Annotated in this window: 41 protein-coding genes (1 of these 41 running past the window's edge); 16 read left to right on the top strand and 25 right to left on the bottom strand. The window is 63.4% G+C overall.

The genetic code is table 11. The annotated features are described in order from the left end of the window. A partial coding sequence (locus BLU35_RS19610; RefSeq protein WP_143032954.1) for a transposase occupies positions 1-306 on the top strand: 306 nt, incomplete at its 5' end. A gap of 14 nt (positions 307-320) precedes the next feature. Here BLU35_RS19610 and BLU35_RS19605 read toward each other — a convergent pair. Beyond that, entirely contained in the window at positions 321-1,220 is a 900-nt protein-coding gene (locus tag BLU35_RS19605) for an LOG family protein (protein WP_093234108.1), read from the bottom strand. Positions 1,221-1,587: 367 nt separating this feature from the next. Between BLU35_RS19605 and dapD the strand changes: the two genes are divergently transcribed. The 3 genes from dapD (at position 1,588) to BLU35_RS19590 (ending at position 5,028) form a co-directional block, all read left to right on the top strand. After that, positions 1,588-2,445, top strand: coding sequence for a 2,3,4,5-tetrahydropyridine-2,6-dicarboxylate N-succinyltransferase (gene dapD / locus BLU35_RS19600; protein WP_058329083.1), 858 nt, complete (start codon positions 1,588-1,590; stop codon positions 2,443-2,445). A gap of 4 nt (positions 2,446-2,449) precedes the next feature. Beyond that, entirely contained in the window at positions 2,450-2,833 is a 384-nt protein-coding gene (locus BLU35_RS19595) for a DUF805 domain-containing protein (protein ID WP_057248041.1), read from the top strand. 251 nt (positions 2,834-3,084) lie between these two features. Next, complete coding sequence (locus BLU35_RS19590; RefSeq protein WP_093234105.1) at positions 3,085-5,028, top strand: DEAD/DEAH box helicase; 1,944 nt, start codon at positions 3,085-3,087, stop codon at positions 5,026-5,028. A 91-nt stretch (positions 5,029-5,119) separates the two neighbouring features. Here BLU35_RS19590 and BLU35_RS19585 read toward each other — a convergent pair whose 3' ends face one another. Then, positions 5,120-5,437 (bottom strand): DMT family transporter, encoded by a 318-nt coding sequence (locus BLU35_RS19585; RefSeq protein ID WP_058329132.1) that lies wholly within the window; start codon positions 5,435-5,437, stop codon positions 5,120-5,122. Positions 5,438-5,570: 133 nt separating this feature from the next. On the opposite strand from BLU35_RS19585, the gene BLU35_RS19580 reads away from it, so the two are divergent. Beyond that, entirely contained in the window at positions 5,571-5,921 is a 351-nt protein-coding gene (locus BLU35_RS19580; protein WP_286161561.1) for a winged helix-turn-helix transcriptional regulator, read from the top strand. 3 nt (positions 5,922-5,924) lie between these two features. On the opposite strand, the gene BLU35_RS19575 is transcribed toward BLU35_RS19580, so the two are convergent. After that, positions 5,925-6,836, bottom strand: coding sequence for a LysR family transcriptional regulator (locus BLU35_RS19575; RefSeq protein ID WP_058323636.1), 912 nt, complete (start codon positions 6,834-6,836; stop codon positions 5,925-5,927). Between the two features lie 140 nt (positions 6,837-6,976). Between BLU35_RS19575 and BLU35_RS19570 the strand changes: the two genes are divergently transcribed. The 5 genes from BLU35_RS19570 to BLU35_RS19550 all read left to right on the top strand — a co-directional run bounded on the left by BLU35_RS19570 (position 6,977) and on the right by BLU35_RS19550 (position 14,387). Then, positions 6,977-7,801: an alpha/beta hydrolase fold domain-containing protein gene (locus BLU35_RS19570; protein WP_058323637.1), complete on the top strand. Its 825-nt coding sequence runs from the start codon at positions 6,977-6,979 to the stop codon at positions 7,799-7,801. Between the two features lie 84 nt (positions 7,802-7,885). Next, positions 7,886-9,088, top strand: coding sequence for an efflux RND transporter periplasmic adaptor subunit (locus BLU35_RS19565; RefSeq protein ID WP_093234102.1), 1,203 nt, complete (start codon positions 7,886-7,888; stop codon positions 9,086-9,088). Positions 9,089-9,217: 129 nt separating this feature from the next. Beyond that, complete coding sequence (locus BLU35_RS19560; RefSeq protein ID WP_093234101.1) at positions 9,218-12,403, top strand: efflux RND transporter permease subunit; 3,186 nt, start codon at positions 9,218-9,220, stop codon at positions 12,401-12,403. 207 nt (positions 12,404-12,610) lie between these two features. Further along, complete coding sequence (dapE, locus tag BLU35_RS19555; protein ID WP_093234100.1) at positions 12,611-13,804, top strand: succinyl-diaminopimelate desuccinylase; 1,194 nt, start codon at positions 12,611-12,613, stop codon at positions 13,802-13,804. After that, a complete protein-coding gene (locus BLU35_RS19550; RefSeq protein ID WP_093234099.1) occupies positions 13,791-14,387 on the top strand; it encodes a hypothetical protein in 597 nt (198 codons plus the stop codon). Before dapE ends, BLU35_RS19550 begins: the two co-directional genes overlap by 14 nt. A 21-nt stretch (positions 14,388-14,408) precedes the next feature. Here BLU35_RS19550 and truA read toward each other — a convergent pair whose 3' ends face one another. From truA to def, 3 genes are all read right to left on the bottom strand, one after another. Beyond that, the gene (truA, locus tag BLU35_RS19545; protein WP_058329088.1) at positions 14,409-15,152 is read right to left on the bottom strand and encodes a tRNA pseudouridine(38-40) synthase TruA; all 744 of its coding nucleotides are present in this window, start codon (positions 15,150-15,152) and stop codon (positions 14,409-14,411) included. Beyond that, positions 15,152-16,087, bottom strand: a complete 936-nt coding sequence (gene fmt / locus BLU35_RS19540) for a methionyl-tRNA formyltransferase (protein ID WP_093234098.1) — start codon at positions 16,085-16,087, stop codon at positions 15,152-15,154. The genes truA and fmt overlap by 1 nt, the downstream gene beginning before the upstream one ends. A 183-nt stretch (positions 16,088-16,270) precedes the next feature. Further along, the gene (def, locus tag BLU35_RS19535) at positions 16,271-16,795 is read right to left on the bottom strand and encodes a peptide deformylase (RefSeq protein WP_058329133.1); all 525 of its coding nucleotides are present in this window, start codon (positions 16,793-16,795) and stop codon (positions 16,271-16,273) included. Positions 16,796-16,946: 151 nt separating this feature from the next. Here def and BLU35_RS19530 point away from each other — a divergent pair, with 151 nt between their 5' ends. From BLU35_RS19530 to BLU35_RS19520, 3 genes are all read left to right on the top strand, one after another. Further along, complete coding sequence (locus BLU35_RS19530) at positions 16,947-18,140, top strand: DNA recombination protein RmuC (RefSeq protein WP_093234097.1); 1,194 nt, start codon at positions 16,947-16,949, stop codon at positions 18,138-18,140. A gap of 51 nt (positions 18,141-18,191) precedes the next feature. Beyond that, positions 18,192-19,091 carry a ribokinase gene (locus BLU35_RS19525; RefSeq protein WP_057248028.1) on the top strand — a complete coding sequence of 300 codons (900 nt, stop codon included), beginning with the start codon at positions 18,192-18,194 and terminating at the stop codon, positions 19,089-19,091. Positions 19,092-19,480: 389 nt separating this feature from the next. Continuing rightward, entirely contained in the window at positions 19,481-21,880 is a 2,400-nt protein-coding gene (locus BLU35_RS19520; protein WP_093234096.1) for a methyl-accepting chemotaxis protein, read from the top strand. Between the two features lie 74 nt (positions 21,881-21,954). Here BLU35_RS19520 and BLU35_RS19515 read toward each other — a convergent pair whose 3' ends face one another. Further along, positions 21,955-22,899, bottom strand: coding sequence for a nucleoside hydrolase (locus tag BLU35_RS19515; RefSeq protein WP_093234095.1), 945 nt, complete (start codon positions 22,897-22,899; stop codon positions 21,955-21,957). 265 nt (positions 22,900-23,164) lie between these two features. Between BLU35_RS19515 and BLU35_RS19510 the strand changes: the two genes are divergently transcribed. Together BLU35_RS19510 and BLU35_RS19505 are read left to right on the top strand one after the other, a co-directional pair. Continuing rightward, positions 23,165-23,596 (top strand): Hsp20 family protein, encoded by a 432-nt coding sequence (locus BLU35_RS19510; RefSeq protein WP_057248025.1) that lies wholly within the window; start codon positions 23,165-23,167, stop codon positions 23,594-23,596. 47 nt (positions 23,597-23,643) lie between these two features. Beyond that, the gene (locus tag BLU35_RS19505) at positions 23,644-23,901 is read left to right on the top strand and encodes a BQ00720 family protein (RefSeq protein ID WP_057248024.1); all 258 of its coding nucleotides are present in this window, start codon (positions 23,644-23,646) and stop codon (positions 23,899-23,901) included. A 110-nt stretch (positions 23,902-24,011) separates the two neighbouring features. Here BLU35_RS19505 and trmB read toward each other — a convergent pair whose 3' ends face one another. From trmB to mutS, 18 genes are all read right to left on the bottom strand, one after another. Beyond that, entirely contained in the window at positions 24,012-24,710 is a 699-nt protein-coding gene (trmB, locus tag BLU35_RS19500; protein ID WP_093234094.1) for a tRNA (guanine(46)-N(7))-methyltransferase TrmB, read from the bottom strand. A 169-nt stretch (positions 24,711-24,879) separates the two neighbouring features. Beyond that, complete coding sequence (gene metK / locus BLU35_RS19495; protein WP_057248022.1) at positions 24,880-26,148, bottom strand: methionine adenosyltransferase; 1,269 nt, start codon at positions 26,146-26,148, stop codon at positions 24,880-24,882. 200 nt (positions 26,149-26,348) lie between these two features. Next, positions 26,349-26,768, bottom strand: a complete 420-nt coding sequence (locus tag BLU35_RS19490) for a helix-turn-helix domain-containing protein (protein ID WP_057248021.1) — start codon at positions 26,766-26,768, stop codon at positions 26,349-26,351. A 145-nt stretch (positions 26,769-26,913) separates the two neighbouring features. After that, the gene (lnt, locus tag BLU35_RS19485) at positions 26,914-28,509 is read right to left on the bottom strand and encodes an apolipoprotein N-acyltransferase (RefSeq protein WP_093234093.1); all 1,596 of its coding nucleotides are present in this window, start codon (positions 28,507-28,509) and stop codon (positions 26,914-26,916) included. Between the two features lie 265 nt (positions 28,510-28,774). Beyond that, positions 28,775-29,935 (bottom strand): hemolysin family protein, encoded by a 1,161-nt coding sequence (locus BLU35_RS19480; RefSeq protein ID WP_093234092.1) that lies wholly within the window; start codon positions 29,933-29,935, stop codon positions 28,775-28,777. Positions 29,936-29,947: 12 nt separating this feature from the next. Continuing rightward, positions 29,948-30,454, bottom strand: coding sequence for an rRNA maturation RNase YbeY (ybeY, locus tag BLU35_RS19475; RefSeq protein WP_093234091.1), 507 nt, complete (start codon positions 30,452-30,454; stop codon positions 29,948-29,950). An 18-nt stretch (positions 30,455-30,472) separates the two neighbouring features. Next, positions 30,473-31,528, bottom strand: a complete 1,056-nt coding sequence (locus BLU35_RS19470; RefSeq protein ID WP_057248017.1) for a PhoH family protein — start codon at positions 31,526-31,528, stop codon at positions 30,473-30,475. A 27-nt stretch (positions 31,529-31,555) separates the two neighbouring features. Then, the gene (miaB, locus tag BLU35_RS19465; RefSeq protein ID WP_093234090.1) at positions 31,556-32,956 is read right to left on the bottom strand and encodes a tRNA (N6-isopentenyl adenosine(37)-C2)-methylthiotransferase MiaB; all 1,401 of its coding nucleotides are present in this window, start codon (positions 32,954-32,956) and stop codon (positions 31,556-31,558) included. 70 nt (positions 32,957-33,026) lie between these two features. Next, positions 33,027-33,818 carry a lyso-ornithine lipid O-acyltransferase gene (gene olsA / locus BLU35_RS19460; RefSeq protein WP_058323653.1) on the bottom strand — a complete coding sequence of 264 codons (792 nt, stop codon included), beginning with the start codon at positions 33,816-33,818 and terminating at the stop codon, positions 33,027-33,029. Between the two features lie 100 nt (positions 33,819-33,918). Then, positions 33,919-34,416 (bottom strand): GNAT family N-acetyltransferase, encoded by a 498-nt coding sequence (locus tag BLU35_RS19455; RefSeq protein ID WP_058323654.1) that lies wholly within the window; start codon positions 34,414-34,416, stop codon positions 33,919-33,921. A 6-nt stretch (positions 34,417-34,422) separates the two neighbouring features. Further along, the gene (tsaB, locus tag BLU35_RS19450) at positions 34,423-35,082 is read right to left on the bottom strand and encodes a tRNA (adenosine(37)-N6)-threonylcarbamoyltransferase complex dimerization subunit type 1 TsaB (RefSeq protein ID WP_057248013.1); all 660 of its coding nucleotides are present in this window, start codon (positions 35,080-35,082) and stop codon (positions 34,423-34,425) included. Positions 35,083-35,238: 156 nt separating this feature from the next. Beyond that, on the bottom strand, positions 35,239-35,805 hold the full coding sequence (locus BLU35_RS19445; RefSeq protein ID WP_057248012.1) for a NifU family protein: 567 nt from the start codon (positions 35,803-35,805) through the stop codon (positions 35,239-35,241). Between the two features lie 166 nt (positions 35,806-35,971). Continuing rightward, complete coding sequence (locus tag BLU35_RS19440) at positions 35,972-36,463, bottom strand: universal stress protein (RefSeq protein ID WP_057248011.1); 492 nt, start codon at positions 36,461-36,463, stop codon at positions 35,972-35,974. Positions 36,464-36,618: 155 nt separating this feature from the next. Further along, positions 36,619-37,683, bottom strand: a complete 1,065-nt coding sequence (gene trpS / locus BLU35_RS19435) for a tryptophan--tRNA ligase (RefSeq protein WP_057248010.1) — start codon at positions 37,681-37,683, stop codon at positions 36,619-36,621. A gap of 111 nt (positions 37,684-37,794) precedes the next feature. After that, positions 37,795-38,187, bottom strand: a complete 393-nt coding sequence (locus BLU35_RS19430; protein ID WP_093234089.1) for a VOC family protein — start codon at positions 38,185-38,187, stop codon at positions 37,795-37,797. Continuing rightward, positions 38,187-39,791, bottom strand: a complete 1,605-nt coding sequence (murJ, locus tag BLU35_RS19425; RefSeq protein WP_058329096.1) for a murein biosynthesis integral membrane protein MurJ — start codon at positions 39,789-39,791, stop codon at positions 38,187-38,189. Before murJ ends, BLU35_RS19430 begins: the two co-directional genes overlap by 1 nt. Next, positions 39,788-42,631, bottom strand: a complete 2,844-nt coding sequence (locus BLU35_RS19420; RefSeq protein WP_093234088.1) for a [protein-PII] uridylyltransferase — start codon at positions 42,629-42,631, stop codon at positions 39,788-39,790. Before BLU35_RS19420 ends, murJ begins: the two co-directional genes overlap by 4 nt. Positions 42,632-42,865: 234 nt before the next feature. After that, on the bottom strand, positions 42,866-45,619 hold the full coding sequence (gene mutS, locus BLU35_RS19415) for a DNA mismatch repair protein MutS (RefSeq protein ID WP_093234087.1): 2,754 nt from the start codon (positions 45,617-45,619) through the stop codon (positions 42,866-42,868). 103 nt (positions 45,620-45,722) lie between these two features. On the opposite strand from mutS, the gene BLU35_RS19410 reads away from it, so the two are divergent. Continuing rightward, positions 45,723-46,738: the beginning of an NADP-dependent malic enzyme gene (locus BLU35_RS19410; RefSeq protein ID WP_093234086.1), read on the top strand. It continues 1,270 nt past the right edge of the window; 1,016 of the gene's 2,286 nt are visible here — the first part of the coding sequence; its start codon is at positions 45,723-45,725; its stop codon lies beyond the right edge, outside the window.

Raw genomic sequence — 46,738 nt, 5'->3', positions numbered from 1 at the left:
GAACTCGGTACACTCGACCAGGCCCAGGTCGCTTCCCTCGCCGGCCTCGCTCCGGTCGCTCGCCAGTCCGGACAGTGGATCGGCCGCGCCTTCATCCGCGGCGGCCGGGCCAATGTCCGACGAGCACTCTACATGCCCGCGCTCGTCGCCATCCGCTTCAATCCCGACCTCAAGGCCAAATACGACCGGCTCAAGGCCGCCGGAAAAGCCTCAAAACTCGCCATTACCGCCGTCATGCGAAAGCTCATCATCATCGCAAACGCATTGCTCAGGGATGGCCGCATATGGGAACCAACCCGTACTTGACCAACACGGATACTCTAGCGCCGCCCGTTCGCCATCGGCACCGACTTCGGATCGACGGTTTCGTAGAAGCGGGCAATGATCTCCCAGGCTTCGTCAGCCGTTTCGACAAAGTGTACCAGATCGATGTCATTGGGTGCGATCGTGCCAAACTCGGCAAGCGCCTCGAAGTTGACGATCGAACGCCAGAATTTTTCGCCGAAGAGAATGAGCGGCACCAGCGCCAGACGTCCGGTCTGCATCAGCGTCATCGTTTCAAAGAGCTCGTCGAGCGTGCCGAAGCCACCGGGGAAGACGGTGACGGCCTTGGCACGCAAGAGGAAGTGCATCTTGCGGATGGCGAAGTAGTGGAAGTTGAACGACAGTTCCGGCGTCACGAAGCGGTTCGGCGCCTGCTCATGCGGCAGCACGATGTTGAGGCCGATCGACGGTGCACCGACATCGTGGGCGCCGCGGTTGCCCGCCTCCATCACGCCAGGTCCGCCGCCGGTGACGACCACATATTCCTTGTAGTGCAGCTTGGCCGAATGCTCGGAGCAGAGCCGCGCGAACTTGCGCGCTTCCTCGTAATAGACCGAGGCCGCCTCGAGGTTCTTGCGCTGCGTCTCGTTCTTTGCCGCCCAGGCATCACCGCCGGGCTCGGGAATGCGGGCACCGCCGAACATCACTATGGTGGAATTGATGCCGCGTTCTTCCAGCATCATCTCGGTCTTCATGAGTTCGAGCTGCAGACGGACCGGGCGCAGTTCCTCGCGGCAAAGGAAATCGTCGTCGATATAGGCGAGGCGATAGGAGGGCGATGCCGATTGCGGCGTGATCGGGACCGTCTGCGCTCGCTGCCGGCTCTGCGAGCTGTCGGCCAGTGGATCCCAGACCCCGTCCTTGCGGCGCAGTGCGCGCTTCTTCATGCGTGCCATCGTGTCGTCTTTCTCGTCGCGTTCCGGACAATCGGCATCTCGGCCAGACGCGTCCTATCCTCAATCCTCGGTCATGAAGGTTGCAAGCGCACCACTGCGCTGCGCGCCCCTTGCGCGTCCCGAACGGGTGCGCGGCGCTGTAGTGCAGGAATCGCCCGGATTTGCCAACCCCGGGCAAGCGCATCGGCCTGAAAAGCCCTTCAACTTTTCAGGACCGGCTTCTACAGCGCCACACGTCCGCCAAGACGTGTCAAGATCGCTGCAGCACCTAGATCTGCTGCGTATTTTTGTCCTTAAATCGATTCCGATTTGAGGAATTATGCAGTAGAGCTTTCGCAGGATAACCGCCGAACTTTAAGGAATTCCGATGACGAACCACGACCTCACCTCCCTGTCGCAGACGATCGAGACCGCCTTTGAAGACCGCGATTCCGTGAACACCGGAACGCGCGGCGCAGTGCGCGATGCCGTGGAGACGGCGCTGAACCTGCTCGACGGCGGCAAGGTCCGCGTTGCCCAGCGCGGCGAGGATGGCGTATGGACGGTCAATCAATGGCTGAAGAAGGCGGTGCTGCTCTCCTTCCGCCTCAACCCGATGGAAATCGTCAAGGGTGGACCGGGCCAGTCCGTCTGGTGGGACAAGGTACCGTCGAAGTTCGACGGCTGGAGCGTCAACGAATTCGAGAAGGCTGGTTTCCGCGCCGTACCGAACTGCGTCGTGCGCCGCTCGGCCTATATCGCCCCCAACGCGATCCTGATGCCATCTTTCGTCAACCTCGGCGCCTATGTCGGCGAAGGCACGATGGTCGATACCTGGGCAACCGTGGGCTCCTGCGCCCAGATCGGCAAGCACGTGCATCTCTCTGGCGGCGTCGGCATCGGCGGCGTACTGGAGCCGATGCAGGCCGGCCCGACGATCATCGAGGACAATTGCTTCATTGGCGCCCGCTCGGAAGTCGTCGAAGGCTGCATCGTGCGCGAGGGCTCGGTCCTCGGCATGGGCGTCTTCATCGGCAAGTCGACCAAGATCGTCGACCGCGCCACCGGCGAAATCACCTATGGCGAAGTGCCGCCCTATTCCGTCGTCGTCGCAGGCTCGATGCCTTCCGGTTCGACCATGGGCAACGGCCAGCCGGCACCGAACCTCTATTGCGCCGTCATCGTCAAGCGCGTTGACGAGAAGACCCGCTCGAAGACCGGCATCAACGAACTGCTGCGGGACTGATGCGATGACACCGGAGGGGCCGCAGCCGAGCATGACCTGGCTGTTCTTCAGCCCCTCTGGTCGCATCGGCCGCCTGCCCTTCTTCCTGTCCTGGCTGTTCTGGTTCCTCATCGGCGGCTTCATCGTCGCCAGGATGGTTGCCAACGAAGAACACGAGACGGCGCTGGCCCTCTGGACACTGGCGTTCGCCATCTCGGCGATCGTCTCCCTGCCCTCGATCGCCATGCTGGCGATCAAGCGCCTGCACGATATCGGCTATCCCGGACCGCTCTCGCTCTGTCTGTTCATTCCCGTCCTCAGCCCGGTGGTTTTCATCGCGCTTTGCCTGTGGCCGGGTGAGCCGGGACCCAACGAATTCGGCGCGCGCAGCGACCAACCGGGAATCTAGACACGATGATTTTGGATCGGATCGACCCAAAATCACAAACGGATCGTTTCCTGTAAGTTGGAGCGGGAGGCGGGCGGAAAACCGTGCACACCTTTCCTCATCCCGCTCTGGACCCTTCGCCCCTGTACAAGAACCGTGCGAGCGCGTATGTAGCGCGCCATGACAGGCCCGCGACGTGCTGGCCACGGCAATTCGCGCCAATGACGATCCGATCGTCCTGGGCATGACGACCGAAATCCGAAAGACACGATATGACTGAATTCGAAGGGATCGCGCCTGCGATCGCCGAGGCGTTGGCAAAACGCGGTTACAACGAATTGACGCCGGTTCAAAAGGCGATGCGCGACCCGGAGCTCGCCGACAGGGACGCGCTGGTCTCGGCGCAGACCGGTTCCGGCAAGACGGTCGCCTTCGGCCTTGCGCTCGCGCCGACCCTGCTGGGTGACGAGCGCCGCTTCGGCCCGGCCGGCGCACCGCTGGCGCTGGCGATCGCCCCGACGCGCGAATTGGCGCTGCAGGTGAAGCGCGAGCTCGAATGGCTCTACGAACAAACCGGCGCGACCATCGCTTCCTGTGTTGGCGGTATGGACATGCGTACCGAGAAGCGGGCGCTGGAACGCGGCGCGCACATCGTCGTCGGCACGCCCGGACGTCTTTGCGACCATATCCGCCGCAACTCGCTCGACATTTCCTCGCTGCGCGCCATCGTGCTCGACGAGGCCGACGAGATGCTCGACCTCGGCTTCCGCGAGGACCTCGAATTCATTCTCGAGGAATCCCCCGATGACCGCCGCACGCTGATGTTCTCGGCAACCGTGCCGAAATCGATCGCGACGCTTGCCAAGAACTACCAGCGCGACGCCGTGCGCATCAGCACCGCTTCCGAACAGAAGCAGCATGTCGACATCGAATATCGCGCCCTGACGGTGGCGCCGAACGATCGCGAGAACGCGATCATCAACGTGCTGCGCTACTATGAGGCCAGAAACGCGATCGTCTTCTGTTCGACCCGCGCCGCGGTCAACCACCTGACCGCCCGCTTCAACAACCGCGGCTTCTCGGTGGTGGCGCTCTCGGGCGAACTCAGCCAGAACGAACGCACCCACGCGCTGCAGGCCATGCGCGACGGCCGCGCCCGTGTCTGCATCGCCACCGACGTCGCCGCCCGCGGCATCGACCTGCCGGGCCTCGAACTGGTCATCCACGCCGACCTGCCGACCAACTCGGAAACGCTGCTGCACCGCAGCGGCCGAACCGGACGCGCCGGCCAGAAGGGGGTGAGCGCGCTGATCGTGCCGGTCAACCAGCGCCGCAAGGCCGAGCGCCTGCTCGACGGCGGACGGATCACCGCGACATGGGCGCGGCCACCGTCGGCCGACGAGGTCAGCCAGCGTGACGACGAGCGCCTGCTTGCCGACACCAGCTTTGCCGAGCCGATCCGCGAGGACGAGGAGGCGATCGTCGCAGCGCTCATCGAACGCCACGGTGCTGAACAGATGGCCGCTGCCTTTGTGCGCCAGTTCCGCTCGGGACGCTCCGCTCCGGAAGACCTGATCGAGGTTGCCGTCGGGGACAATCGTGCAAAACCGCGCCGGGACGAGCGCGCCGGACCCCGCGAGGATTTCGGCGCCGATCGCGCGGATTTCAGCGACGGCAGCTGGTTCTCGCTATCGGTCGGCCGCAAGCAGAGCGCTGAGCCGCGCTGGCTGATCCCGATGCTCTGCCGCCACGGCAAGCTGACGAAGCGCGACATCGGCGCGATCCGCATGCAGCAGGAGGAAACCTTCGTCGAGATGACCTCCGAGGGTGCCGAACGGTTCCTGTCGGCCATCGGCAAGGACAAGATGCTGGAGAAAGGCATTCGGGTGAAGCCGCTCGCTGGCGCGCCTGACCTTTCGCAGCAGCGTCAGGAAAAGCCGAGCTACTCCAAGGACAAGCCGGGCTTTGCCAAGAAGCGCCCCTATTCCGACGATGCTGTGCGGAGCGATGATCGCGGCGACTTCAAGCCGAAGCGGAAGTTCGAAAAGAAGGCCGCCTATTCCGATGGACCGACCCATACCGAGGACCGGCCGCCGGCCAAGGGTGCCGGCAAGCCCTGGAACAACAAGAAGAAGGGCAAGCCGGACGCCAGCAAGGACGGCGGCTTCAAGCCCAAAACCAAGCCCAAGGGCAACGCCAAGAACCGCCAGGGCTAAGCCGACACCGGCAGAGTTCTCAGTCAATTAAAAAGCGCCGCGATCGGATCGCGGCGCTTTTTTCGTGAGCAGGGTTGCGAACGATGTGGTCTCAGGCTTCCAGGAAGCGAAGGCCGGCGACGGCGACGATGATCATCGCGATGCAGGTGATGCGCATCCAGGAGATCGGGTCGCCGAAGAGCACGATGCCGAGCACAGTGATGCCGACCGAGCCGATGCCGGTCCAGGCGGCGTAGGCTGTGCCTGCCGGCAGGTCTCGCATCGCGATCGTCAGGAGATAGACGCTGCCGAGAGCTGCCGCGATGCCGATCGCGCTCGGCATCAGTTTCGTCCAGCCCTCGGCGTATTTCAGCGCCAGTCCCATGACGATCTCGACGAGGCTCGCCGCTATCAGAATGATCCATGCCATGTTCGTCTCCATTGGAATTCTCACATGGTTCACAATCTGGTAGGGTAGGCACCAAATAACAATTACGCACCTTTTGGTAACTATGGAAAATCCGGAAAGCCCGGCGAAAGCGCCCGCAGCCTCGATCCCTGACGTGTTCGATCCAACCTGCTCGTCACGCCACGCGCTGGAGCTGATCGCCGGCAAATGGCCGATGCTCATTATCTCGGCGCTCGAAGGTGGGCCGATGCGCAATGCCGCGCTGATGCGCCGGCTCGGCGACATCTCGCAGAAGATGCTGACGCAGACGCTGAAGGAGCTGGAGCGCAACGGCCTCGCTATCCGCGAGGACAAGAAGACCGTGCCGCCGCATGTGGAATACAGCTTGAGCCCGATCGGCCGCTCACTCAGCGAAACCTTGCTGGTGCTCGATCGTTGGGCCGAGACGCATTTCGGCGCGCTGGATGTGGCCCGCGAGCGCTACGACGCCGAACGAGACAAGTGAGGCTCACTCCGCGTCGAGTTGCGACTGGGCGACCACCTTCACCACCCAGTCGGCAAAGACGCGCAGGCGACTGCTCAAGTGGCGGTTCGGCGGATAGACAAGATAGACCGGCTCCGGATCGATCTGCCAGTCGCTGAGCACCGGAACCATGGTGCCGGCCCGCAGATCGTCGCGGACCATGAAGAGCGGCACCTGGATGACACCCAATCCGGCGCGCGCGGCAGCAAGATAGGTCGTCGCCTCGTTTGCCGCGACGCTGTAACGACCCTGGACCTCCATCTCTTCGTTGCCGCGGCGGAACTGGTAGGGCATCGGCTGGCCGGTCTTCGGCATGAAATAGCCGACAACGGAGCAATTCTTCGCGAGATCGGAAGGATGCTGCGGCATTGCGTGCCGCTTGAGATATTCCGGCGAGGCGCAGGTGACGAATTTCATCTCTGTAATGCGTCGGGCGATCAGCGACTGATCCGTCAGTGCGCCGCCACGGATGGCGCAATCGACGTTCTCCGCGAGATAGTCGACGGTGCGATCGGAAACGCCGAGGTCGATCTGGATGTCCGGATACTTCCGATTGAACTCAGGAAGCGCTGGAACGATGATCAGATTGGCAAAGGCGCCCGCCGTCTCGACACGCAATCGCCCCTTCGGCAAACTCTGGGCGCTCGACAGGCTGCCGTCCAGTTCGTCGAGGTCGGTCAAGAGGCGCGCGGCCCGCTCGTAATAAAGCGCACCATCAGGCGTCACCAGCACGCGGCGCGTGGTGCGGTTCAGGAGCTTCGTGCGCAGATGCGCCTCCAGCCCCTGGATGAGATTGGTCAACGTTGCCTTGGGCATGCTGAGCGACGCGGAGGCGCGCGTGAAGTTCCCGGTTTCGACGACCCGGAGGAACGCACGCATGGCCGTGAGCTGGTCCATTTTCAAGAGCCATAATTGTTCGAGAATACGAATAGTGTAGTCAGTTTGAAAAGACTATTCCAGACAGAAGACAATGTTATTCTCCTACCGTGGCGTGTTGTCGCCACATGTGGGTTGAGCTCGGGCCGAAGGCAAGAGAGATGGGCGAACTGTTCAAAGTGGAGACGATGCAGACCGGCCAAGGCTGCTGCACGGCACGCGTCTACCGCGGCGAAGCTTTGCTCAATCCGCCGCCGATCGTGCTGCACCTGCATGGCGGCTCCTTCATGGGCGGAACGATCGCCGCCGGTGAGCGCGTCGCCGAGGCGCTTGCGGCGGCTGGCGCCGTGGTGATCTCGCCGGAATATTCCACAGCTTGCCTCAATCCGTTTCCCGCGGCGCTTGATGTCGCCTACGCCATGCTGTCGTCGATGCGCTCGCGCTGCCCGCAGTTCGCGCACAAGAAATCGTCGCTGTTCGTGGCCGGCGAAGAGGCGGGCGGCAATGTTGCCGCCGGCGCCGCGCTGATGGCGCGTGACCAGTATCTGACCGACCTCAAGGGCCAGATTCTTTTGTCGCCGATGCTCGACCCGTGTCTCGCGACGGAATCGTTCCGGCAATACTGTCCGCAGTCCTCGGCGCAATCGATCGCCGACGGCTGGCAGCGCTACCTCGGGCAAAGCGGCGGCTTCACGCATCCTTACGCCGCGCCGGCCCACTGCACGCGGCTCGCCGGCCTCGTGCCTTCGCTGATCCTCACCAGCGAGGAGTGTCCGATGCGCGACGAAACCGAAGCCTATGCCAAACGCCTGCGTCAGGCGGGCGTATCAGTTGAATCTCACGTCCTGCCGGGACGAGCCGGATGGCTGCCGCAGAATACGGTCGCCAAGGAAAACTGGGCGGCACAGCAGGAAGAAATTACCGGCATCTTCTCCCGATTCTTCCAGAAGACGGGGGCGAAGCCGGCGGAAATGACGGTGCGTTAGACGAGAGCGGCGGTCACCCAGCCCCTTCACCTTGTCTGACATCGAAAGCAACGCGCCGGCTCCCAACCGGCAAGGAGAGAAAAGATGACATCGATAGTGACCCGTCGGGCCCTCTGGGGCGCCGGCCTGAGTATCCTTTTGTCTGTCGCCGGCGGTGGTGCCGTCATGCTCGGCCTGCCGCAGCATTTCGAGGCCGACGCCGCAACCGAGACCGCCGCGGCGCCACCTCCGGCCGTGCCGGTCTCGGTGTCGCGGGCGCAGTCCAAGCGTATCACCACCTGGGAGGAATTCTCCGGCCGGCTCGAAGCGATCGAGCGGGTCGAGGTTCGCCCGCGCGTCGGCGGCGCCATTCTCAAGGCGCATTTCCGCGAAGGCGCGCTCGTCAAGCAGGGCGATCTCTTGGTAACGATCGATCCCGAGCCCTATGCCGCGGCCGTCGAACGGGCGAAGGCCCAGGTCGAGGCAGCCGAAGCGCGCGTCGCGCTTGCCAAGATCGAACTCGAGCGCGGCCGCAAGCTGGTGACCACCAGCGCCGTGCCGCAGAGCAGCGTCGACCAGCGCTCCAGCGCCTATGACGAAGCTCAAGCCGAAGTGCGCTCGGCCAAGGCGGCGTTGCGCACCGCCGAACTCGACCTGCAATATACGGAGGTGCGGGCGCCGATTTCCGGCCGCGTCGGCCGGCTCGACGTCACCGCCGGCAACCTGGTCGCCGCAGGCTCCGCCTCGCCGGTGCTGACCACACTCGTCTCGGTCGATCCGATCTATGCGAGCTTCAACGCCAGCGAAGAGGTGGTCACGACGGCACTCGCCAAGCTTGCCGCCTCGGCCGGCGGCGACGCGATCGAGCGCCTTCCGGTCCAGGTCGGCACCGCCGCCGACGAGGGCACGCCGATCACGGGCCATATCCAGCTCATCAACAACGAGGTGGATGCGGCAACCGGCACGATCCGGGTGCGTGCAGCGCTCGAAAACGCCGACGGCAGGCTGATCTCTGGCCAGTTCGTCCGCATCCGCATCGGCGAACCGGACCCCGAGGAAAAGCTCGTGATCAGCGACCGCGCCATCGGCTCCGACCAGGACAAGAAGTTCGTCTTCGTCGTCGGTACCGACAACAAGGTCGAGTATCGCCAGGTGAAACTCGGGCCGAATTCCGATGGTCTGCGGATCGTCGAAAGCGGCCTGAAGTCCGGCGAGAACATTGTCGTCAACGGCCTGCAGCGGGTTCGCCCTGGCGTCGTCGTGGCGCCGCAGCAGGTCGAGGAAACGACTGCCTCGATCGCCAAGTAATCAGGTGCCTCTTCGCCTGGTGTGAAGAGGCGGCCGGCCTAGGCATCACTCAGCAGACAGCGCCGCGCGGCGACACCTTTCGCCGCGGGACACCCGCCGTCTGCCCGAACTCGTCCCAAGGGGGATACCATGAATTTCTCACGCTTCTTCGTCGACCGCCCGGTCTTCGCGGGCGTTCTTTCGGTCCTGATCTTCGTGGCCGGCCTGATCGGCATGACCGGTCTGCCGATCTCCGAATATCCCGAAGTCGTGCCGCCGCAGATCGTCGTGCGCGCGCAGTATCCGGGCGCCAACCCGGCCGTTATCGCCGAGACGGTGGCGACACCGCTCGAAGAACAGATCAATGGCGTCGAAGGCATGCTCTACATGCAGAGCCAGGCGACCGCCGACGGCCTGATGACGCTGACGGTCACCTTCGAACTGGGCACCGATCCCGATCAGGCCCAGCAGCTCGTGCAGAACCGCGTCTCGCAGGCCGAGCCGCGGCTGCCCGAGGAAGTGCGCCGCCTCGGCGTCACCACCGTCAAGAGCTCGCCAGACCTGACGCTGGTCGTGCACCTGATCTCGCCGAACGGGCAATATGACATCAACTATCTGCGCAACTACGGTGTGCTGAACGTCAAGGATCGGCTGGCCCGCATCGACGGCGTCGGCCAGGTGCAGATCTTCGGCGGCGGCGACTATTCGATGCGCGTCTGGATCGACCCGCAGAAGGCCGCCGAGCGCGGTCTTGCCGCAAGCGACATCGCCAATGCGGTGCGCGGTCAGAACGTCCAGGCGGCCGCCGGCGTCATCGGTGCCTCGCCCTCCGTGCCCGGCCTCGACCTGCAGCTTTCCGTCAACGCGCAAGGCCGTCTGCAGACACCTGAGGATTTCGCCAACATCGTCGTCAAATCCGGCGCCGAGGGCGAAGTGACCCGCCTTGGCGACGTCGCCCGCGTCGAGATGGGCGCTGCCGACTACTCGCTGCGCTCGCTGCTCGACAACAAGCCGGCGGTCGGCATGGGCATTTTCCAGGCGCCGGGCTCGAACGCGATCCAGATCTCCGAAAACGTGCACAAGGCCATGGCTGAGCTGAAGCTCACCATGCCTGAGGGCGTCGACTACGAGATCGTCTACGACACGACGCAATTCGTCCGCGCCTCGATCGAGTCGGTCATCCATACCCTGCTCGAAGCGATCGCGCTCGTCGTGCTTGTCGTCATCATCTTCCTGCAGACCTGGCGCGCCTCGATCATCCCGCTCGTCGCCGTGCCGGTCTCGATCGTCGGCACCTTCGCGGTGATGTATGTCTTCGGCTTCTCGATCAACGCGCTCAGCCTCTTCGGCCTGGTGCTTGCGATCGGCATCGTCGTCGACGATGCGATCGTGGTGGTGGAAAACGTCGAACGCAACATCGAGCAGGGCCTGTCGCCGGTTCAGGCGACCTATCGCGCCATGCAGGAAGTCTCCGGCCCGATCATCGCGATTGCGCTGGTGCTCGTCGCCGTCTTCGTGCCGCTCGCCTTCATCACCGGCCTCACCGGTCAGTTCTATCGCCAGTTCGCGCTGACGATCGCGATCTCGACTGTCATCTCGGCCCTCAACTCGCTGACGCTGTCTCCGGCGCTGGCCGCCCTTCTCCTGAAGGACCATCACGCGCCGAAGGATTGGCTGACGCGGGCGATGGACAAGGCCTTCGGCTGGTTCTTCCGCGGCTTCAACCGCTTCTTCGGGGCAAGCTCGGAGGCCTATGGCCGCGGCGTCGGCCGCATCCTGACGCGCAAGTCGCTGATCATGGTCGTCTATGTCCTGCTGCTCGGCGTCACCTTCACGCTGTTCCGCGCCATCCCCGGCGGCTTCGTGCCGGCCCAGGACAAGCAGTACCTGATCGGCTTCGCCCAGCTTCCTGATGGAGCAACGCTCGACCGCTCGGAAGACGTGATCAAGCGCATGAGCGAAATTGCGCTCAAGCATCCGGGCGTCAAGAACGCCATCGCCTTCCCGGGCCTGTCGATCAACGGCTTCACCAACTCGTCGAACTCCGGCATCGTCTTCGTTGCCCTGAAACCCTTCGAGGAGCGCACGACGCCCGAACTGTCAGGCGGCGCGATCGCCATGCAGCTCAACCAGGAATTCGGCGCGATCCAGGATGCCTTCATCGCCATGTTCCCGCCGCCGCCCGTCCAGGGTCTCGGCACGACCGGCGGCTTCAAGCTGCAGCTCGAGGACAAGAACGGCCTCGGTTACCAGGCGCTCGACGAGGCGACCAAGGCGTTCCTTGCCAAGGCCTACCAGACGCCTGAGCTGGCCGGGCTCTATTCCAGCTTCCAGATCAACGTGCCGCAGCTTTATGCCGACCTCGATCGGGTGAAGGCACGCCAGCTCGGCGTGGCGGTCACCGACGTGTTCGAGACCCTGCAGATCTACCTGGGCTCGCTCTACGTCAACGACTTCAACGCCTTCGGCCGCACCTACAGCGTGCGCATCCAGGCGGATGCCAACTACCGCAGCCATGCCGACGACATCGGCAAGCTGAAGGTGCGTTCGCAGACCGGCGAGATGATCCCGCTGTCGGCGCTGTTGAAGGTCGAGCAGACCGTCGGCGCCGAACGGGCGATCCGCTATAACGGCTTCCTGTCCGCCGACATCAACGGCGGCCCGGCTCCGGGCTTCTCGTCCGGCCAGGCACAGGCGGCTATCGAGAAGATCGCCGCCGGAACCCTGCCGCCGGGCATCGCCTTCGAATGGACGGATCTCACCTATCAGCAGATCCTGGCCGGTAATTCGGGCATCCTGGTCTTCCCGCTGGCGCTGCTGCTCGTCTATCTGGTGCTCGCCGCCCAGTATGAAAGCCTGACTCTGCCGATCTCGATCATCCTGATCGTGCCGATGGGCATCATGGCGGCACTGGTGGGCGTCTGGCTGACGGGAGGCGACAACAACGTGTTCACCCAGATCGGCCTGATCGTGCTGGTCGGCCTGTCGGCGAAGAATGCCATCCTGATCGTCGAGTTCGCCCGCGAACTCGAACTGTCGGGCAGCACCCCGGTCAAGGCCGCGATCGAAGCGAGCCGGCTGCGTCTTCGTCCGATCCTGATGACCTCGATGGCCTTCATCATGGGCGTGGTGCCGCTGGTCACGTCCACGGGGGCCGGTGCGGAAATGCGCTCGGCCATGGGTGTCGCGGTCTTTGCCGGCATGATCGGCGTCACCGCCTTCGGCATCTTCATGACGCCGGTCTTCTACGTGCTGATCCGCAAGCTTACCGGCGAGCGGCCTCTGAAGCACGCCGGAGCCCATATCGAAGCGCCGCATCTCGCACCCGGAGAATAGGGCCTTTTTACCCGTTACACTCTTCACGCGGGCCGGATCCATCCCGGCCCGCTGACGCTGCGGCGTCGCGCCTCCGCCCAGGCGCGGCGCCGCATTGCATCCCCGCGTGACAGTTCCCCATCCCGCGTGACAGTTCGCTGGCGATCGGATAAACCAGCAGCCTCCATTCCATTGGCCTCAGCGGCCAAGCAGACGGCATAGCGTTAGATGACCCCCACCGATCCGATCGCCAATCTCGCCACCCTCATTCGCTGCCCCTCGGTCACCCCGGCCGAAGGCGGAGCGCTTTCCGCCCTGGAGGCGATGCTGAAGCCGCTCGGCTTTGCGGTCGATCGCGTGGTGGCGAAGGACGTCGGCACGCCCGATATCGAGAACCTCTATGCCCGGCTCGGCACGGAAGGCCCGCATCTGATGTTCGCCGGCCATACCGATGTCGTTCCCGTCGGCGACGAAGCCGCCTGGAGCCACGGCCCGTTCTCGGCCGACATCGCCGGCGGAGAAATGTACGGCCGCGGCGCCGTCGACATGAAGGGCGGCATCGCCTGCTTCGTCGCCGCAGTCGCCCGCCACATCGAAAAACATGGGCTCCCGAAGGGCTCGGTTTCCTTCCTCATCACCGGTGACGAAGAGGGGCCGGCAATCAATGGCACCACCAAGCTCTTGCAATGGGCGGCCGACAAGGGCGAGCGCTGGGACGCCTGCCTCGTCGGCGAACCGACCAATCCGGACCATCTCGGCGACATGATCAAGATCGGCCGGCGCGGCTCGCTCTCCGGCCGCATCAACGTCAACGGCGTGCAGGGCCATGCCGCCTATCCGCACCTTGCCGACAATCCCGTGCGCGGCGTCCTGCAGCTGACCCAGGCGCTGATGGATCCGCCCTTCGACAACGGCACCGAGAGTTTCCAGGCATCGAACCTTGAGGTGACGACGATCGATGTCGGCAATGGCGCCGTCAACGTCATTCCGGCCAAGGCGAGTGCCGCCTTCAACATCCGCTTCAACGACACCTGGACGGCGGAAAGCCTGATGGCTGAAATCATCGTGCGGCTCGACCGCGCCGCAGCCGCCGGCAGCCTGCGCCCGGACCGCGCGCCCGTCCGCTACGAGATCACCTGGGCCGAGCGCCCGAGCCACGTGTTCCTGACACGCAACAACGCATTGATCGATTCGCTTTCCGGCGCCGTCGAGGCTGTCACCGGCCGGCAGCCGAAGCTGTCGACCACGGGCGGCACTTCGGATGCGCGCTTCATCAAGGACTACTGCCCTGTGGTCGAGTTCGGCCTGGTCGGCCAGACCATGCACATGGTCGACGAGCGCGTTGCCGTCGCCGACCTCGAGACGCTGACGAACATCTACGAAACCTTCATCTTCAGCTGGTTCGGCCATGCCGCTGCTTGATGAAGTGCTTGCCTATATCAAGGGCCTCTGGCTCTTGGCGCAGGGCAAAGAGGAGGGATTCCGCTGGCTCGATTTCAGTGAGAGCGGCCTCTGGCGCTCCTTCACCTCTATGCTCTGGTGCCTGCCGGCGATCGCCGTCACCTGGGCGTCCTGGCGGTTCTATTATCTCTCGGCGATGCCGGCCGGTACGACCATCGGCATCGGTTTCATCTTCAAGCTTCTGGTCGTCGATCTCGTCAGCTGGCTGCTGCCGCTGGTGCTGATCGCCACTCTGTCGCGCCCGCTCGGTTTTGCAGGGGCCGTGGTGCCAATCGTCGTCACCACCAACTGGCTCTCGGTCCCGCTTTCCTACGCGATGGCCATTCCCGCCGCCATCCGCCTGATCATTCCGGGAAGCCAGGGCCTGACGAGCCTGATCTGGCTGGCGCTGCTCGTCGTCAGCGTCGCGTTGCTTTTCCGGCTCCTGCGCATGATTACCGGCAACCAGACCCTGCTGGCCTCGGCGCTGACGGCGCTCTTCCTGCTGCCGTCGATGATGATCGGCGATCTCTTGCAGCGCTTTTTCGGCCTGATCCCGGGCTAAAGCTCCGGGATCTCCCCGCGATCAATAATCCACTTGCAGGAAGTAGAGCCCATCGGGTGGGGCCACGGGGCCGCAGGCCTTGCGGTCGCGCGCTTCGAGTGCGGCCTGCAGGTCGTCCGGCGTCCACTTCCCCTCGCCCACCAGCTTCAACGAACCGGCAAAGGAGCGGATCTGGTTGTGCAGGAAGCTCTGCGCCGTGGCGCGGATTTCGATGACACCGGCGACGAGCGCGACATCCAGCCGATCAAGCGTGCGCACCGGGCTCGTCGCCTGGCAATGGGCGGAGCGGAACGTGGTGAAGTCATGGTGGCCGACTAGACGTTGCGCGCCTTCGTGCATGGCCGCGTGGTCGAGCGGCTTCGGCACCCACCAGGCGCGCCTGGCTTCCAGCGCCAGCGGCGCCGGCCGGGAGATGATGCGGTAGAGATAGTGCCGACGCAGCGCCGAGAAACGCGCGTCGAACTCCGGCGACGTTTCCTCGGCTTCGAGGATCGCCACACGCTCACCCGCAAGCCCCAGATGCGCGTTCAGCGCGTTACGCAACGTATAGGGCTTCCACGGGCGCGTCAGATCGACATGCATGACCTGGCCACTGGCGTGCACGCCGGAGTCGGTGCGGCCGGCGCCGCGGATCGAAACGGTCTCGCCGGTCAGCGACAGGACGGCCTTTTCGATCGCACCCTGCACGGACTCGCCATTGTCCTGCCGCTGCCAGCCGACATAGTCGGAGCCGTCATATTCGACGGTCAGCTTGAACCGCGGCATCAGCCGACCCTCGTGCCGGACGCGACCGGCGTTCCGCGCAGGAAGTCGGCGGCGCCGAGCGCCTTGCCGCCGGCGCGCTGCAGGCGCGTGGGCCGGACCGCACCCTCGGCGCAGGCAATCGTGAGATTGTCGTCAAGTACCGTGCCGGGCTCGCCGGCACCCGATGCCGGCTCGGAATTCAGAACCTTGATACGTTCCGGCTTGCCGGCGATTTCGAGCTCGAACCACGCACCCGGGAATGGCGACAGGCCGCGAATATGATCATGCACCTCGCGAGCGCTGCGGGCAAAGTCGATGCGGGTTTCCGCCTTGCTGATCTTCGCCGCATAGACGACGCCCTCGTCGGGCTGCGCGGTCAGCGGCAGATCGCCGGCCGCAAGCTTGGCCATCGCCTCTTTCATCAGCGTCGCACCGACCTGCATCAGCCGGTCGTGCAATTCGCCCGCTGTCATCGTCTCACCGATCTGGACGGCCTTGGTGAGGGCGACGGGGCCGGTATCGAGCCCCTTGTCCATCTTCATCACCATCATGCCGGTCTCATGATCGCCGGCCATGATGGCGCGCTGGATGGGGGCAGCACCCCGCCAGCGCGGCAGCAGCGAAGCATGGCCGTTGTAGCAGCCGTATTTGGTGCCGGTGAGGATCGCCTCGGGCAGAAGCAGGCCATAGGCGACGACGACGGCGACATCGGCGTCGAAGTCGCGGAAGGTCTGGCGATCCGGCTCGTCCTTGAAGTTGACCGGCGTCAGCACGGGGATGCCGAGCAGGTCGGCCGCCTGATGGACCGGCGACTTCTGCAGGTCGAGCCCGCGGCGGCCGCCCGGTCGCGGAGGCTGTGTATAGGCGGCAACGATCTGGTGACCAGCCTCGGCAAGCGCCGCCAGCGTCGGCACCGAAAATTCCGGCGTACCCATGAAGATGATGCGAAGTGACAAGGCGGTAACTCCGTCCTTTCAGATCACTTCATGCGGGGAAACGGCGAAATGATCTCATTCTCTGAAACAGGACAATTCCAGGCGGAAAACCGTTTCACGCTTTTCCTGGAATTGTTCAATGGGTTCCCGCCCTCAAATCGTGCCCTTCGCGCGATCTGTTCGCGACCGCTTGCGTCGTCGACGTCAGATCGCCTTCGCACCGCGCGTCTTGGCGGCCTTGGTGAACTTGCGGATCACCATGTCGCGCTTGAGCTTGGAGATGTGATCGATGAACAGCACGCCATTCAGGTGATCGATCTCATGCTGCAGGCAGGTGGCGAGCAGGCCATCGGCCTCGATCATCTGTTCCTTGCCGTCACGGTCGAGATGCTTGACGGTGATCGCCGCGGGGCGCTCGACCTCGGCGTAAAAGTCTGGGATCGACAGGCAGCCTTCCTCGTAGACCGAGCGCTCATCGGACGAAGCAACGATCTCGGGATTGATGAAAACGAGCGGGGTCTTGTCGTCGCCTTCCTTCGAAACATCGAGCACCAGCATGCGTTTGGCAACGCCGATCTGGATCGCGGCAAGGCCGATGCCGGGCGCGTCATACATGGTTTCGAGCATATCGTCGGCCAGACGGCGGATGTCCGCGTCGATGGTTTCGATCGGCGTGGAAACCTGGCGAAGCACAGGATCGGGAAGGATGATAAGCGGCTTGATCGTCATGCTGCTCCCATAGCCGATCTTTCCATCGGCGTGCAAGAAAATTGCCTTGCCACCCTCAGCGGCCGTTTTCCCATGGCCTCGCGTTAACCGCACGGTACAGATGTTCATGTTTTGATCTATAAAACATCTGCGAATCTGTTAGGCTTACACCATGGAACCAGCGCCCATCGACCTTTCCCAGCCATTGTTTTTCATCGGCACTCTGCCGGTCACGCTGGGCCATCTCGCCATCGCCGGCGGTCTGATGGTGGCAGTCGCGCTGCTGATGGCGCTTTCGCGGCGTCGGGATACTCGCGACGAAGAACGGCAGGAGCAGATGGCGATGCTGCTTGCGGCCCAGACGGAGATGCAGGGGCGGGTTGCCGCCATGGCCGAGGTGTTCGGCGCCCGGCAGGCCGAACTCAACCAGTCCCTCAGCCAGCGCATCGACGGCATGACCCATCGGATCGGCACTTCGATCACCGAACAGACCAAGGCGACGCACGAAAACCTCAGGCGGCTGCAGGAGCGCCTGGCGGTCATCGACAATGCCCAGAACAACATCCAGTCGCTGGCCAAGGACATGGCCGGGTTGCAGGCGATCCTTTCAAACAAGCAGACGCGCGGCGCCTTCGGCCAGTCACGCATGGAGGCGATTATCGCCGATGGGCTGCCGATGGGCGCCTTTGAATTTCAGACGACGCTGTCGAACGGCGCACGGCCCGACTGCACCATCCGCATGCCGAACGGCCAGCCGGCGCTCGTCATCGACGCGAAATTTCCGCTGGAAGCCTGGAACGCGATGCGGGATGCCCCGAACGCGGAACGCCGCCAACAGATCGCGCAACTCTTCCGCCGCGACATGGAAACCCATGTGCGCGATATCGCCAGCAAATACCTGATCCCCGGAGAGACACAGGACACCGCCTTCCTCTTCGTGCCATCGGAATCGATCTTCGCCGAAATCCACGAGCATTTCGAAGCGATCGTGCAGAAGGCGCATCGCCAGCGGATCGTCATCGTCTCGCCGTCGCTGCTGCTCTTGTCGATCCAGGTGATCCAGGCGATCCTCAAGGATGCGCGCATGCGCGAGCAGGCGCATCTGATCCAGGGTGAAGTAGCCAGGCTGATGGAGGACCTCAGCCGTCTCGACGAGCGCGTGCGCAAGCTTCAGGGCCATTTCGCCATGAGCCAGAAGGACGTCGAGGATATTCTGATTTCGTCCAGCAAGCTCACGCGGCGCGGCGCCAAGATCGAGGCGCTCGAACTTCAAGCCGAAGGCGGGACGCAAGAAGCAAGCGATCCGCGTGCCGCCGTCGACAACCGCGTCGGGCAATTGCGCCTGCGGGTGGTTGACGAGGACTGAGGCTGTCGGGCACTCTCCGGCCCACTTTGCAATCCGACGGGAAATTTTCACATGATCACTGTTTTTGGGTCCATCAACATGGACCTGATCGCCACGACCGCACGCCTTCCGAAGCCGGGCGAGACCGTTGCCGGAACTGGTTTTTCGACCGCCGCCGGCGGCAAGGGCGCAAACCAGGCGCTTGCCGCGCGACGTGCCGGAGCGACAGTTAAGATGGCTGGTGCTGTGGGCAAGGACAGTTTTGCCGATGGCGCGCTGGAACTGCTGAAGGGTGCTGGCACCGACCTCTCCCTGACCAAGACGGTGGAAGAGCCAACCGGCACCGCGCATATCTTGGTCGGCGGTGACGGCGAAAACGTCATCGTCGTCGTCGCCAGTGCCAATGCGACTGTCAATGAGGCCGATGCGGTGAAAGCCGTCGACGGCATGAAGCCCGGCGACACGCTGATGCTGCAGCTCGAAATTCCGGCAGCCTCCGTCGAGAAGGCGCTCAATGTAGCCAAGCAGAAGGGCGTCCGGTCTGTCATCAACATCGCGCCGTTGACCGCGGATGCGGCTCGCCTCGGGCGCATGGCCGATATCGTCATTGCCAATGAGACCGAATTCGAGCTGCTTGCCGGCAGGAGCGGCATCAGCAGCGCGGAACGCGAAGACGCGATGAAGGCGCTTCACGCCGAGACCGGCCAGACGGTCATCGTCACGCTCGGCGCCGAAGGCGTCGTCGCCGTGCACGAAGGCGAGATCCAGCGTGCCAAGGGCCTGAAGATCGAACCGGTCGATACCGTCGGCGCCGGCGACACCTTCTGCGGCTATCTTGCCGCCAGCCTCGACGCCGGCATTGCCTTTCCCGATGCGCTGCGCCGTGCAGCCGTCGCCGGCTCGCTCGCCTGCCTGAAGAGCGGCGCCCAGCCCTCGATCCCGCTTTCCTCGGAAGTGGCGTCGCGTATCTAGATCGCGACAACCTTGGGTCGGACCGACCCGTGATAGGCCAAAGGGCATCTGGTGCGGGCGGAGATCGCCCGCATTTTTCTTGCCGGCTCTCTGCCGCCGCGCGTTTCCAACCGTCTCAAAATCTCCGCTTGCGCAATCCGGACAGCCGATGTCGCGGAGATAAAACTCCGCGCGCAATTTTATCAAAGCAACAGGTAAAACAGCGTCCGCGTTGGGCCTATTTTAAGAATCTCCAGTCTATTCAGGAGCCTGAGAAGGCCGGTCGAAGCGATCCGGTTGCCTCCAACATGCCGGTCGGCATCTGACGCTCCATGATGGAGTTCACCCCCATTGCGAAATGCGTCCACCGCAGGCGAGAGCCGGCGGACCTCCCAGCACGTGAGGATTTCATGTTCAAGTTCCAAGCCAAATCGCTGGCGACCAAACTGATCGCGGTGACAGGCGGCACGATTGCACTTGTCCTGCTCGCCTCGAATTTCGTTCTCATCTCCCAGACCCAGGATCGCGTCGAAACGCTGGTCCTTGAACAGGCAAACGGTGAAGCCCGCGCGATCGCCTCCGACATCGCCGGCGACGTCGGCGAGCTTGCGAGCGCTGCCCGCTCGATGGCCGGCGTTCTCGGCCGGGCACATGCGGAAAAGTCAATGGAGCGCACCGGGGTGATCAATATCCTGAGGGCGAGCCTCGAGCAGAACCCCTTAGCCTTCGGCAGCTGGTTCGCGGAAGAGCCCAAGGCCTTCGACGGCCGCCAGGAAGATGTTGTCAACAATAAGGAACTGGGCGGCAACGAGCTCGGCATCTTCACGCCCTACTGGTCGAAGACCCGGAACAACGAAATCCAGTACTCCACCTTCAAGGCCGATTATCCGGCGGAGTGGTATGCGCTCGCGGCAAAGAGCGGCAAGGGCGCGATCACCCAGCCCTATACTGCCGAGGGTACCGACATTCCGACCGCGATGAGCTCGATCGCCTATCCCGTTATGTCAGGCGGCAAGCTGATCGGCGTCTCCGGCGTCGACATTTCACTCGCCTCGCTGGCCGAGGGTCTGGCGAAGTTGAAGCCGTTCGAAACCGGGCGCGTCTACCTGCTGTCGCAGAGCGGCAAGTGGCTCGTCGCGCCGATCCCGGAACTGCTGCTCAAAGCCTATGACGGCGAAGGCAACGACATCGTCAAGAATGCGCTTGATTCCGGCAAGCCTGGCGTCATTTCCAACCTTTCCTATGACGGCAACGAACCCTTCGACCGCCTCGTCTATCCCTTCGCGCTTTCGGGCGTGAACACCAGCTGGGTCGTGCTCGTCGACGTGCCGCGCGCCGCGATCAATGCCCCGGTCAAGGACCAGACCTACATGATGATCGTCGGCGGCCTGGTCGTGCTCGGCGCCGTTCTGCTCGGTCTCTATCTCGCCGTCCGCGGCTTCGTGCAGAAGCCTCTCGCCGCCCTCGTGAACGACGTCAAAGGACTCAGCCACGGCGACTATACCAAGGCGATCGCCGGCCAGGATCGCTCCGACGAAACCGGCGAAGTCGCCAAGGCACTCGAGGGCTTCCGCCACCAGCTTGCCGACACCAAGCGCCTGGAAGGCGAAGCCCGCCATGAGCGCGAACAGGCCGAGCGCGAACGCGGCCGGTCGGAAACCGAGCGTGCCGAGAGCAGCGCCTTGCAGCGCGACATCGTCGCCCGCCTCGGCAAGGGCCTGTCCCATCTCTCGTCCGGCGATCTCGCCTTCCGCATCACCGACGAGTTCCCGGGCGAATATGCCCAGCTCAAGCGCGACTTCAACGCGACGATGGAAAGCCTCGAAGCGACGATCCGCACCGTCAACCATTCGGTCGTCAACATCGGCAACGGCACGAGCGAAATCAGCAGCGCCGCCAACGACCTGTCGCACCGCACCGAACAGCAGGCGGCGAGCCTCGAAGAAACGGCAGCAGCCCTCGACGAGCTGACCTCGCAGGTCAACGCCAGTGCCGAAAACGCCAAGGTCGCCGCGAAATCGGTGGAAGTGGCCAGCAGTGATGCCGGACAGTCGGGCGAAGTGGTGCAGAAGGCCATCGCCGCGATGAAGGGTATCGAACAGTCGTCGCACGAGGTCAGCCGCATCATCGGCGTCATCGACGAAATCGCCTTCCAGACCAATCTTCTGGCGCTCAACGCCGGCGTCGAGGCGGCCCGTGCGGGCGAAGCCGGCAAGGGTTTTGCCGTCGTCGCCCAGGAAGTCCGCGAGCTTGCCCAGCGCTCCGCCAATGCCGCCAAGGAGATCAAGACGCTGATCAACACTTCGGCCGGCCAGGTGCGCGAAGGTGTCGACCTCGTCGGTAAGGCGGGCGGCGCGCTCGAAAAGATCGCCGAGCAGGTGGTGCAGATCAACGGCCTCATCCGCCAGATCTCGAGCTCGGCCTCCGAGCAGGCCGTCGGCCTCAAGGAGATCAACTCGGCCGTCAACCAGATGGACCAGGTGACCCAGCAGAACGCCGCCATGGTCGAGGAGACGACGGCTGCCGGCATGGCGCTCAACGAAGAGGCCCGCACGCTCAACGCCCTGGTTGCCCGCTTCCGCGTCGCCCAGTCCTCGGCGTCGGCCCAGCCTTCCTCGTCGGAGATGCTGCGTGGTACCGCCGAACGCATGCGTGCGGCCGAACGCCCGGCACCGGCACCTGCCCGCGAGGCGCGGCCGGCTCCGGCAGCAAGCCCGGCACGAAGCAGCTACTCGGCTTCAACGCAGCGGGTGCTCACCCAAACCTCGGGCGCCAACGCGCTTGCCCAGGACAATTGGGAAGAGTTCTGATCAACAGATCGAGAAAAGAAACGGCGCCTATCGGGGCGCCGTTTTTGTTTGAAGCATGATGATCGAGCGTAGGCTCAGATGCGCGACAGGCGCTCGGTCAACAAATCGAAAAAGCCCTGGTCGTCGACGAAGCGCATGACCTTGGCATTGTGCGGCCGGCCGGTGACCTGCCACCAGTCGACAACCGTCATGCCCGCCGTCAGCGGCGACTGGGTTTCGATCTCGACATTGCAATCCCGACCGGTGAAAAGCTCGGGGCGCAGCAGATAGGCGATGACCGTCGGGTCGTGCAGCGGGCCGCCATCGGTGCCGTATTTCTCGATGTCGAAGCGTTCGAAGAATTCGAGCATCTCGGCCATGGCGATCGCCGGGCGGCTGCCGATGTCGCGGATCTTCTGCACCCGCGCCTTGTGGGTGAGCACGCGATGGGTGACGTCGAGCGGCATCATCACGATCGGAATGCCCGAGCGGAAGACGATATCGGCGGCTTCCGGATCGACATAGATGTTGAACTCGGCCGCCGGCGTGATGTTGCCGCCTTCGAAGAAGCCGCCGCCCATCATCACCAGTTCCTTCACCCGCGGCGCAATCTCAGGCGCCTTCTGGAGCGCGAGCGCGATGTTGGTGAGCGGTCCCAGCGTGCAGAGCGTCACCGAGCCCTCTGCCTCGTTGCGCAGCGTTTCGACGATGAAGTCGACCGCGTGCTGCTCCTCGAGTTTCATCCTGGGCTCATCGAGCGTCGGGCCGTCGAGGCCGGTCTTGCCGTGCACGTGCTCGGCGGTGACCAGCGGACGGGCGATCGGCTTGTCGGCGCCGGAAAAAACCCGAACCCTCGGCCGGTCGCAGAGCTCGCAGAGAATGCGCGCATTGCGGGCCGTCAAGGTCAGCGGCACGTTGCCGGCGACCGTGGTGATGCCGAGCAGGTCGATCTCTTCCGGACTGCCGAAAGCGAGCATGATGGCGGCGGCATCGTCCTGCCCGGGATCGGTGTCTATGATTATCTTTCTGGGCACGGGCACTCTCTCGTCCTCCCTGGATCACGTTTGGTTGGGTCGACCCGACCCAAAGCCAGGCGCGATCGATTTCAATGCACCGGAGCGGATACGGGTAGCGTCGCATGCGCCCTCCTCGTCCCACTCTTGGATTCTGCGAGAGCGGACTATGATTTGCGTGCACGCCCGAGGCAAGCGGCTTGCACTCATTGCGCACAGCTACCATATTGCGGCAAGGATGCTGCTGGGCAGGTCCGAACATCGGTCGCTTGATCTCGCAAGGACTTGAAGAATGAGCCGAATTACTCCCTTTACGAGCCCGCTTCTGCTGGGTTTCGACACAATGGAAAAGACCCTTGAGCGCATCGCCAAGGGCAATGACGGATACCCGCCCTACAACATCGAGCGGATCCGCGGCGATGCCGCCGTTGACGCACCCGAGCGGCTCAGAATCACGCTTGCCGTGGCCGGGTTTTCCGAAGAAGACCTCGAAGTGACCACCGAAGAGAATCAGCTCGTCATCCGTGGCCGCCAGGTCGACAACGGCGACCGCGAGTACCTGCATCGCGGCATCGCTGCGCGTCAGTTTCAACGCACCTTCGTTCTCGCCGATGGCATGAAAGTTCTCGGCGCCGAGCTGCGCAATGGCTTGCTCTCCGTCGACCTCGTCCGTCCCGAACCGGTGCGTATGGTAAAGAAAATTAACATTTCAGTCCCAGAGTAGGATAACCGGCGGGATTTTCCCCTGGCCGGCGACCACGGAGTATCACCATGGGACTGAAAGCTGTCAGCTCGTCACTGTCGAAGAACGACCTCGCACATCTCGGCGAAGGCGAAATCGGCTACATCCGGAAAATGCGTTCGGAAGAAGTCTCGCGCTGCTTCCCGGAAGCACCCGAGATGGGACCGGGCATCGATCTCTGGGCTCTGTTCGGCGCCGACGGCACGCCGATCCTCCTGACCGACAATCGTTCCAGCACCTTCTTCAAGGCCGCCGAGGATGACCTGAAGACGGTCACCCTGCATTGATCAGGCTGCCGTCGGTGACCGTAGATCTATAGGGCTGAATTGAAGCCGCCGCTCTGTATTGAACGACGCAATTCCAGACGGAAAACCGCTTCGCACTTTTCCTGGAATTGCTAGGCTCGGCGGAAAGTGAGATAGGCGGAGCTCCGGCCTTCCCGGCGTGCCTTGGCCTCATAGCGTGTGCTCGGCCACCCCTCGTACGGCGTCAGCCAGTCGGCTGCCTTCTCCGCCGTCCATTCGAAGGCCGCGTGATCGCGGCAATGCAACAGCGTCCAATTGACATAGGTGTCGATATCCGAGGCGAAGCAGAAAAGCCCGCCCGGCTTCAGCACGCGCGCAAAGCGGTCGAGATTGACCTTGGAGACGAAGCGGCGCTTCCAATGTTTGCGCTTCGGCCACGGGTCCGGATAGAGCAGGTCGATCTGGTCGACGGAAGCGGCCGGCAGCCAGTCGAGAACCTGGGTGGCGTCGTCGTCATAAAGGCGGATGTTGCTGACACTGCGAGCCTCGATGTGGCCGACGAGCTTGGCCATGGAATTGACGAAGGGCTCGACGCCGATAAAGCCTGTTGAGGACGTCTCGGCGGCGCGGTGGATCAGATGTTCACCGCCGCCGAAGCCGATTTCCAGCCGGATACGATCGACGCCCTGAGGAAACAACGTCTTCAGTTCCGCCGGAGCCGGGCTCGACAGATCGAGCTTCAGCGTCGGCAGCACGGTTTCCAGATGCGCCGCCTGCCGCTCGCGCAACGGCTTGCCCTTGCGGCGGCCGAAAAAGGCCTCGGTTGCTCTGGCACGGCGCGGTTCGGTCATGTCGTTTGTCCCTTGGTCACGCTGATCCCGGATCAAGCCGACCCAAAATCAAAATAAACGAAGCGGGCGCTCCTTGCCGGAGCGCCCGCCCTGAATTTCGCAAGCGCCTGATAGCAGGCCGCTGCGCTATCTTCAATGCGCGGCGTTACACGCCACGCCAATCGCAGGATTAGGCGGCTGCCCGGCCGTTGACGGCACCGCTCTGCTCGATCGCCGCCTTCAGCGGCTTCACCAGATCGAGCTTCTCCCAGGAGAAGGAACCGTCGCGGCCAGCCTTGCGGCCGAAGTGGCCATAGGCAGACGTCTTGGCGTAGATTGGCTTGTTGAGATCGAGGTGACGGCGAATGCCAGACGGCGACAGGTCCATCGTCTTGCGGATGGCCTGCTCGACCTGATCTTCCGAGACCTTGCCGGTGCCGTGCAGGTCGACATAGATCGACAGCGGCTGGGCAACGCCGATGGCGTAGGAGAGCTGGATCGTGCAACGATCGGCAAGACCGGCGGCGACGACGTTCTTTGCCAGGTAGCGCGCGGCGTAGGCAGCCGAACGGTCGACCTTGGTCGTGTCCTTGCCCGAGAAGGCGCCGCCGCCATGGGGCGCAGCACCACCATAGGTGTCGACGATGATCTTGCGGCCGGTGAGGCCGGCGTCGCCGTCCGGGCCACCGATGACGAACTTGCCGGTCGGGTTGATGTACCAGGTGCAATCGTCGGCGATCTTCAGATCATCGAGAGCTTCGCGGATATAGGGCTCGACAACCGAGCGAACCTTGGCCGAATCCCAGGTGTCATCGAGATGCTGCGTCGACAGAACGATCGAGGTGACTTCCGCCGGCTTGCCATCGACGTAGCGCACGGTGACCTGGCTCTTGGCGTCCGGACCGAGCTTGGCGACTTCGCCTTCGCCCTTCTTGCGGGCGGCGGCGAGCAGATTGAGGATGCGGTGCGAGTAGTAGATCGGCGCCGGCATGAGTTCGGCGGTCTCGCGGCAGGCGTAGCCGAACATGATGCCCTGGTCGCCGGCACCCTCTTCGCCCTGCATGTCGGCAGCGCTGTCGACGCCCTGAGCGATGTGGGCGGACTGGAAGTGCAGAAGCACGTCGATCTTGGCCGTCTTCCAGTGGAAGCCGTCCTGCTCATAGCCGATCTCGCGGATCGCCTTGCGGGCGGCGGACTTGAACTTCGAGGGGTTGATGACGTCGTTGCCGTCCTTGTCCTTCTTCAGAAGGCTCGGCGGCAGGCGCACTTCGCCGGCGATGACGACGCGGTTGGTGGTCGCCAGGGTTTCGCAGGCAATGCGAACGCCCCACGGGTCGACACCGGTCTTGGCCGCTTCGCGGTAGACCAGATCCACGATCTCGTCGGAGATACGGTCACACACCTTGTCCGGATGACCTTCGGCTACAGATTCACTCGTGAACAGGTAGTTTGCACGCATGCGGGAAGTCCCCTCAATGAAGAAAAAGCGCTGGCATGGTGTTAGTGGTTTTGCGCCCGAAAAACAAGCGCACAACGACATAAATATATCTTTATATCACCATCAGGGCCAATCACTTTGGCGCGCCCGGAGAAAAGCGCGCATGAAAAAAGCGGCACAAAGGCCGCTTTGTTTTCAAGTCCCGACGGGGAACGTTGGAACTATTCGCTTTCTGCTTCCGCAGCGAGAGCCTTGACCAGATCGACAAGCCGGCGGCGAACCTTCGGATCGGTGATCTTGACGAAAGCGCGGTTGAGTTGCAGCCCCTCGGAGGACGACAGGAAATCGACAACGTAGTTGGAACTGGACGCTTCTGCCATGCCGGGCTGACCGGTACCGCTGTCGCCCGGGGCATCTTCGAAGAAGAAGGAAACCGGAACATTCAGGATGCCCGAAATGTTCTGCAACCGGCTCGCGCCGACGCGATTCGTGCCCTTCTCATACTTCTGGATCTGCTGAAAAGTGATCCCCAGACTTTCGCCGAGCTTCTCCTGGCTCATGCCAAGCATCGTGCGGCGAAGACGAATCCGACTACCGACATGAATGTCGATCGGGTTCGGCTTCTTTTTGTTTTCGATCATATCTGCGTTCCCAAACACGCTGTTTCGTTTGATCCACCGCCCGGCATGAAGCACCGCTCACCGAGGCGACCGCCACGGTGATACGACAAAGCCGCCACAACAAGGACGATGGTGCGGACCACTATGCAATTTTAGGGGTTTTAGGTCAATTCTTCCTAATATTAAAACCAACACGCGAAAACACTGCAACCAGAAGGAGCAAGAGTGCACTCAGCCAGAAGATTCGGCTTCGCATAGCGTCGTCCAAAGGCGTAGGCATCTTTCCCGGCAGAAGTGTGTCGACCACTCCCCTATAATTGTAGGACAATCCTACCATTAAAACCCCACGTGCATCAACAATTGCTGATATACCGCTGTTAGCTGCGCGGATCAGGGGGGTTCCGGTCTCGATGGCGCGCAGTTGTGCCTGATGGAAATGCTGGCGCGGACCGGGCGTGTCGCCGAACCAGGCATCATTGGTGATGTTGAGAAGCGCATCCGTTCCGCGCGTGGCCCCGTCGATCTCGTCGGGGAAGATCGCCTCGTAGCAGACCAACGGATAGAACTTCCTGCCGCCGGGCAAGGTCAGCAGCGAGCGGCTCTTTGCCGCCGAAAAGCCGCCCGGCATGGAGGCGGCGATGGAACTCAAGCCCCAGGACGACAGCACCTCCTCGAACGGCAGATACTCGCCAAACGGGACGAGATGCACCTTGTCGGCGGCACCAATGATCTGGCCGCGGCCATCGATGACATAGATCGAGTTGTAGTAGCGCGGCGGCAGGCCGGCGCCCGCGTCCTCGGCGCGCACGGCACCGGCGATGAGGATCTGATCGTCGTCGAGTACCTCGGCGATGCGCGCCAGGGCGTCGGGATTGTCGGTGAGGATGAAGGGGATCGACGTCTCGGGCCAGACGACGATGTCCGGGCGTTTGCCGCCGTTTTCGGGCGCGGTAGCAGTGAGCGAAAGATGTTCCTCGAAGACCGCCGCACGCTCGCGGTCGTCGAGCTTTTTCGCCTGATCGATCACCGGCTGGACGAGACGGACCGTCAGCGGCGGCTCGGCCGCAGGGGGGGCTGGCTGTGCCAGGCGATAGAAGCCGAAGCCGACGTGCGCCGTGAGGAGGATGAGTGCGGCCGCGAGACCAATCCGGCTTCCCCTGCCGGTGGCAATGAGTGCGGGTGCCGCGAAGACGAAGACCGCCAGCATGTTGATGGTCGCAAGACTGACGACGCTTGCAGACTGCATCATCAGCGGCATCGGCATCGCCGCATAGCCGATGGCATTCCAGGGAAACCCGCTGAAGAGGAAGCTGCGCAGCCATTCGCAAAGGCCAAAGGCCAAAGCAAGTGCTGCGATCCGCCCGACACCATCGGACCAGAACAGGCGCGCGATCAGCGTCGCGAGCGCATAAAAGAGCGCCAGGAAAGCCGGGAGACCGACGACAGCGAGCGGCAACGCCCAGGCGAAGTCGTCGGCCTCCACCAGGAGCGCGTTGCCGAGCCACCAGAGACCGCCGAGGAAGTAGCCGAAGCCGAACCACCAGCCGATCGCCGCCGCCGGCCAGAGCCGCCTGACGATGCCGCCATCCGGATTTCCGGTCGCGCCGTCGAGCAGCCAGACGAGGATCGGGAAAGCGACGAAAGCAAAGGCGAAGATGCCGAAGGGCGGTTGCGCCAGAACCGCGAGAAGCCCCGCAAGGAACGCGAGCAATGCCCTCGGGAAACCGGAGAGAAGCATCACCCTGCCAGCCAGTCTTACCATGCAGCCTCCAGTCGATCCCGGCCGCTAGCCGCGGCGCCGGAGCGAAACAACAACCGAATCAATCGGCGCCAGTGTTCCAAAAAACCGGCTGCTTGTCCCCTTCAGGGGCGGATTTGGATATGGAAGGCATGTGCTCCGGCTTGGGTCGAGCCGCCGGTCCTTGAGAACCGCGTTCAAGCCGGGAGACGTCAAGTGGATGGGTGAGAGGCATCTGCCCCGCGCACCCTGCCCCGCGCACATGGAAACGTGCGCGGGAGCCGAACGATTATTGCTCGTCGGCCGCTGCTTCGGAAGATGCTGCACCGTTGGCACGATTGACCATAACCGTCTCCGGAACGGTTTCACCCTCCGGCCGCAACGGGCGACGGCGAGCCGGCGGACGCTTGCGCATGATGCGAACGCGTTTCACACGACGCGGGTCGGCGTCGAGGATCTGGAACTCGAAGCCCGGAATGGCCTGAACGACCTCGCCGCGCACCGGAATGCGGCCAAGCGAGGCGAAGATCAGGCCGCCGAGCGTGTCGACGTCTTCGAGTTGCTCACGCACGTCAAAATCGGGGCCGATCGCCGCGGCGATCTCTTCCAGCTCGACGCGAGCGTCGGCGAGGAAAACATCGTCCGAGGTACGGGCGAACATCACTTCGTCATCGTCGTGCTCGTCCTCGATATCGCCAACGACCATCTCGACGATGTCTTCGAGCGAAACGAGACCGTCGGTGCCGCCGTATTCGTCGATGACGAGCGCCATCTGGATACGGGCGGCCTGCATGCGCTGCATCAGGTCCGAGGCCAGCATCGAAGGCGGCACGAACAGGAGCTGGCGGACGATGCCCGCCTCTTCCAGCGACTTGCCGAGATCGACGCGGGAGAGGTCGAAGCTCGCCTTCGGCGATCGGGGCGTCTTCTCGGTCTTTTCGCCTGTGGCAGCCGGCGCCTTGCCGTTGCGGCGCCGATTGCGGGCCTGCTTGGTGACATAGGAAAGCAGGTCGCGGATGTGCACCATGCCGCGGGGATCATCGAGGCCTTCGTTATAGACCGGCATGCGCGAGCGGCCGGACTCTTCGAAGATCACCATCAGCTCGCCGATGGTGATGCTCTGGTCGACCGCTTCGATGTCGGCACGCGGGACCATGACGTCCTCGACCCTGATCTCGCGGAAGCGCAGGATATTGTTGAGCATCGCCCGTTCGCCGGGCGAGAAGGCCGTGTTGCTATCGGCATCGGTCTGAAGCGCGTCGGCAAGATCCTCGCGCAGGCTCGATGGACTTGCGCCGCGCAACAGGCGCGCGGCCCGGCTCCAGAAGGTAGAAGTGGATTTCGTGCCCTCGTGTCGAGTGGCGGTGCTACTACTGCCCGCCTCCGCCTCTCCGGAGGCGTCTGCCTCCTCGGTCGCCAGCGCGACGGGCTGTGTTTTGTAATCGCTCATCGGTCCAAACTGTTAATCCGGGGTACGATCCCCGTAGGGGTCAGATAAGCCAAGACGCGCCAAAATGCGAGTCTCCAGGCTTTCCATTCTTTCGGCTTCGTCATCTTGCATATGATCATAACCGAAAAGATGCAGGAATCCATGCACGAGAAGATGCGTCAGATGCGCATCGAAGGATTTCTCGAGTTCCACGGCTTCGCGCTCGAGCGTCTCGCGGGCGACGATGATGTCGCCCAGCATCGGTCCCGGCATCGCGCCCGGCTTCACCGGGAAAGCGGGGAAGGACAGCACATTGGTCGGCTTGTCCTGGTTGCGCCATTCGGCGTTGATCGCTCGCATGGAAGCGTCGTCGGTGAAGACGAGGGAAAGTTCCGGCGGCATCTTCGGCAACGGCTGCTTCTCTTCGGCCGCGAGATAGGCTGCAGCCGCTTCGAGCACGGGCGATGAGAAGGCAAGCAAGGCCCCTTCCTCGGGCCAATTGCCTTCTTCCACGCTGATCTGGATGTCCAATGCCGTCATGATCGCAACGACCGCCGATCAGCGGTCGCTCTGCTCGCTTTCGTCGTGAACGGCCGTGTGGGACTCGTAAGCCCTGACGATACGCGCCACCATCGGATGACGGACGACGTCGACGTCCTTGAAGCGCACCACCGAAACACCCTCGACGCCCCTCAGGATCTGCAGGGCCTCGACCAGGCCGGACTTGACGCCGCGCGGCAGGTCGACCTGGCTCGGATCGCCGGTGACGATCATGCGGCCGTTTTCGCCGAGACGGGTCAGGAACATCTTCATCTGCATCGATGTCGTGTTCTGCGCCTCGTCGAGGATGACGGCGGCATTGGCGAGGGTACGGCCGCGCATGAAGGCGAGCGGCGCGATTTCGATGACGCCGGCGGTAATCGCCCGTTCGACCTTGTCACCCGGCATCATGTCATAGAGCGCGTCGTAGAGGGGCCGGAGATAGGGGTCGACCTTCTCCTTCATGTCGCCGGGCAGGAAGCCCAGGCGCTCGCCTGCCTCGACGGCAGGACGCGAAAGCACGATACGGTCGACGGCGCCGCGCTCCAGCAGCTGTGCTGCATGGGCAACCGCGAGATAGGTCTTGCCGGTACCAGCCGGACCGACACCGAAGACGAGCTCGGAACGCTCGAGCGCGCGGATATAGGCATCCTGCGTCGGCGTGCGGGCGACGATCGTCTTCTTGCGCGTCGAAATCTGCGCCATCGTCAATTTGGCTTTTTTCTCCATGGTCGGTAATTGTAGCTGATCGTCGGCAGCGACCGCCATCCGGATCGCGCCTTCCACATCCGACGTATCGATCGATCCGCCGCTCTGCAACCGTCCATAGAGAAAATCGAGAGCGCGCCGCGCCTGATTGGTGGCGACGACATCACCTGAGATCGCAACGGAATTACCGCGCGGGTGCGCTTCGATCCGGAGCCGCTCTTCGAGGAGCTTCAGATTCTGGTCGAACTGCCCGAAGAGTTCGCTGGCGAACCGGTTGTTCTCGAACGTGAGCACGAAGTGATTGGCGTCTGTCGCAGTTGTTTTCGACTGGCGCGATGATGAAGAGATCAGTTCGTGTCCGTTCAAGCGGTTCAGGCTCCTTGTGTTCGGTCCTTACCCGATCATCTCCGCAAACAGGCTGTTCGGCCCGGCTTTGATGATTCGCACCTTGATAATGTCACCGATTTGCGATGCTTTTGCATCAACATTCACGGGCTGCAGCCAAGGGGAACGCCCGACGAGCTGGCCCGGCATGCGTCCTGCCTTCTCCAAAAGCAGGTCGATTTCGCGGCCGACGCAGGATTCGGCGAAGGCGCGCTGCTGCGAAAACAGCAAAGCCTGCAATTTTTCCAAGCGCTTGGCTTTTACGTCCTCGGGAACCTGGTCGCCGAGCTCGGCGCCGGGCGTGCCGGGGCGTGTCGAATATTTGAATGAAAATGCCTGTGCATAACCCACGGCCTCGACCAGGCGCATGGTGTCTTCGAAGTCCTGGTCGGTCTCGCCCGGGAAGCCGACGATGAAATCGCCCGACAGTGCGAGGTCCGGCTGGACCGCGCGGATACGCTCGATCAGCGCCAGATATTCGGCCGCGGTGTGCCTCCGGTTCATCGCCTTCAGGATGCGGTCGGAGCCGGACTGCACGGGCAGGTGCAGGTAAGGCATCAGCTTGCCCATCGAGCGATGCGCTTCGATCAGGCTGTCGTCCATGTCGCGCGGGTGGCTCGTCGTGTAGCGGAGCCGCGCAAGCCCCTCGATCTCGCCGAGACGCGTGAGCAGGTCGCCAAGCCCCCATTCGCGGCCATCGGGTCCGACGCCATGCCAGGCGTTGACGTTCTGGCCGAGCAGGGTGATTTCACGGACGCCGCCATCGACCAGCTTTTCCGCTTCAAAGACGATCTGCGCAACCGGGCGGGAAACTTCCGAGCCGCGCGTATAGGGCACGACACAGAAGGTGCAGAACTTGTCGCAACCCTCCTGCACCGTCAGGAAGGCGGTGACGCCGCGGGCGCGGGTCTTCGCCCTGTCGGGCGCCGGCAGGTGTTCGAACTTGTCCTCGACGGCATAGTCCGTCTGGACGACGCGCTCGCCGCTGCGGGCACGTTTCAGTGCTTCCGGCAGGCGGTGATAGGTCGTCGGGCCGATCACCAGATCGACCGCCGGCGCGCGCCTGAGGATCTCGTCGCCTTCGGCCTGTGCGACGCAGCCGGCAACGCCGATCACCATCTCGCGGCCTTCCTTGGCCTTCGCCTTCTTCAGGTCACGCAGGCGGCCAAGCTCGGAATAGACCTTTTCCGCCGCCTTCTCACGGATATGACAGGTGTTGAGGAGCACGAAGTCGGCATCTTCCAGCACGTCGGTCGAGACATAACCATCACGCGACAAGGCATCCGACATGCGGTCGGAATCATAGACGTTCATCTGGCAGCCATAGGTCTTGACGAAGACCTTGCGGGCCGGCACGCGCTCGTCGCCCGTTACGGGCGTTGTCGACAGAAGGGCTGTATCCTGGGTCATGGCGGCTTACTTAGTGCAAAGCGGCCCGAAGTTGAAGTATTTTCGGCACGACTGCCTTTGCCGGCAGGCGTCAGGCCCGTCCGCGCAACCGGTCCGACAGCATGCTCCGGATGCGCTGCTCGACTTTGCGGCTCACTTCCTTGCGATTGGTGTGCCGATCGTAGTCGATGGCTTCACCGAAATCGACGTCAACTTCGATCGCCCCTTCGCGCAGGATGCCGAGCAGATGCGGCACCAGTTCGGTGTCGCCCGGCCATGCGGCAATCGGCCGGTTGAAGCGGCCCATCGGCATACCATGGATGCCGGTATAGGAGATCGCGACTGGCTGGACATGCACGAGCCCGGTCGGCGAATGCGGCACGGCGGACGCGGCAGCGCCGAAGAGCGAGGTCTTGATCTCCAGCAGGCGGTTGCCATCCGACGTCGTTCCCTCCGGAAAGAGCACGACGATCTCGCCCGACGCCATGCGCTGGCCGATTTCGCTCACCTGCTTGCCGGTCGAGCGCTTCTGCTCGCGCTCGACGAAGATCGACGCCTGCAATCGTGCGAGGTGGCCGAAGACCGGCCAGCTTTTCACTTCGGACTTTGCGACGAAGACGACGTCGGTGACCGAGGACAGGACCAGAATGTCCTTCCAGGAGGCGTGATTGGCGCAGATGAGCAGCGGCCGCCGCCGCTCGACCTCGCCGTGAACCCGCACCTTGATGCCGAGAAGGTAGCAGGCGAGCCGATGCCAGTATCGCGGCAGCCGGCGGCGAAGGCTCAGGTTGAGCCAGAGGCAGACGATCTGGATCGGCATCAGAACGAGCGAAACCAGCGCCAGAAGCGCTGCGAAGATCGCAATCCGTAGCCAATTGATCATCCGGAAAGAGTTCCCGCGCGCATCCTTGAAAAGCTAGAGCGGGATGCAGGCGGAAAACCGCATACACTTTTCCTCATCCCACGCTAATCCGCGCTTGGGACTAGCGAAGATCAAGCCGCATGACAAGCGCGGCAGTCCGCTGGCCGGCCTTGTCCTGGTAATAGGCGCGGCGTTCGCCGACCTTGTTGAAGCCGAGCTTACGGTAAAGCCCGATCGCCGCTTGATTGGTCTCGTCCACTTCGAGGAACAGCGCTTCGGAACCCTTGACCAGGGCCTCGCGCATCGCCGCCTGCATCAGCCGCCAGCCGAGACCGGAGCGCGCATAACGCGGCTCGACGCCGATCGTCAGGATTTCGGCCTCGCCGGCGACGGCGCGCGACAGGACGAAACCGCCAAAGGCCGGACGGAACGAGCCGTTCGTCTGGCGGGCGACAAAACCGAATACCGTGTCCTGCACCAGCAGCGCGTGAATTTCACCGTCGGTCCAGGGGCTTGCAAAACGCTGGCGGTGCAGCGCTGCCGCCGCAAGAAGGTCGGCTTCCTCCAGCGGAAAAATGTCGAACTCGGTACGGCGAGTGAAGTAATCGGTGAAGCTCATCTCGGTCTACGCTCGGGCAATCGCGAAGCCCACCTGCGGCTTGGCGTCGGGGCCTCGGAGATATAGCGGTCGCGGCTTGGCCGAGGCTGGATCAGCAGCGGCGCCGAGCGCGGCGACAAAGGCAACATCGATGAGTTCGGAGGGTTTGGCAGGGGCGTTCGGGGCAACGAGAGCCGCGCCGGAGCCGCCGATGACGCCATCAAAGCCGGAGAAGCGTTCGCGCGCCACCTCGACAGCGAGCGCTTCGGGCTCACTTATGGCATCACCGGTCGCGCCGAAAGCCTGGACATAGACTTCGTCCCGCTTGGCATCGATGGCCACGAGGATGTCCCTGCCGGGCGCTGCAGCACGTATGCCTTCAGCCAGGACCGCGAGCGTCGAGACGCCGACCGCAGACTTGCCGAGCGCCAGCGCCAGGCCACGAGCGGCCGCCACTCCGACACGAATGCCGGTGAACGAGCCCGGACCGACGGTGACCGCGATGCGGTCGATATCGGCAAGCGATCGGCCAGCCGCGGCCAGCGCCTCGTCAACGAATTCCATCAGCCGCTCGGCATGACCTTTGCCGAGATCGGCGCCCGAGCGCCCGAGCACAACAGCCGCTTCGCCGTCGTAGACGGCAACGGAGCAACCGGAGCCGGACGTGTCGATCGCAAGTACAATCATTTCAACGCTGGATCTTTCAGACGCCACAAGCCGCAAGGCCGACCAGGCTTTGCGGCAAAATCGATACTACTCGGTCAGGTCAGGATGCGGGCGGAAAACCGCGCACATTTTTCTTCATCCCGCCCTGGTTCGCGAGACGCCGGACGGCGTCCGGTGTCAGACGGCCTCGACGGCTTGCACCTCGGGAACGAAATGGCGCAGCAGGTTCTGCACGCCATGCTTCAGCGTCGCGGTGGACGACGGGCAGCCCGAGCAGGCACCCTTCATGTTGAGGAAAACGGTGCCGTCCTTGAAGCCTCGGAAGGTGATGTCGCCACCGTCCTGCGCAACGGCCGGGCGCACGCGGGTTTCCAGAAGCTCCTTGATGGTGGCAACGATCGTTTCGTCACCTTCGTCGAAGAACTCGTCTTCCTGATCCGACTGCTCGGCGCGGCCGCTGCCAGCCATGATCGCCTGGCCCGACATGAAATGCTCCATGATCGAACCGAGGATCGCCGGCTTGAGGTGCTGCCACTCCTGGCTTTCCTTGCTGACGGTGATGAAATCGTAGCCGAAATAGACACCGGTGACGCCCGGGATCGAAAACAGCCGTGCCGCCAGCGGCGAGCCGGCGCGGGCTTCTTCCTCGTCGCGGAATTCGGCGGTGCCGTTTTCCATAACAACCTTGCCCGGCAAAAACTTCAGCGTTGCCGGGTTCGGCGTGGCTTCGGTCTGAATGAACATGTCTGTCTCCGTTTCGCCGGGAGCGACAGTCGCCCAGCTCTTTAGAATTATTCAAAAGAATATAGGGGCATGGCCCTCTGGTCGCAAGAGTACATAAAGCGGGATGAGGAAAAGTGTGAGCGGTTTTCCGTCCGCATCCCGCTTGGTCCATGAAAAGCGACGCAGGTCAGCTGAGCGCGTCGATCTCCTCGTCCGTCAGGGCATCGGGGATAACCGTGACGGGGATCGGGAAGGCGGCAGCCTTGCCGGCGATCGACGACACCAGGGGGCCTGGGCCCTCTTTTGCCGATCCGGCGGCGAGCACCAGAATGGCGATGTCGCGGTCCTCCTCGATCGCCGCATGGATCTGCTCCGTGGCAGTTCCCTCGCGGATGACGATCTCGGGTTCGATACCGATCCGTTCGCGGACCGACTGGGCCACCTTCGCGAGCGTCGCTTCGGCTTCCTCGCGCGCTTCCGCACGCATGATTTCCTCGACCCCCAGCCATTGCTGGAAGTCGCCATCGGCGATCACATAGAGCAGGACGAGACCGCCATTGGAGTTCTTGGCGCGCATGCCCGCATAGTGCACGGCGCGCCCGCATTCCGGGGTATCGTCTATCACCGCCATGAATTTGCGGCGGTGACCTTCAAGTCGAGAGAGTCGGGTCGAGACCATAGGGTGAACAATACATCCCGGGTTGGCCGCCGCAAGGTCTGATTTTCGCGTTTCGGAGCGGGACACGGAAAAGTGCCCGTAGCCTTCCGCTCTTGGTCCGCTCCGACTCCTGAACCGAAGTGAATCCGGGTCCCCGAGGACCCGGATTCAGTCAACTACTGCAGAAAACCGATGATCTCGCGCACTTCGCTCATCGTCTTTTCCGCCCGCGCCCGCGCCCGCTCGCCGCCATCGCGGAGAATGGCGTCAATGTGAGCGGTGTCGCCCATCAGGCGGCGCATTTCGGCGGTGATCGGCGACAGGACCTCGACCGCGAGGTCGACCAGAGCCGGCTTGAAGACCGAGAACTGCTGCCCGCCAAACTCGGCCAGCACCTGTTCCTTGGTCTTGTCCGACAGCGCCGCATAGATGCCGACGAGGTTTTCCGCTTCCGGACGACCCTTGAGCCCTTCGACCTCGCTTGGTAGCGCATCCGGATCGGTCTTGGCCTTGCGGATCTTCTTCGAGATCGTCTCGGCGTCGTCCATCAGGTTGACGCGCGAAAGGTCGGACGGGTCGGATTTCGACATCTTCTTCGTGCCATCACGCAGCGACATGACGCGCGGCGTCGCGCCGCCGATCAGCGGCTCGACCGGCGGGAAATAGGCGTGGATCGGCTCTTCGCCGACAACCATATCGACACCGTAGCCGGCGCTGCGGATATGCTCCATGAAGTCGATATTGAACTTCTGGGCAATGTCGCGCGTCAGCTCCAGGTGCTGCTTCTGGTCGTCACCGACAGGAACGTGGGTGGCACGATAGACGAGAATGTCGGCCGCCATCAGGCTCGGATAGGCGAGCAGACCGAGCGAGGCGTTCTCGCGGTCCTTGCCGGCCTTGTCCTTGAACTGCGTCATGCGGCTCATCCAACCGATGCGCGCGACGCAATTGAAGATCCAGGCGAGTTCGGCGTGCTGGGGCACGGCCGACTGATTGAAGACGATATGTTTCTTCGGATCGATGCCCGAAGCGATGAAGGCTGCGGCGATCGAGCGGATCTGCCCCTTCAGGTCCTCGTGCACGAGCTGAGCGGTGATCGAGTGCAGGTCGACGACGCAGTAGATGCAATCGTTGTTTTCCTGCAGCGCCACGAACTTGCGGATCGCACCGAGATAATTGCCGAGATGGAGATTGCCCGTCGGCTGAACGCCGGAGAATACGAGCGGCTTGAATTCGTTCATGTCGTCCTCAATAGGCTGGTGGAGGGCCCCAGGGCAAAAACGCCCATGTTGCTAACGGCATGGCTTATGCACGGGTGGCGGTAGGCAATCAAGAGGTCGCCGCAGCCTCGTCTATTCCGCCGGTTGCAGCAGATCCCAATGGTTGCCGAACGGATCGCTGAAGACCGCCACTGTGCCATAGGGCTCGTGGCGCGGCGCTTCCAGAAAGGCGACGCCTTTGGCCAGCATCGCCGCATGGTCGCGAGCGAAATCGTCGGTGAACAGGAAGAAGCCGACGCGGCCGCCGGTCTGGTTGCCGATCGCCGCCTGCTGGCGTTCGCCGTCGGCCTTGGCAAGCAGCAGCGAAGTCTCGACCGCGCCCCTGGGACGGACGACGACCCAGCGCTTGCTATCGTCGAGCCTCGTGTCTTCCACGAGGTCGAAGCCGAGCTTGCCGCAATAGAAGGCGATGCCGGCATCGTAGTCCGGCACGACCAGGGCAATGCGTGCGATCGTCTGGCGCATCAGTCGCTCGCCTCCGGTGCTGCAGCGGGTTCTGCCGGTCCTTTGGCCTTGCGCTTGATGCTGCGGCGGATCATGCCGAGGCTGGCGCCGCCGAGACCGAAGGCGAGCGCGAAGTAGATCACCATCGCCACCGAGACCAGACCGAGCAGGGTTACTGCCCGCGTCACGAGCGGCGCGGCGGAAGAGAGCTCGAAGGCGAACCAGTCGATCGCGAAATACAGCGCCGCGGCCATACCGGCCGCCGCGATGGCGAGGCGCGGAATGCGGGTCAGCAACGGGATGTCCCTGCCCCAATGGCCGCGCCAGACAAGTGTTGCGAAAAGCAGGACAGCGTTGACCCAGCCGGCAACGATCTCGGCCGTGGCGATGCCGCTTGCGCCGAGCCGCGGAAACAGAGTGAGCGCCAGCGAGACGTTCACAACGACGGAGATGGCAGCGAAGATCATCGGCGTGCGCGTATCCTCGCGCGCGAAGAAACCGGGAATGAAGGCCTTGATCAAGACGAAAGCCGGCAGGCCGAGACCGTAAATCGCCAGGATGTGACCGACGATGACGGTCGATTCCGGCGAGAACTTGCCGCGCTCGAAGAGCAGCCGAACGATCGGCTCGGACATGACCAGAAGTGCTGCTGCCGCCGGCAGCGTCAGGAACAGCGTGAACTCGACCGAGCGGTTCTGCAGGTTCGACGCTTCGTTGACATTGCCGGAACGCAGCGCCCGGGCAAGTTCCGGCAGGAGCACGGTTGCCACCGCGATGCCGACGACGCCGAGCGGAAGCTGGTAGATGCGGTCCGCATAGACCAGCGACGAGACCGCGCCTTCGCTCGCCGAAGCGATATTGGTATTGATCAGGAGGTTGATCTGGGTGATACCGCCGGTGATCGCCGCCGGCAGGGCTAGCACCAGCAGGCGCCTGACACTGGCGGTCATCTTCGGCCGGCGGAGGCCGATCTTGATGCCGGCGTCGCGCACGGCGATCCAGACGATCGCAAGCTGCACCAGACCGGCCGCCATGACCCCCCAGGACAGCGCATAGCCGACGGCCACCGGATCTTGGCCCTCATACCAGGCGTAGGCCAGCACCGCGATCAGGATGACATTGAGGAACACCGGCGCAATCGCTGCCGCAAAGAAGCGATGCAGCGAGTTCAGCATGCCGCCCATCATCGCCGCCAGCGACATGCAGGCGAGATAGGGGAACATGATGCCAGCAAAGACGATGGTATTGCCGAGCTTTTCCGGATCGTCGGCAAAACCGGGGGCGATCAGGTTGCTGACGATGAAGGGCATCGTCAGTTCCATCGCGATCGTCAGGAACAGAAGCACGGTGAAGAGAACGCCGAAGACTTCCTCGGAAAAGCGCCGCGCGCCCTCCATGCCGTTCGCCTCGATCTCCTTGGCAAAGAGCGGCACGAAGGCGGAGTTGAAGGCCCCTTCGGCAAACAGCCGGCGGAAAGTGTTCGGCAGGCGGAAGGCCGTGTTGAAGGCATCGGCGACCGGGCCGGTGCCGAGGGCTGCCGCCATAAAGGTTTCGCGGATAAAGCCGAACAGGCGGCTTCCAAGCGTCGCGCCGCCGACGGTTGCAAATTTCTTGACCAGACTCATGTTTCGGCTTTTGTCGTCCTTTGAGCGGAGGAGACGCCCGGTGGCGGCGCGATGATGCCGGAGGGCATGCGATCGCGGGCTTCGTCACCCTCACCGGCCATGACGGCCTTGAGGCGGGCGGCAATGTTCATCTGACGGTTCTCGCTCGTCACCTTCTGACCGACGAGGTCGGTGACGTAGAAGGTGTCGATCACCTTCTCACCGAAGGTGGTGATGTGGGCCGAGGCGATATCGAGCGAGAGGTCGGAAAGCACTGCGGTGATCTCGGACAAGAGGCCCGGACGGTCGAGGCCCTCGACCTCGATCACCGTAAACTTGTTCGACAATGTGTTGCTGATCGTCACCTCCGGCGTCACGGTAAACGCCTTGGTGCGCTTCTTCACCTTCGTCCGGCTGGCAATCACTTCGGGCAGGCGTTTGCGGCCGGCAAGCACGTCCTCGATCAGCTTGCCGATGCTGCCCGCTCGCCGCATCTCGTCCCCGTCGACGGCGAACTCACGGTTCACCAGGATCGTGTCCAGTGCCCGTCCGTCAGACGTCGTGAAGATCTGGGCGTCGACGATGTTGGCGCCGGCGGCAGCGCAGGCGCCGGCGATCACGGTCAGGAGACGCGGATGGTCGGGCGAAAGCACGGTGATTTCGGTGATCGCATGGAACTGGTGGGTGCGCACCATCGTCGCCAGCGCCTTGTCGGCGGCGTCCGCTTCGCGGATGAAGCGTGCATGGCGCACTTGATCCTCTAGTGCGACGGTCAGGAGATAGGGCTGATAATGCAGGCGCACATAGTCGTCGCGCTCCTTCTCGGACCAGTCCGTCAACGCCTCGCCGAGCATGATCGCGGCATGCGCGGCGCGCTCCTTGCGCGACAGTTCCGAGAAGCCGCCCGACAGCAGCAGTTCGGTCTCGTAATAGAGCGTGCGCAGCAGCTGCCCCTTCCAGCCGTTCCAGACGCCTGGACCGACGGCCCGGATATCGCAAACGGTCAGGACCAAGAGCATCTTCAGCCGGTCGAGCGACTGCACCCGCTCGGCGAAGTCGACGATCGTCTTGCGGTCGTTGAGGTCGCGCGTCTGGGCGACCATCGACATCAACAGATGCTCCTCGATCAGCCAGGCGACGAGTTCGGTCTGCTTTGGCGACAGCCCGAAGCGCGGGCAGAGCTTGCGCGCCACCTTAGCGCCGGCGGTCGAGTGATTCTCGGGCCTGCCCTTGGCGATGTCGTGCAGCAGCACGGCGACGTAAAGCGCCTCGCGCTCCTCGATCCCCGGCATCAGCTTGGCGACGAGCGGATGCGCCTCCTCCTCGATGCCGCCCTCGATGCGCGAGAGCACGTCGACGGTGCGCAGCAGGTGCTCGTCGACCGTATAGTGATGATACATGTTGAACTGCATCATCGAGACGATCTTGCCGAAATCCGGAATGAAGCGGCCGAGCACGCCCGCTTCGTTCATGCGCCTGAGGATGAGTTCCGGCTTGCGGCGCGAAGTGAGGATCGACAGGAAGAGGCGGTTCGCCTCCTCGTTTTCCCGAAGGGCCGGCTTGATCAAACTCAGCGATCGCGTCACCTGGCGCAGGGCCGCCGGATGGAACTCGAGGCCGTTGATGTCGGCGATGTGGAAGAAGCGCAGCAGGTTGACCGGATCGCGCTTGAAGACATCGGGGCTTGCGAGTGCGATGCGGCCGCCGTCGTCGACGAAATCCAGCGTGCCGGCGATCTTGCGGCTACGATGGGTGAAGCGGCCGATGATGCCGGAAATGCCGGGGGCATCCTTGGCCTGCTGGTCTTCGAGTGCGGCGCAGAAGATGCGGGTCAGGTCGCCGACGTCCTTCGCCACCAGGAAGAAGTGCTTCATGAAGCGCTCGACGGCGGAAAGGCCCGGATGGTCGTGGTAGCCCAGCGCTTCGGCGATCTCGCGCTGGATGTCGAAGGAGAGCCGCTCTTCCGCCTTGCCGGTGAGGAAGTGCATGTGGCAGCGCACCGCCCAGAGGAAGTCCTCGGCCTTCTGGAAAAGCTGGTACTCCTGCCGCGACAATACCCCGACCTTCACGAGGTCGGCGGTGTCCTTGAGGCGGTAGAAATATTTGGCGATCCAGAACAGCGTGTGCAGGTCGCGAAGACCGCCCTTGCCTTCCTTGACGTTCGGCTCGACGAGATAGCGCGTATCACCCGCCTTACGGTGGCGCTCGTCACGCTCGGCAAGCTTGGCGGCGATGAAATCCGGGCCGGTGTTGCGCACGATCTCGTGGTCGAAACGGGTTTCAAGTTCGGCGCTCAGCGTCTCGGAGCCGCAGATGTAGCGCGTTTCGAGAATGGCGGTGCGGATGGTCATGTCGGCACGCGACAGGCGGATGCATTCGTCGATGGTGCGGGTGGCGTGGCCGACCTTGAAGCCCAGATCCCAGAGGATATAGAGCATGAACTCGATCGCCGGCTCCGCCCACACGGCCTTCTTGACCGGCAGCAGGAACAGAAGGTCGATGTCCGAGCCCGGCGCCAGCGTGCCGCGGCCATAACCGCCGACCGCCGCCACCGCGATGCGCGAGGCCGGCGGCGCATTGGCTGCGTCGAAGATCTCGTTCAGCACGAAATCATGCAGTACGGTGATCAGCTGATCCTGCAGCCAGGAAATACGCTCGGCGCAGAGAATGCCGGCTCCGTCGGCATAAAACAGTTCACGCGCCTTGGCCCGGCCGGCGACGTTTGCCTGCTTGAAGGCGGCCAGCAGCGCCTGGCGCATCGGCTCGCGCTGCTCGGCATGGGCCGAGGCGATGAAGTCGCATTTTGCCCGGAGCGCTGCGACATCGAGGATTTCGGGAAAGAAAGTTTCGTGTCTGCCCATGTAGTGCCGAGGGGCGTCCTGTCCGACTGGTTGCGTGGTCGCTCGCGATCGAGCGTTCCTGCATGATCCTTACGACCGAGGCCGAACAAAGACCACACAGCATTTCAATCGCCGCGCCGGCAAAGGCGCGCGGCGCTGTATAGCCTTTTTACGGAAGGCTGCACAGGAAAAAGGCGCGCGCCGCTTTAGCCAGCGGTTGGCGGGATGCGGGCGGAAAACCGCACACACTATTCCTCATCCCGCCTTGGCGGCGCTCAGTTCCTTCTTCAGCGCATAGAGGGCGTCGAGCGCTTCGCGCGGCGTCATGTCGTCTGGGTTCAGCGTCTTCAACGCCTCCTCGACCTTGGACGGACCTGCGGCCTTCACCTCTTCGCGGCGGATCGCCACCTGGAAGAGCGGCAGATCGTCGATCAGCTGGCTCGCCGGGTTCTTGCGGTCGGCATCCTCGAGCTTAGCGAGCACGTCCTTGGCACGCGCCACCACCGAGGCCGGCAGGCCGGCAAGGCGGGCGACCTGGATGCCATAGGACCGGTCGGCAGCGCCCGGGCCTACCTCGTGCAGGAAGATCACGTCGCCGTGCCATTCCTTGACGCGCATCGTCGCGTTCGAGAGACGGCCGAGCTTTTCCGAAAGCACCGTCAGCTCATGGAAGTGGGTGGCAAACAGGCCGCGGCAGCGGTTTGCCTCATGCAGGTGCTCGACCGCCGCCCAGGCGATCGACAGGCCGTCGAAGGTGGCGGTGCCACGACCGATCTCGTCGAGGATCACCAGCGAACGGTCGGTCGCCTGGTTGAGGATCGCCGCCGTCTCGACCATCTCCACCATGAAGGTCGAGCGGCCGCGCGCCAGATCGTCGGAGGCGCCGACACGGGAGAAGAGCCGGTCGACGATGCCGATATGGGCGCTTGCGGCGGGAACGAAAGTGCCCATCTGCGCCATGATCGCGATCAGCGCATTCTGGCGCAGGAAGGTCGACTTACCGCCCATGTTGGGACCGGTAAGCAGCCAGATCGCGCCGCCCTCCTCGCCCTCGGGCGGCGAGAGATCGCAGCCATTGGCGACGAAGGCATTGCTTGCCTGGCGCTTCAGTGCCTGCTCGACCACCGGATGGCGGCCGCCGTCGATCGCGAACATGCGCGAGCGGTCAACAGTGGGGCGGGCATAGGCCTGCTCCTCGGCGAGCACGGCGAGGCCGACCGATACATCGACGGTCGCAAGCGCCAATGCCGCCGCCTTGAGGGTCTCCGCAGCCGCAACGACCTCGGCCGTCATGGCGTCAAAGGCTTCGATCTCGATCGACAGCGCCCGGTCGGCGGCGTTGGCAATCTTGCTTTCGAGTTCGGCCAGTTCCGTCGTGGTGAAGCGCATGGCATTGGCCATGGTCTGGCGATGGATGAAACGGGCGCGGCCGGCATCCGTATCGGTCATCGCGCCGGCATTGCCGGCCGTCACCTCGATGAAATAGCCGAGCACGTTGTTGTGCTTGATCTTCAGCGACTTGATGCCGGTCTCTTCGGAATATTGCAGCTGCAGCCCGGCGATCACCCGGCGAGACTGATCGCGCAGCGCCCGGACTTCGTCGAGCTCGGCATTGGCGCCTTCGCATACGAAACCGCCGTCGCGCTTCAGCAGTGGCAGTTCCTCGCCAAGGGTCGCGTCGAGCAGGCCGAGCAGACCGGCGGGCAGTGCGTCGATCGCGGCTCGTGCTTCCTTCAGCTCATCCGATAGCGTGCCGGCCGCCATCCGGCGCGATATCGACGCGGAAGCATGCAAGCCGGCCTGGATGGCGCCGAGATCACGCGGACCGCCACGACCGAGCGCCAGTCGCGACAGGGCGCGCGGCATATCCGGCGCCCGCCTGAGCGCATCGCGCAGGTCGCTTGCGAAGGAAGGCTGATCCGCAAGGATCTCGATCGAGTCGAGGCGCTGGTTGATACGGTCCGGATCGGTCAGCGGCGACATAAGCCGCTCGGCGAGAAGCCGCGCACCGCCGCTCGTCACTGTTCTGTCCAACGCCTTCAGCAGCGTGCCCTCGCGCGCACCGGAGAGTGTCTTGACCAGTTCAAGGTTGGCGCGGGTCGCCGGATCAATGAACAGCGTCGAAGCAGCGCTTTCGCGCTCGGGGGTGCCGAGCGCCGGACGTTCGGCAAGCTGGGTTTTCTCGACATAGGAGATCGCAGCCGAAGCGGCGGCGAGTTCCGCGCGCGAAAAGGTGCCGAAGCCATCGAGCGTCTTGACGCCGAAATAGCGGCTAATGCGGCCCTCGGCCGTCGCGCTGTCGAACAGCACCGCCGGCTGCGGCACGGCCACACGGCCGAGCACGTCGAAGACGGGCCTCAATTCCGGATCGTGAAACACCGTATCGGCAAGGATCAGTTCGCGCGGCTCGATGCGCAGGATATCGGCGAGCAGACGGCTTTCGGCGGTCTCGGCCAGCCGGAAGATGCCAGTGGAGATATCGATCCAGGCAAGCGCGTAAGCGGGTTCGGAGCCGCTCTTGATGCGCGCCAGCGCCATCAGATAGTTGGTTTCCGACGGCGACAGCAGTTTCTCTTCGGTGATCGTGCCCGGCGTCACCAGGCGCACGACGTCGCGGCGCACCACCGATTTGCCGCCGCGCTTCTTGGCCTCCGCCGGGTCTTCGACCTGCTCGCAGACTGCGACGCGGAAGCCGAGGCCGATCAGCTTCTGCAGATAATCGTCGGCGGCATGCACCGGCACGCCGCACATCGGAATTTCCTGTCCCATGTGCTGGCCGCGCTTCGTCAGCGTGATGCCGAGCGCGCGCGACGCTTCGACCGCGTCCTGGAAGAACAGCTCGTAGAAGTCGCCCATGCGGTAGAACAGCAGCGAATCCGGGTTGTTCGCCTTGATCTCGATGAACTGTTCCATCATCGGCGTTGCCGTGGAACGGCTTTCCTCGCTCGCCAGTTCGGCTGCGGACAACACCTCCCCGGCGCGGTTCGATTGGTCTGTCACGAAATTCATGATTGTTCCGAAAAAAGAGATGGCACACTATCCCCAAGCAATTGTAGACGACAACCATAAAGAGGCGCGCCGCAAGGCTCGCCCACAGGAGGATAGAGGAAACATGCCGGCCACCGACAAGACCGATCGCACAATGACGAGCGTCACCGCGCAAGAAGCGCTCGATTTTCACTCGCAGGGTCGTCCCGGAAAGCTGGAGATTTCCCCCACCAAGGCCATGGCGACCCAGCGCGACCTGTCGCTTGCCTATTCGCCGGGTGTCGCGGTGCCGGTGAAGGCGATCGCCGAGGACCCCAACACAGCCTATGACTACACCACGCGTGGCAACATGGTCGCCGTCATCTCGAATGGCACGGCCATCCTCGGCCTCGGTAACCTCGGGGCGCTTGCCTCCAAGCCGGTCATGGAAGGCAAGGCGGTGCTGTTCAAGCGTTTTGCCGACGTCGATTCGATCGACCTCGAAGTCGATACCGAGAACGTCGACGAGTTCATCAACTGCGTGCGCTTTCTGGGGCCATCATTCGGCGGCATCAATCTCGAGGACATCAAGGCGCCGGACTGTTTCATCATCGAGCAGAAGCTGCGCGAGGTCATGGACATCCCGGTGTTCCACGACGACCAGCACGGCACGGCGATCATCGCCGCTGCCGGCCTCATCAACGCGCTGGCTTTGACCGGCCGCGACTTTAAGACGACGAAGCTCGTCTGCAACGGCGCGGGGGCGGCTGCTATCGCCTGCATCGAGCTCATCAAGTCGATGGGCTTCAACTCGGAAAACGTCATCCTCTGCGACACCAAGGGCGTGATCTTCGAGGGTCGCACCGAGGGCATGAACCAGTGGAAGTCGGCGCATGCGGTCAAGACCGACCGCCGCACGCTCGCCGAGGCGCTCGAAGGCGCCGACGTGGTCTTCGGCCTTTCTGCCAAGGGCGCGCTTTCCGAGGACATGGTGCGCTCGATGGCAGCGCGGCCAATCATCTTCGCGATGGCCAACCCGGATCCGGAAATCACGCCCGAGGAAGTCGCCCGTATCCGCGACGATGCGATCGTCGCGACCGGCCGCTCGGACTATCCGAACCAGGTCAACAACGTGCTCGGCTTCCCCTATATCTTCCGCGG

It is taken from the genome of Sinorhizobium sp. NFACC03, assembly GCF_900103435.1.
GTDB lineage: Bacteria > Pseudomonadota > Alphaproteobacteria > Rhizobiales > Rhizobiaceae > Ensifer.
The sequence above is the reverse complement of the archived record's forward strand: the minus strand, read 5'-3'. Positions and strand labels throughout refer to the sequence as shown.

Excerpts from the sequence above, each read along its gene's own strand:
- BLU35_RS19525 (WP_057248028.1), top strand. The coding sequence starts at position 18,192 with ATGATCACTGTTTTTGGGTCCATCAACATGGACCTGATCGCCACGACC.
- BLU35_RS19560 (WP_093234101.1), top strand. The coding sequence starts at position 9,218 with ATGAATTTCTCACGCTTCTTCGTCGACCGCCCGGTCTTCGCGGGCGTT.
- BLU35_RS19510 (WP_057248025.1), top strand. The coding sequence starts at position 23,165 with ATGAGCCGAATTACTCCCTTTACGAGCCCGCTTCTGCTGGGTTTCGAC.
- lnt (WP_093234093.1), bottom strand. The coding sequence starts at position 28,509 with ATGGTAAGACTGGCTGGCAGGGTGATGCTTCTCTCCGGTTTCCCGAGG.
- BLU35_RS19550 (WP_093234099.1), top strand. The coding sequence starts at position 13,791 with ATGCCGCTGCTTGATGAAGTGCTTGCCTATATCAAGGGCCTCTGGCTC.
- BLU35_RS19440 (WP_057248011.1), bottom strand. The coding sequence starts at position 36,463 with ATGGTCTCGACCCGACTCTCTCGACTTGAAGGTCACCGCCGCAAATTC.
- BLU35_RS19430 (WP_093234089.1), bottom strand. The coding sequence starts at position 38,187 with ATGCGCCAGACGATCGCACGCATTGCCCTGGTCGTGCCGGACTACGAT.
- BLU35_RS19505 (WP_057248024.1), top strand. The coding sequence starts at position 23,644 with ATGGGACTGAAAGCTGTCAGCTCGTCACTGTCGAAGAACGACCTCGCA.
- def (WP_058329133.1), bottom strand. The coding sequence starts at position 16,795 with ATGACGATCAAGCCGCTTATCATCCTTCCCGATCCTGTGCTTCGCCAG.
- trmB (WP_093234094.1), bottom strand. The coding sequence starts at position 24,710 with ATGACCGAACCGCGCCGTGCCAGAGCAACCGAGGCCTTTTTCGGCCGC.
- tsaB (WP_057248013.1), bottom strand. The coding sequence starts at position 35,082 with ATGATTGTACTTGCGATCGACACGTCCGGCTCCGGTTGCTCCGTTGCC.
- mutS (WP_093234087.1), bottom strand. The coding sequence starts at position 45,619 with ATGAATTTCGTGACAGACCAATCGAACCGCGCCGGGGAGGTGTTGTCC.
- BLU35_RS19455 (WP_058323654.1), bottom strand. The coding sequence starts at position 34,416 with ATGAGCTTCACCGATTACTTCACTCGCCGTACCGAGTTCGACATTTTT.
- BLU35_RS19570 (WP_058323637.1), top strand. The coding sequence starts at position 6,977 with ATGGGCGAACTGTTCAAAGTGGAGACGATGCAGACCGGCCAAGGCTGC.
- BLU35_RS19595 (WP_057248041.1), top strand. The coding sequence starts at position 2,450 with ATGACACCGGAGGGGCCGCAGCCGAGCATGACCTGGCTGTTCTTCAGC.
- BLU35_RS19585 (WP_058329132.1), bottom strand. The coding sequence starts at position 5,437 with ATGGCATGGATCATTCTGATAGCGGCGAGCCTCGTCGAGATCGTCATG.
- BLU35_RS19520 (WP_093234096.1), top strand. The coding sequence starts at position 19,481 with ATGTTCAAGTTCCAAGCCAAATCGCTGGCGACCAAACTGATCGCGGTG.
- dapD (WP_058329083.1), top strand. The coding sequence starts at position 1,588 with ATGACGAACCACGACCTCACCTCCCTGTCGCAGACGATCGAGACCGCC.
- olsA (WP_058323653.1), bottom strand. The coding sequence starts at position 33,818 with ATGATCAATTGGCTACGGATTGCGATCTTCGCAGCGCTTCTGGCGCTG.
- BLU35_RS19575 (WP_058323636.1), bottom strand. The coding sequence starts at position 6,836 with ATGGACCAGCTCACGGCCATGCGTGCGTTCCTCCGGGTCGTCGAAACC.
- truA (WP_058329088.1), bottom strand. The coding sequence starts at position 15,152 with ATGCCGCGGTTCAAGCTGACCGTCGAATATGACGGCTCCGACTATGTC.
- dapE (WP_093234100.1), top strand. The coding sequence starts at position 12,611 with ATGACCCCCACCGATCCGATCGCCAATCTCGCCACCCTCATTCGCTGC.
- BLU35_RS19530 (WP_093234097.1), top strand. The coding sequence starts at position 16,947 with ATGGAACCAGCGCCCATCGACCTTTCCCAGCCATTGTTTTTCATCGGC.
- trpS (WP_057248010.1), bottom strand. The coding sequence starts at position 37,683 with ATGAACGAATTCAAGCCGCTCGTATTCTCCGGCGTTCAGCCGACGGGC.
- metK (WP_057248022.1), bottom strand. The coding sequence starts at position 26,148 with ATGCGTGCAAACTACCTGTTCACGAGTGAATCTGTAGCCGAAGGTCAT.
- BLU35_RS19490 (WP_057248021.1), bottom strand. The coding sequence starts at position 26,768 with ATGATCGAAAACAAAAAGAAGCCGAACCCGATCGACATTCATGTCGGT.
- BLU35_RS19420 (WP_093234088.1), bottom strand. The coding sequence starts at position 42,631 with ATGGGCAGACACGAAACTTTCTTTCCCGAAATCCTCGATGTCGCAGCG.
- BLU35_RS19445 (WP_057248012.1), bottom strand. The coding sequence starts at position 35,805 with ATGTTCATTCAGACCGAAGCCACGCCGAACCCGGCAACGCTGAAGTTT.
- BLU35_RS19605 (WP_093234108.1), bottom strand. The coding sequence starts at position 1,220 with ATGGCACGCATGAAGAAGCGCGCACTGCGCCGCAAGGACGGGGTCTGG.
- miaB (WP_093234090.1), bottom strand. The coding sequence starts at position 32,956 with ATGACCCAGGATACAGCCCTTCTGTCGACAACGCCCGTAACGGGCGAC.
- BLU35_RS19565 (WP_093234102.1), top strand. The coding sequence starts at position 7,886 with ATGACATCGATAGTGACCCGTCGGGCCCTCTGGGGCGCCGGCCTGAGT.
- ybeY (WP_093234091.1), bottom strand. The coding sequence starts at position 30,454 with ATGACGGCATTGGACATCCAGATCAGCGTGGAAGAAGGCAATTGGCCC.
- murJ (WP_058329096.1), bottom strand. The coding sequence starts at position 39,791 with ATGAGTCTGGTCAAGAAATTTGCAACCGTCGGCGGCGCGACGCTTGGA.
- BLU35_RS19480 (WP_093234092.1), bottom strand. The coding sequence starts at position 29,935 with ATGAGCGATTACAAAACACAGCCCGTCGCGCTGGCGACCGAGGAGGCA.
- BLU35_RS19590 (WP_093234105.1), top strand. The coding sequence starts at position 3,085 with ATGACTGAATTCGAAGGGATCGCGCCTGCGATCGCCGAGGCGTTGGCA.